The sequence below is a fragment of the Lacimicrobium alkaliphilum genome, from assembly GCF_002591895.1.
GTDB classification, from domain to species: domain Bacteria; phylum Pseudomonadota; class Gammaproteobacteria; order Enterobacterales; family Alteromonadaceae; genus Lacimicrobium; species Lacimicrobium alkaliphilum.
This window is the reverse complement of sequence record NZ_NISX01000002.1, coordinates 115,344-173,014: the sequence shown is the minus strand read 5'-3', so window position 1 is coordinate 173,014 and position 57,671 is coordinate 115,344. Positions and strand designations below refer to the sequence as shown.

Here is a 57,671-nt window from a genome sequence, read left to right as displayed (position 1 = left end):
TGCTATGCCGTTTACAAGCATTTGTTTGCCCATGCTTACCCGTTTTCTTATAACCTGAATGAGCTGGGGCAGTATTATCTCGCTAATCAAGAGTTAATGGCCCACTGGAAGCGGACACTGCCGGGGCAAATACTGACGGTCAATTACGAACAACTGGTGAGTGAGCCGAAGCTAACACTCAAACCCGTGCTTGATTACTGCAATCTGGAATGGCAGGACAACTGTCTGCAATTTCAGCAAAACAGTGATGCCAGTGCCACCGGCAGCGCCGCACAAATCCGCCAGCGCCTTTATACAGGCTCGGTGGGGAAATGGCGTTATTACAAAGCGCAACTGGCGGAGCTGGAGAAGACACTGAAATCAGGTCTTTAATGTTCGTAAACGGCGCATATCCCGGAACATTTCATATAGCAGATAAATCGCCACCAGTACCATTCCCACCGAGATACTGCGGTTTACATCGACAATGTCCAGTATGCCCTGTCCTGAATACGTGTTGACGGCGATTTGCTCCAGACTGGCCAGATAAAATAGCAGCCCGGCATAAACCAGATTCTGCACCGTATTTATCATCAGTGTGATCCGATTCCAGTACGGATAAACCAGGCAGCACAGATTAAACAGCAGCGGCAGCCTCTGACTGATCCTCAATATTAGCTTTGAGTTCGCGGCCGACATCGTCTCTGAGAGCCTCAGGCAGATATTGCCTGACGGCATTAATATAACGTTGTAGTAAGTTCATTGGTTGTTCTCCGACAACAAAGTATTTACCGAATGGGTTAGTTCCTGCCACTCCCCGGTAAGTTGTTGCAAAAGTTCTTTGCCCATAGCCGAAAGCTGGTAATAACGTCGTTCCCGGCCTTCGGTGTGGCGCCACTGACTGTCTAACAGCTGCTGATCTGCGAGGCGGCGTATCAGGGGGTAAAGAGTGCCTTCTTCGACATCAATGCCCGATTGCTGCAGCTGCTTTCTCAGCGAGTAGCCATAATGGGGCTTTTTAAGTGAGCTGAGTACGGCCAGCACTAATGCACCACGGCGCAGCTCAAGGCGCATTTTATTCAACTGAGAGATTGTCATGGATATGCGTTTCCTGTCTGTTCTTATACTGTGTGATGCATACTGTTTATTGCACAGTAATTGATGCTATGCGATACACAGTATTAATGCAACACTTTTTCAGCGTTGATGATTAAGGGAAGTCAGAACGTCGGTAGGGTAAAGTGAAAGCCTTGTTGTTCTAACCAGGCGTGGGCACTTTTCGGTTGCTGGGTATAAAAGTGAAATGCCGGGTCATAGCTGGAGTTATCTCTGACAATACGCTCCTGCATGGCAAACTTACACACCGTAGCTTCATGGGTTTGATTGTGCTCGGCGCACCAGTCGTAAATTAACTGAAAATCCTCCAGCGCCTCCATGGTGGGCATAATCCAGTCACGCATATCCACATAGGCAGCCCAGGGCTGATGCTGAATATCCGATACCACCTCTTTGAGCTCAGCAAAGACTTTTTTTACCACCTGTTTTGACCAGACATGACGCAATCTGACGCAGAGCACATTTCCACTGACATGCAACTGGTAGAGGTTTTCTTGATCCATAATGCTCCTGAAGGGTTTTACTTATTTTTATTAGGTGTCAGCAAAACTCAGTTATTTCAGCATACCCGAATATTGCCCCACTGCAATGATTTGTAATGCGCAAGCCGCTTTATGCCGAGATACTGATTGACTGCCACAGACAATCACGCACACTATCAGCAGCAACAATAACTATAAAAAGCCGATGTCTGATTCGCTCCACTCCTGCCGTTTTCTGATTATTATTAATCCTCTTGCCAGTGGCTCAGCAGAACGTTACCGCGAGCAACTGACTGAGCGATTAGACCAGGCCGGTACTGCCTTTGATATCTGGTATACCACTGACAACGACCAGGCCAACCAGCGCCATTTACAACAATGCACCACCGATTACTCAGACTGGGTGGTGATAGGCGGCGATGGCACCCTGAATCTGGCGGTGAATGCCCTGGCCGGCACCGATGTGATACTGGGATTGCTGCCCTGTGGCAGTGGCAATGACTTTGCCCGCAATCTGTACCGCAAAGGGGATGATCCCATCGAAGTGGTGCTGGGTGAGCATAGCCGCAGGATTGATCTGGGATTATGTAATGATCGTTATTTTGTCAATGTGCTGGGCCTGGGCTTTGACGGTGAAATTGTTGCCGGAATGTATGACCATCAGCCCAGAACACTGCGGCGCTGGCGCTACTTAATGGCCGCTGTGGTAAAGCTGTTGCATTATAAAGAACAGCCAATAGCACTTAAGAGCCCGCATCGTAGTAAAAAACAGCAGACTTTTATGGTGGCCTTTGCCAATGGGCGTTATTTCGGTGGTGGAATGAAGATCGCGCCAAAGGCTGATCTGAGTGATGGTTTGCTGGATTGTTGCTGGATTGGTAAAGCATCGCTGTTCAGGAAGTTCTATTATCTGTGGCGGGTCTTTACCGGCTCCCACCTCAGTGCCTCTGCCGTAGACTATTGGCAAGACAACACATTTAATATCGACACCCCTGATCTGCCTATTGAAGGCGATGGTGAATTTTTCGGTACCAGCCCCGCCAGCATCAGTTGCTGTGCCAGTGCCCTGGCGCTCAAAGTACCGCGAAAACGCCAACCGGAATAACTTTTCCTTTTTGTTCAGCTTGTTAGCTGGCTCATTTGTCAGCCCAAAGCAGGCTGATTTCTTGACACTATGACTATCCCCCTCTATCTATTAAAGGCAACACAATAAAAACAACACTTGGTAGCAACTGAATGTATTTTACCCCCTGTTTGTATTCCCGGTATGCCTGAATAGCAATTCGACAGCCTCTTTTCTGGCTGTTATGTCAGCGTGTATCCGGCGCAGATGCTGCCATCCACTAGTTCCTGTTCAATCAGAATAAGGGTGATGGAAATGACCAGCAAAACCGATGAGCAAGACGCCTCAAACGGGCAACCCAAAGATAAGATTAACCCTGTAGTATTTTACGGATCCGCCATTGGCATTGCGTTTTTTGCGCTGTGGGCGATGTTTTTCACCGAAGCCGCAGGCAATATTATATATGCCGTATTAGGCTGGATATCAGATACCTTTGGCTGGTTCTACTTTCTTGCCATAGTGGCGTATCTGGTGTTTGTGATCTGGATTGGACTGTCACGCTACGGCAGCATTAAACTGGGGCCGGCTCATTCTACGCCGGACTTTAATATTGTGACCTGGGCTGCCATGCTGTTTTCAGCAGGTATCGGTATTGATTTGCTGTTTTTCTGTATCGCCGAACCGGTAACACAGTTTCTGGCACCGCCTGTGGGTGAGGGGGGCACAGAGGCTGCCGCCCGCCATGCCATGGAGCTGACGTTCCTGCACTGGGGGCTGTCTGGCTGGGGTGTTTATACGCTGGTGGGCATGTCGCTGGCCTACTTCAGTTATCGCCACGGTTTACCACTGACCATTCGCTCTGCGCTGTATCCCATTTTCGGCAAACGCATTCATGGGCCTGTCGGCCATGCAGTGGATATCGCTGCGGTGTTGGGCACCATTTTCGGTATTGCCACCAGTCTGGGGATTGGCATTATTCAGCTTAATTTTGGTCTGAATTATATGTTTGGTATTCCTGAGTCTGTTGTCACTCAGGCATCCCTGGCGGTGGTGATTGTGATCTTCGCCACCATCTCCGCCCTGACCGGGGTGGATAAAGGCATCCGGCGCCTGTCTGAATTTAATATGTTGCTGGCGCTGTTGTTGATGCTGTTTGTGCTGTTCAGCGGCCAGACGGTGTTTTTACTTAATGCGCTGGTGATGAATATTGGTGATTACTTCTCCAAATTTGTCAGCCTGTCTATGGATACCTATGCCTTTGATCCGCCTACTGACTGGCTGAATGCCTGGACGGTGTTTTTCTGGGCCTGGTGGATTGCCTGGGGGCCTTTTGTTGGCTTGTTCCTGGCCCGCATATCCCGTGGCCGCACCATCCGTGAGTTTGTGGCGGGTTCACTGATCCTGCCGCTGACTTTTATGATGGCCTGGATGTCAATTATGGGTAACAGCGCCATAGAACTGATCATGAGTGGTGGCGGGGTAGAGAACTTTGGTGAGCAGGCGATGAACAACCCTGGTTCGTCGATTTACCTGTTTATGCAGAGTCTGCCCTGGGTGGGCTTTACGACTGTGGTGGTCACCATTCTGGCTATCGTGTTTTTTGTGACTTCCGGTGATTCGGGCTCTTTGGTGCTCTCCAATCTGACCTCGGTACTGACCGATCCGAATCATGATGCCCCGGGCTGGATGCGCATATTCTGGGCCTCGTTAATTGGCCTGTTGACCCTGGCATTACTGATGACAGACGGGCTCAGTGCCTTGCAGGGAACGGTAGTGATCATGGGGCTGCCCTTTGCGTTTGTGCTGCTGTTGATGATGGTGGGTCTGAGCAAAGCGCTGCGTGTGGAGGGCTTAAAAGAGGCCAGCTATCGTGGCAGCATGGCGGGCTTTTTGTCTGGCCGGACCGGCGAAGAAGCGTCGGGCAGCTGGCGTAAACGCCTGAGCAATGCCCTGAGCTTCCCCAGCCATAAAGAAGCGCAGCAGTTCTTAAAAGACGTGGCAAAGCCGGCTATGGAGCAAATCCATAAGGAACTGGTGGATAAGGGGCTGCAGGTGGAAATCGAACAGGGAACAGGTGATGAGGAATACCTGGCTCTGAATGTGGATAAAGGCACAGAGCAGGACTTTACCTATCAGATCTGGCCGCGCCGATGCCTGATGCCGGCCTTCTCAATACGGGCCGCAGGGGCGGGCAGCCATTATTATCGCCTTGAGGTTCATATTGGTGAAGGCGGTCAGGGCTATGACCTGGCGGGTTACAGTAAAGAGCAGGTGATCGCCGATATTCTTGATCAGTACGAACGGCACCTTTACTTCCTGCATACCCAGCGCGAGACAATGGGAACCGATACGCAGTTGCCTGATGATCCGGATAAAACAGAGCATGCCCATGGCTGAGTTTAAATTTGACCAGAGTGTAGACTACATCATAGTCGGGGCCGGTTCTGCCGGCTCGGTGCTGGCCAGCCGGCTCACTGAAAGTGGCAAAGATCAGGTACTGGTACTGGAATTCGGAGGTAAGGATAATTCCATCTTTATTCAGATGCCCACCGCCTTTTCGATTCCCATGAATAAGCCCAAATATGACTGGCAGTTTTATACCGAACCGGAGCCTGGCCTTAAGGGAAGAACGTTGCATCAGGCCAGAGGTAAGGTGATAGGTGGTTCATCATCGATCAACGGTATGGCCTTCGTTCGCGGGTGTGCCGGTGACTACCGGCAATGGCAGGAAATGGGTGCCGAGGGCTGGGATTACCAGCACGTATTGCCCTATTTTAAGCGGGCGGAAGCATGCTTATACGGAGCCGATGATTATCGTTCTGCCGACGGGCCAGTGGGGGTGTGCAATGGCAACAATATGCAGAATCAGCTTTACCGCGCCTTTATAGAAGCAGGAAAACAGGCGGGTTACGGGGAAAGCGAGGATTATAACGGCTTTCGTCAGGAAGGCTTTAGCCGTATGGATATGAGTGTGCGTGATGGCGTGCGCTGTTCTACTGCCAATGCCTACCTGAAACCGGCCATGTCGCGCGCTAATCTGCAGGTACAGACCCATGCACTGACTACCCGGGTGTTAATGTCTGGCAAGAAGGCCGTTGGGGTGGAGTATCAATACAAAGGCAAAACCTTTCAGGTGCAGGCCAGAAAAGAAGTGATCCTCTCTGCCAGCGCCTTTAACTCACCTAAACTACTTATGCTGTCGGGCATCGGCCCGGCAGCACACCTCAAAGAACAGGGAATAGAGGTGGTACATGATCTGCCCGGTGTGGGGCAGAATCTGCATGATCATCTGGAAGTCTGGGTGCAGCACCATTGCAAACAAAAAATCACCCTCAACGGCTGGCTTAATCCCTTTGGTCAGGCACTGATCGGTGCACGCTGGCTGTTTTTTAAATCCGGTCTTGGTGCCACCAACCATTTTGAATCCAATGGTTATATTCGCAGCAGAGCCGGGCTGGAATACCCGGATATTCAGTACCACTTTTTACCCGGCGCCATCGCTTATGACGGCTCCAGCGCCGCCAAAGGCCACGGCTATCAGGTACATCTGGGGGCGAACAAACCCATCAGTCGTGGCTGGGTTAAACTGGCCAGCAAGGATCCTGCTGCGGCGCCAAAGATATTCTTCAACTACCTCAGCGAAGAGGAAGATAAACAGTGCTACCGCAATGCATTGCGCCTGACCCGGGAAATTTTTGACCAGAGCGCGTTTGACCCTTACCGTGCCGGAGAATTGTCTCCCGGTGATGACGTACAAACAGATGACGAGATCGATGACTGGGTAGCAGAAACCGCCGCCTCGGCCTATCACCCCTGTGGCTCCTGTAAAATGGGCACCGATGCAATGGCGGTAGTGGACCCCGAATGTCGTGTACAGGGAGTGGAAAACCTGCGCGTGGTGGACTCGTCGATTATGCCTTTTGTCACCAACGGTAATATCAATGCACCGAGCATTATGATCGGTGAAAAGGGCGCCGACCATATTCTTGGCCGCAGTTTACCGCCCGCCGATGTAGAGGTTTTTTCACCCGCAGACTGGCAGACAAAACAGCGGGAGACGGAAAAAAACACCTGAGAAACTGGTGATCCGTATTGTGCGTTAGTCACACCCTCGACTGGTTTATGGCGGATTGTACAGATGGTTGTTCTGTCACGGGCTGAAGAAAACAGGATCATCACAGGGGTATTGATCGTAAACCTAAGGCGCGAAGCTGGTGCGCCTCAAGTTGGTATCCATTACCGAAACATGCTAAAAAAACAAAGCAAGGAAGTATTCCGCACTTATACGGAATCCTTTCGTAGTTCACATACTATATAGATCTCGCCACAGATAAAGGTGGATAAATGAACACAAAGCAATTAATAGATGAAGCAGTGTCACTTCCGGTGGAAGAGCGTGCCTTAGTTGTGGATTCACTGCTGCGCAGTTTAAACCAGCCAGAATCTGAGATAGATAAACAATGGGCAAGGGAAGCTAAACGGCGTCTTTCTGAACTCAGATCTGGTCATGTTCAGGCCATTCCAGGAAATGAAGTATTCAGCAAAGTTTGGAGTAGGTTTGAAAAATGAGCTTCTCTTTCCACCCGGAAGCGGAACAGGAATTCAATGAGGCGATAAATTATTACGAGCATTTGGAGGAGGGCCTGGGGTATGACTTTGCGCTGGAGGTCCATTCAGCCGTCAAGCGCTCAATCGAATTCCCAAAAGCCTGGCCTGAACTGGAAGACAATATAAGAAGATCTCTGGTAAGACGTTTTCCATATGGAATCCTATATTCCGAAGAGCAAGACGGAATATTCATCGTTGCTGTAATGAACCTGCATCGGATGCCAGGTTATTGGAAACAGCGAGAATGAGCACGCTAATATACAGGGTTCTTGTCTTTTGCAACGATTAGAATGTTACCCAAGTTCCTCACACCCAATATTGGAGTGCCTGGTGGCCAGCATCCTGAATCGATGATGTTGGACAAAGCGGTTCACCACAAGCTGAAAATCTGGCAGACTAAATTCTTAATCAGCGAAACAACGAGCCACAATGGACAGTGCCGTTATCCACCACACAGGGAGCCAGTGCCGTTTGCAATTCCACAGTATTTTCAGGCAGTCGCGCTTTCCGCGGCTGCTAACACCCATGAGCCTGTTTCGGACATTTACTCGCTGGCCTTCTGCCAAAGCGCTCGCAAATGCGAAGCGTTATATTTCTGAGTTTCCAACATGTGGCTACTAAATAAACTTTTTGCGCAAGGAGATCAGCCCACGCCGAGGTTCGCGTTTCAGGGCACCGTGAACTGGATGCGCGGTCTTGCGTTGCAATCTGAAGATGGCTTTTCACACGAGTCACTAAGGCAATTCTATCAAAGAGTCCAAAGACGTCAGCCGAATGAAGAAGGTGATGCTCTAGCGTTTGAGTCTCTGACAATGTCAATGCACAACGTGAGTGCAATCGACAGCATGGAGCAAATCGACAATCCCTACCCGATTGTTCGCGCGGCAATTATTGCGTGGTACTACGCGACTTACTATGCATCAAAATCCATGCTTGCAGCTTCGAGCGGCGCTGATCCGCAAACACATGCATTGACTGCTAAGGTCTGGCAGTCAGATATTGTTCGTCCTGGCTTGGTGAAGACGCCGTTTGATCTAAGCATTACAGATATCACCCCTGTGCACGTGCGAGAGGCTATGGATGGCCTGAGGAATGGTAATAGGCACGATCTCAATACAGAGCCCACAGATCTTGAAATGGCTTATGGCGCCATTCTTTCCTATTTAAAAGGAACTGCCGAATATGAGCAATGGCGTCTTGAGGAGCAGGTAAAAGCAAGTGCTGCTTATCGGGATGGAGGGCACACCAGTTTCAGGAGTAATGCTGCGAAAGCGCTTAGGGACGTGAAGCTTCGGCCTGCCCATGTAAACTACCTCGTGCAAGCATTCCGTTACAGGGGGAAAGCCAACTATCGTGACGCTATCTATTTGTCGTATGGGCGAAACGATACGGAGAGGCTTCGTCAGTTCGTTTCAGACCTTGGCGCTGTTAGTGGGAACTTTTCTCTAATGGCAGCCCATTATGTAGCAAGACGAGTTGTAAGAGACGATTGGGAGGCTTATGTTGCTGATATCGGAGAGTATTCACAGTTCGACCTTCCCTATGAGTTGGGCGAAATATAACCAGGCAATGCACGCGACGAGCGCATGCTGCAAGCGTTATTCGTTTTCTGATTTATGGCGTAATCGATGAGAAAAACATGGAGCTTTAAAGTAGAAGGCCATTCAATCAAAATTGTTAACAGTTGGTTCCATGGAATGAAGCTGCATATTGATGGTGATTTAAGGGATTATGACCGTAGTCTTTTAGCATGTGGCAATTGGTTCATCGGTCAATTCAGAAACCGAGCAAAAATAGCCATGCTGAAATGGTCGCCTGACTAACGCCTGTTTCCTGACATCAGACTTTCCCCGCTTTAACGAACATGTATTAATAACTGCAGGCTAAAAGGAGTTTTGATGAGCTATCAGGCCGTTAACTTCAGGAACAAGTTCGCGCTCTTCGATGAGCAATGGTCGCCAAAGATCATTGCTGAGATGAACGATTATCAGTTTAAGGTGGTCAGAATTGAGGGTGACTTTGTCTGGCATGACCATAAGCACACAGATGAGACGTTCATCGTGCTGAAGGGCCATCTCCGAATCGACTTCAGAGATGGTTTTGTGAATCTTGCTGAGGGCGAAATGTACGTGGTTCCCAAGGGCATTGAACACAAGCCCTGTGCGGAAAAAGAAGCAAAGATCTTAATCATAGAGCCAAGGGGTGTTGTGAATACCGGTGACCAGACGGGTAGCCGGACTGCACAAGAAGCCTGGATAAAAATTCGCGCCCTGCGAACGTAGTTTACACCCTACCATGTTGTTTCGCCCGTTCCGGGTTTTCAAAATACACGTGAAGGAGATAAAAGATGAACACAGAAAATCATGGCCTTTCAATCGGTATACGCCGAGTCAACAGCGACTTTTTTCTTACTCTGAAAGCGTCAGGTAAGCTCACTCATGAGGATTATGAAATTATCACACCGATGATCGATTCGGCTTTGACAGAGGTAAAACAACCCGCAATCAGAGTCTTCATCGATGGTACAGAGCTCGACGGTTGGGAGCCCAGAGCGGCATGGGATGATTTCAAACTGGGTTTAAAGCACAGTAATCAGTTTGAAAAAATTGCCATCTTTGGCAACAAAGGATGGCAAAAAATGACCGCAAAGGTCGGAGCATGGTTTGTATCCGGTGAAGTGAAGTACTTTGAAAGTGAGGAGGCGGCGCTGATCTGGCTCAGTGAATAATCCGCCAGGTCCTGTTTGTATCTTGTTCTTCGCGACATCCTCCGAGGGTGTATCCACGCCTGATCTGGTTTAATCGGCTCTGCAATAAAGCACCGGGCCAGAGTCTTGTTTCGGCCTACCAATCATCTAAGCTATGGTTCTGGAATCAGTGGAAGGGCCAGCGGATTAGCATTGGGGCATTAAGCGTAGTAACCCGCTGATCTGTCATTGTCTTCATCCCGTAGTCTGTTAGTTGCAATACCTTTTAGAATAATTACGTACAGATAAAACTCAGAAATATCGGCCACAGGGATATTTATGAACAAATCAGTCGTTAGCACGTTATGGTCATATGCCGCTGCTGCTCTATGTTATATGTGCAGTCTGTTTGTGATGGGCCAGGAGCTGCTCAAAGTCGAAGGCACCAGGGTTAGCAAGCAGCCTATCAAACAGCAGGTACCGCTCAGTGGCACGGTGGTTCCGGCGAGAAAGGGGTGGCTGTCGACTCAAGTGAGTGGGCTGGTCACGGCTATTTATATTGACAGCGGCGATACTGTCCGGCAAGGGCAGGTGGTGCTGCAACTGGATGACAAGCTGATTCGTCTGGCCGTGGCGTCTGCAGAGGCAGAAGCTGTAATGGCTGAAGAATCTTTGCGTGAGGCACGGCGGCGTCTCGATGAGGCAAGGGCACTGACCTCGCAGCAGAGTATTGCAGAAACCGAAGTTGAGGCACTGGCCTCTGATGCGCGCGAAGCGCAAGCCCGGTGGCAAGGGGCAAAAGCCGAAGTTGAACGACAACAGCTCAATCTTGACCGGCATCGGTTGCAGGCGCCTTTTAGTGGCGTTCTCACCGCGCGTGATATTGATGTCGGAGAATGGCTCACTCCCGGGCAGGGACTATTGGAGTTAACCGACAACAGTCAGTTGTACGCTGATTTCAGAGCGCCACAACGATTTTATAGCCTGGTGGATGAAGATACCATGCTGAAGTTGAGCTTTGATGCGTATCCCGAAAAGGAATTTGACTACCCTGTGCACCGGCGCATCCCCGGAACACGAGATGGGGGGCGCAGTTTCGGTGTGCGGGTGTCTCTGCAAAATGAACAATCCGGCGATCCTCACTGGTATCCGGGCATGTCGGTATCTGCGCGAATGATGCTGGATATGGGGCGGAATGAAGTCACGGTGCCTAATGACGCGCTGCTGCGTCATCCCGACGGACGTATCACCGTATGGGTGGCAGAAAAAAATGCTCAGTTGGGGCAGCCAACAGGTGTCAGGCAGGTGCAGGTTCGCACCGGTTTGCAGTTTGAGAACAATATAGAGATCCGCGAGGGGATCAGCGGCAGTGAAATTGTTATCGTGCGTGGCAACGAAGCCCTGAGTCAGGAGCAACAGGTTATGCTGCGCCAGGCAGCCCACTGATATGTTTTCCGGTATCGTTCGACATGGCACCTTAGTGGCGGTGACCGTTTTGATCATTGTGGTACTGGGTATACTGGCTGCCCAGCGTATCCCGGTGCAGATGATTCCGGATCTGGATGTGCGCACTATCACAGTGCAAACCAGCTGGCCCGGAGCCACGCCTCAGGACATTGAAAAAGAGATCCTGATTGAGCAGGAAGAATTTCTGCGCAATATTCCCTATCTGCAGCAGCTGACTTCGTCAGCCAGCCTTGGTGAGGCCCAAATCGAACTGGAGTTCCCCTTCGGTGTGGACATCACCGAAACCCTGATCCGGGTGAATAACGCTTTGACACAGGTCCCCTCCTATCCGGTAAATGTGGATGAGCCCCGTGTTTATGCGACCTCGTTCTCTGCCAATTCTTTTATGTATTTTCGCGTTTCACCGTTGCCGGGCAATCCCCGAAATCTCGATATGGACATGATGCGGGATTATATTGAAGACAATGTGCGTACGCGTATGTCCAGTGTTGCCGGAGTTGCGGAGGTCAATGTCGGCGGGGGCGCCAGGCGTCAGATTCAGATTCGTGTGAACGCCGACGCTCTGGCAGAACAGGGCATGACGCTTTCTCAGGTGCGTGAGGTGATCAATCAGCGCAACCGCGATATCTCCGCCGGGGAAGTGCAAAGTGGTAAGCGCCGGTATCTGCTCAGAACGCTGGGGCGCTTTCAGGACATTGAGTCTATCCGTCAGCTGATACTGCGCCGCGAAGGAGACAATATTCTGCGCCTTGGCGACGTAGCCGAGATTGAACTCGATCACTACAAAATCAGCTCATTGTCTTTTGTTAATGAAAAGCCGGTTATCAGCCTGTCGGTGCGGCGTGAAAGCGGGTCCAATGTAATAGATATCAAGCGGGCGATGCTGGCGGAAGTTGAGCTTATCAATCAGGAGCTGTTGACCCCCCAGGGCATGGAGCTGGCGCTGACCGCCGATGATGTGGTGTATGTGCAGGATTCCGTTTTCAATGTATGGAAGAACCTGATCCTCGGTGCGTTGCTGGCCACTCTGGTCATGTTTCTGTTTCTGCGTTCATTCAAGGCCACGGCGATCGGTGTAGTGGGTGTTCCTATCTGCACTATTGCCGCATTTCTGGGGCTTTTGCTGGCCGGGCGCACCATTAATGTCATCTCTTTGGCGGGTATTGCCTTTGCCATCGGCATGACCCTGGATAACAGTATTGTGGTACTGGAGAGTATCGAACTGGAGCGGCGCAGGGGAGCCGATAAACTCAAAGCTGCGGTAGCGGGAGTACAGAAAGTATGGTCGGCAGTGCTGGGCTCAACGCTGACAACGGTGATGGTATTTTTGCCAGTGGTGTTTATCGCTGAGGAAGCCGGTCAGCTTTATTCTGACGTTGCTATTGCCATTTCAGCGTCGATTCTGGTGTCCATGCTGGTGGCCATTACGGTCATCCCTACCGCCAGCGCAAGGCTGAATTTCAGCGGAGCGGTTAATAATCAGGATGAAAACAAGAAGACAGGGCAGGGTATTGTGCTGAATACGATCAGTTGGATCCTGGCTACCGGCAAAAGACGGTGGGTCTGTATCGCTATTACCCTGTCTCTGAGCGTGCTTATTGTGCTGTTTCTGACGCCGCCGGCGGAATATTTGCCCGAAGGGGAAGAGCCCAAGACCTTTGCCTCCATGAATGCGCCGCCAGGCTACAATCTCGACACGATGGCGAAGATAGGCGAAGAACTTAACGACTACTTTATGCCGTTTGTTGGCGCAGATCCACAAGCTTATCATCGCGGCGAGGCCGAGGTGCCGGCCATGGCCTATCTGAATATGAGCATCAGCCCGCAAAGTCTGAGAATTATCTCCCAGTCACTGAACCCCGGTGATATTGAAGACCTGATGCAGGCGATTACCGACAAATATGAACAATACCCCGGTATGCGCGCCTTTGCTGCCCGCGGCTCTATTATCAGCAGTAACGACGGTGGAACACGCAGTGTAAATCTGGATATTTCCGGCCCCGATTTAGCCGATTTGTTCGCTGTGGCCCAGGCCGCGTATACGCGAGCCGGGGAGATCTTCGATGACCCCCGGATTCAGTCACAACCGGGCAGTTTGTCACTGGCTCAGCCTCTGGTGCAAATTCGCCCGGACTGGGGGCGTGCTGCTGAGCTGGGCATGAACACCGAAGATATCGGGTTTGCTGTGGCTGCGCTCACAGACGGCGCTTTTGTGAACGAATTTTTCCTGCTTGATGACAAGATTGATATGTATCTATACAGTCGCCAGGGGCCCGGGGTAAATCTGCAGAGTCTGGATGATATTCAGTTGCACACGCCCTCCGGTGAGAAACTCCCCTTGTCTGAGCTGGCGACAATAGAAAAGATCGTGGATACCAGCAATATTCGTCGTCTGGACGGCCAGAGAACGGTGACACTGAATATTATTCCGCCTCGTTCGGTGGCACTGGAGACGGGGGTTGCCAGGGTGCGGGAGGAACTGGTTGAGCATTTGCGACAGAGCGGCCAGGTGCCGGCAGGGATCACCCTGAGTATATCGGGTGCTGCCGACCAGCTGGACGCCACTCGCGAAGCGCTGAGCGACAATTATCTGGTAGCCCTGGTTATTGTGTATCTTCTGATGGTGGCCATTTTCAGTCACTGGGGCTATCCGCTGCTGATAATGACCACAATCCCGCTGGGCATTGCTGGTGGCCTGGCGGGGCTGGCGCTACTGAATCTGGTGGGTTCTGTTCTGCCATGGTTTGGCCTGAGTGCGTTGCACCAGCCTTTTGATATGATTTCTATGCTCGGTTTTCTGATTCTGATGGGAACGGTAGTGAATAATCCCATATTGATATTGCATCGGGCTATAGACAACGTTAAGCAGCAGGGAATGATTGCACTGGAAGCAGTCGAAGAGGCGGTAAGGTCAAGGCTCAGGCCGATTGCTATCTCTACAATTACCACTATCTGTGGTCTGGCGCCGCTGGTATTTTTGCCTGGCTCGGGTACGGAGCTATATCGTGGAGTGGGTGTGATCGTCATGGCCGGGATTCTAGGTGCAGCTCTGGTGACGCTGACTCTGCTGCCCGCTGTGACAGTGATTGTATTGAACTGGCGTCACCGATAGCGCCGGGTACACAAACTGATCCTGCGCGGCGTTTACCCGTAATACATGTTACCTGAAAACCAGCCAATAACTGATGCAACACGTGAAGCTTTTTTATGATGGAAGTTGCCGGCTATGCCGCCACGAAATGGCATGGCTGGCACCCCGGCTGACGGGCAAGCTACAGATGGTGGATATCAGTGACAGTGACTTCTGTTCTTATGCCGGGGTAAATAAGGCACAGATGATGGCCGTGCTTCATCTGTGGGACGGTCAACAGTTCGTTAAAGGGTTGGATGCCAGTTTGTATTACTGGCGCCTGGCAGGTTTTCACCGGTTGGTGACGTTTTTGCGGTTAAAACCTTGTTACTGGCTGGCTTGTAAAGCTTATGGCTACTGGGCCAAAAAGCGTCAAAGGTGTACAGACGGAGTGTGTGATGGCCGCTGAAAGACCGGTTGCTATCCATCCCGCGTTACGAATTCTTGGCTACGCAGGGTTAATTCCCTTTGTAATACTTCCACTTATTTACTGGCAGCCGTGGTGGCCTTCTGAACTACACGCGGTGGTGCTTTTTCAGTTATACAGTTGTCTGATCCTCGGCTTTATGGCCGGGGTGCTATGGCCTGTGCTTTATCAGGCCGAAACGTCTCTGCAAAGGGGAGTGTGGGCGGTCAGCATTGTGGTTGCCAGTTTTGTGTCGTTCGTGTTACTGGCCCAGGCGGCGCTGTTGATTCAGGCCGGACTGTTCTTGCTGCTGCGTCTGTACGAAGTCCATCAGCAGTTGGATAAGGTGTTTCCTACAGGCTATGCGGTGCTGAGAAATCGACTGACGGCTATTGTTATTGTTTGCCATCTCTGGCTGTTTTTGCTCGTTTCCGGTTGATTATTGGTTCAGGCATATGGTTATCAAGCCCATTGAGCTATTGCTCAGGCCGATTTACTGCCAATCGGTGTGGGGGTTGGTGGACTTTTCCATATTCTGACGCTGTTGCGGCCGCTGGATTTGGCGTGATAAAGGGCCTTATCTGCTTCAATAAGCAAACGCCGGTAGTCATCCAGTGCCACACTACCGCTCAGGCCTATACTCACTGTGAGTGTTAATCCGAAACCGAGATGACTGTAATCAGCAGCCTGAATTTGCTGTCGTATCCGCTCACAGATTTCACTCGCTTTGTGTACATCCACTCCCGGCATAACCAGAGAGAATTCTTCTCCACCCCAGCGTGCAGCATGATCGCCCTCACGGCAATTGTGAGCGATAACGGAAGCTACGGCATGGATGGCGCGGTCACCGACATCGTGTGACCATCGGTCATTGACCAGTTTGAAGTTGTCGATATCAATAATGGCAAGAAAATAACCAGTGTATTGCGTAGGATTATGGCTGAGTTGCTTAAGGTAGTTATCGAACGAACGGCGGTTGGCCAGGCCGGTAAGAGGATCCTGCATCGCCTGCTGCTCAAACAATCTGGCTTGTTGCTGAATTTCCTGAGTTTGCACCTGAACCTGCTCTCTGAGTTCTCTGGCATGGGCCCGTAATACATGCTCTCTGGCGCGGACAAAGGCGATGAGCATCAACAATGCCAGCAGAATTGCGCTGGCAATCACCTCGGTGCGTTGCCAGAAATAAGGTGTTACTCTCATTTTCACGTTCAGCATAGGGTGATTTGTTGTTTGTTCTGCTCCCGGATAACTGGCTTTGACCTGAAACTGATATTTTCCGGGGGAGAGGTTTGTGTACTCTGCCACCGGTACATTGCCCCTGGCTACCCAGTTGCTGTCAAAACCCTCCAGCCTGGTATGATATTCAATGGCATCGGGCAGAATATAGCCTAATCCGGCAAATCTGAACTGTATTCTGCGGGTATCGGCAGGCAATTCGAGGCTGTTGGTGACAGGTAATGCCTGACCATCCACTTCAAGGCGTTCCAGTACCACAGGTACAGAGAAGTCACTTAACTCTTTGATATGGTCCGGGTTAACTCTGGCCACCCCTTTTGCCGTGGCAATCAGGATATTCCCCGATTGATCTTTTGTAACGGCCGGGCCGGACGTGCCATTTGCCTGATGGCTGAGCATGCCCTCACCACTTGAAAAAACTCTGACATCTGCTTTTTCAATTATCCCATCGGCGATGCCGTGGGCCTGTTGCAGAGGCATTCTGACGATACCCATGTTTGAGGTCAGCCACAGATTTTGCTTGTTGTCTTCAACCACCTGAAACAACTTCTGGATCGGGAAGCCTTGTTGCAATCCAATCATACTCAGGCTCTGATCATGATAGCGGTAGCGTACCAGGCCGCGATCTGTTGCCAGCCACATGTACTCGCCATCTTTACCGGCATAGAAGCCATAGACCGAGCGGGTGTTATCCAGATGGTCCAGCGTCAGAGTCTGTATTGTTCCCTGCATATATATAGCTGCACCCGATTCGGTACCAATCCAGATATTACCACTTGGATCCTGTGCCAGAGCCATCACATAATCATCCAGCAGCCCATTGGATTGGTTATAGTGACGGGTGCCCTGTGAACTGATTCTGGATAGCCCTTGCGCAGTGCCTGCCCAGATGGTGCCATTTTCTTGTTGAATAACCGCCCGAACCTGATTAGAGGGCAGCCCCTGGGCTACACTGAATTGTTGCAGCTGATTATCAGGGCCAAGAAGTAATAACCCGTGCTGGTGTGTGCCAATGAGTATATTGTCACCCTGTTGCGCCAGACTCAGAATTGAGGGCAGTGCTGTTTCTGCCAGTGGCAAGGGCACCGGCTCGGCCTGGTTGCCCTGAATACGGGCAAGGCCATGGCTGGTACCTGCCAGGATACTGCCATCATGGGTGCTTAAAACGCTGCGGACATAGTCGCTGGGCAGTCCCTGTTGAGTGCTTATGGTACTGAAATTAGCTGTGCGTAATCTTACCAGTCCTGAGTTGGTGCCAATCCACAAGCTCTTTTCGTTATCCTGATACAGGGCTTTGATGCGGCTGTCTGGCAGCCCCTGTTTTGGCCCAACCTGATCAATATTTTGCTCCGTTATTCTGAATAGTTCGCCCCTGGCCGTACCCACCCACAAGGCACCCTGATCGTCAGCCATTAGCTGGCTGATGCCGTTGTTCAGAATATCAGGATAAAAAGCGCTGAAGGTATCGCCCTGACCACGGTAAAGGCCGGCTTCGGCACCGATAACCAGTTTACCACTCTGATCCTCGGCGATACTGATCACCGGAACGGCCGGAATATCGCGGATCAGCGTGAGCATATTCCGGCTGACTCTCACTAAGCCGCTGGCGGTGCCCACCCATAAATTCCCGAGGTTATCTTCATGCAGCGTCTCGATGGTTAATGTGGGGAGCCCTTCGGAGGTGGTGAAATGCCTGATCTTGTTATCGGAATCTATTCTGAACAACCCCTGACTATTGGTTGCCAGCCAGATATTCTGCTGTCTGTCCTGAAGAATATAATTAATTCTGGCATCGATATGTGGCATCGGTTGCCATTGGTTGTCGCTATAACGTGAAAAAGCGCCCCGTGAACCCGCCGCCAATAACTCACCCTCCGGGGTTACGGTGAGTGCGCGAATACCTGAGTCGTTCAGCGTGTCAACGGTGTCACTGCCGAAGCGGGTGAACTCACGCCCGTTAAATCTGACCACACCTTCCCAGGTGGCAAACCAAAGGTAGCCATCCGGCGTTTGCCTGATACTGTTGACACTATTGTGTGGCAGGCCATGCTGATCAGTCCAGTGCTCGATGAAGTATTCAGACAACGGAACCGGTTCGGCAAACAGTTTGCTGCTCAGCAAAATGGTCGTCAAAACAACCAGGCCCAGGGTTTTGAATGAGAGGGTAGACATCGTCATGCTCTTTTTTTGTTCTGCGGGTATAATACTCGCTTTGCGTAAAGTCTGCACAGAAAAAAGGGGCCAGATATGGACTGGATCTGGCATAATTAGTACGCAGTCTTTGTATTAACTTCAGGGGTTTTATGAACGAGTTAACCATCACCACGCCCGATGACTGGCATCTGCATTTACGCGACGGTGATATCCTAAAAGAAACGGTTGCCGCTACCGCTCGTTGTTTCAGACGTGCCATTGTTATGCCGAATCTGGTGCCACCGGTCACAACAACACAGCTGGCTGAGGAATATAAAGCCAGGATTCTTGATGCCAGGCCACCGGGCAGTGATTTCGAACCGCTGATGACACTGTATCTGACTAACGATACCCGTATAGAGGATATTCGCGAGGCCAGAGAAGCCGGTATTGTGGCGGCTAAACTCTATCCGGCCGGCGCCACCACCAATTCCGATGCGGCTGTATCGGCCCTCGAGAGCCTTTATCCGGTGTTTGCAGAGATGGCGGAACAAGGCATGTTATTGCTGGTGCATGGTGAGGTGACCGCCGCAGAGATTGATATTTTCGATCGCGAAAAAGTGTTTATTGATCGTCACCTGAGCGACATCGTCAGACAATTCCCGGACCTGAAAGTGGTGCTGGAACATATTACCACACGGGATGCAGTGGAGTTTGTCAGTGCAGCTTCAGAGAATGTGGCGGCCACTATCACTCCTCAGCATTTAATGCTGAACCGTAATGATCTTCTGGTGGGAGGTATTCGCCCGCACAACTACTGTTTACCTGTGTTAAAACGCAATACTCATCAGCAGGCTTTGCGGGATGCAGTGGCCAGCGGTTCTGTCAAATTCTTTCTGGGTACGGATTCGGCACCCCATGAACAGCATCGCAAAGAATCAGCCTGTGGGTGTGCAGGTTGCTACAGTGCCTGGAGTGCTTTGGAGCTTTACGCGCAAGTGTTTGAAGAGTTGAATGTACTGGACAAACTGGAAGGTTTTGCCAGCCATTATGGCGCGGATTTTTACGGCCTGCCCCGTAACAAAGGCACGGTGACGCTGGTGCGTGAACCCTGGCAGATCCCTGAGCAATTAACCTTACCCAATGGTAATCCCATTGTGCCGTTCCAGGCGGGCACAATGGTAAATTGGCAGGTGAAGTAACCATGATGCGTATGCCAGGTATTATTTTGCTGGCCCTGTTGGTATTGATTAGCGATGTCAGGGCGCAAAATGATCTGGCCATACTGACTCATGAAGAACCGCCTTTTGTCTTCCGCGATCAAACTGATCAGCTGACCGGTTATGCTGTTGAGCTGGTAGGAGGCATTCAGACCCACCTCGGAAGTCACCAACCTGTGTTGCTGAACCCCTGGGCCCGGGCCTATATGCGTGCAACTGAACAGGGTCGCGTTGTGTTGTTTCCACTGGTCAGGAATGAAGAAAGAGAGGCGTTATTTCACTGGCTGATGCCTCTGACCCGCAACCTGCATGCTGTGTTCGCCAATGGCTCGCCGGGCAAGATAGCGGCACTGGAGCAGCTTGAGCAGTTTACGGCTGTCGGTGTGCAGCGCGGTGATTTTCGGGAAAGTTTGCTGATCGATGCCGGGCTGAAAAACCTGGTGTCTTATACCACCTGGCGACAGGCAGTGACGGCGCTGACGAAGGGGCGTATCGATGCATTGTTTTTCTCTGCTGCTGGCCTGGACTATTACTGCGGCCAGTTGAAACGGGATTGCAGCAGCTATACATCGATTTACACGCACAATATAGAAACCACCTATATTGCATTGTCCAGGCTGGGCGTCGATGAGCAGGAGGCAGAACGTTGGCAACAGGCCACAGAGGCGTTCCGGGACTCTGCCATGTTTACCCAAATGCGCAATAGCTGGCTGAAGCGAATCCGTTCAGAGTACGGTCTGACCTTGCATTACGCCGATAGTGCGTTAAACCTGTGGGCGTTGCCAAAGACAGTTCATCCCTGACCGTTGAGCTTGTCATTAATTGCCTGAAGTTGCGCTTTAAGCCCTGCAATATCTTCTTTAGTGGCCGCTTGCGGCAGGTGCTTTTCTTCCTCCTCGTGCATTACCTGCATGGCATCAACAATGATGCCGATAAACAGATTTAATACGGCGAAGCTGGTAACAATAATAAATGGCACAAAAAACAGCCACGACAGGGGATACAGCTCCATGGTGGGTCTGACAATGCCCATAGACCAGCTTTCCAGCGTCATGATTTGAAACAGGGTGTAAGCAGACGCGCCGATACTGCCAAACCACTCCTGCATCTGTCCATCAGGATTGTCTCCAAATAGCTTGGTGACCAGCACTGCCGACACATAGAAAATAATTCCCAGCACGCCGACCACCGACATCATCCCTGGCAAAGAGTGCCCCAGAGCCCCTATGACTCTGCGCATCTGTGGGACCACGGAAAAAAGACGCAGGATCCTTAAAATTCTGAACGCTCGCAATACCGAGAGCGGCCCGCTTGAAGGGACCCAGGACAGGGTCACGATAATCAAATCAAACCAGTTCCAGCCTCCGCTAAAAAAGCGTTTTCGGTAAGCGATGAGTTTTAATATCAGTTCCAGCGTAAATATGCACAATATCAGCACATCAAGCACGCTCAGCATCCGCAGTGATGCAGGTTCCAGTGCCATGGTTTCCAGCCCTAGAGTTACAGCATTGATCAGGATCAGAGCAATAATACTGTTGGTAAACCAGGGATGCTCCACCAGTCTGATCAGCCTGGATTCTGGTAGTGCGTCAAGTTGGGGATGCTGCATGTTCGTTGCCCTGAAAAGGATAAGTCGTCATTATCTGGCCTGTTACCAATTACACTACGGGAAGCTTGAAAGTGTGTGCCAAAAGCGATTGTCTGGCGCTCAGTAAGCGATAATATGGCGCTCAGGGCTGCATTTTCAGATCACCTGTGTATAGTCGATTAATCCGTTCGTTAAAGTCGTGAAAAAAGCTTAGAATACACGATCTATTGGTCGGTTGATAAGCCGGATTTGCGCTTTTCAGTTGCTCCGGCAAACCCAATTCATATTTTTACCTCAGAGAGTTTTTATGCATCAGGCTTTTTCGTCTTTATCCTTACCACAACCCCTGCTGGAAAATCTTGATAGTCTCAGGTATCAGGTCATGACCCCGATTCAGGCTGCCAGCCTGCCATTCATTTTACAGGGCCGGGATGTGATTGCGCAGGCCAGTACCGGGAGCGGCAAAACCGTTGCCTTTTCGATAGGGTTGTTACTCAAAGTTGATGAGCAGGATAGCCGGGTGCAGGCACTGGTACTCTGTCCAACCCGGGAACTCGCTGATCAGGTTTCCACCGAAATTCGCCGTCTGGCCCGCTATAAAGATAATCTTAAGGTGCTGACCCTCTACGGCGGTGTACCTATGGCCTCCCAGGTAGCGTCATTACGCCACGGTGCACAGGTAGTAGTGGGAACACCAGGGCGGACTCTTGATCATATGTTGCGCCGTAATCTGGATTTGGGCGCGGTCAGTACCCTGGTTCTGGATGAGGCAGACCGGATGCTGGACATGGGGTTTGCCGAAGAGATTGCTGCGGTTACCACCGCTACGCCTAAGCAACGGCAGACCTTGTTGTTTTCGGCGACGTATCCAGCGCAAATTGCCCGGATCAGCGCCGATATTCAGCGTGACCCTGAGCAGGTGAAAGTGGAATCTCTGCACGATGCCGGTAGCATCACCCAGCGATCTTATGAAGTAACAAAGGATAACCGCCTGGCGACTGCACAGGCATTGCTGACACACTTTTCGCCTAAATCTGCGATCGTATTCTGTAACAGCCGTATTGATTGTCAGCAACTGGCAGAGACCTTGTGTGAAAAAGGGTTTAGCGCTGCGCCGTTACATGGAGATATGGAACAGGTGGCGAGACAGGAAGTGCTGATACAGTTTGCCAGCCGCAGTCTTGCGGTGTTGGTGGCAACCGATGTTGCGGCCCGGGGACTGGATATTGAGGATGTGGAACTGGTGCTGAATTATCAGGTTTCTGCTGACCCTGAGGTACATGTTCATCGTATCGGGCGTACCGGCCGGGCGGGTAACAAGGGGCTGGCCTTGACCCTGTGCAGCCCGGAAGAGGTAAAATGGGCCGCGGCCGTGGAAGAATATCAGCAGCAGAAATTCAACTGGTCAGATGCAAGCAAGATACGTTTTAAGGCCTCGGGTATTACTGAACCTCTTTACCGCACATTACGTATGGATGCAGGTAAAAAACAGAAAATCCGGCCCGGAGACATTTTAGGCGCTCTCACCAAAGATGCCGATATATCTGGTGATGATATTGGCAAGATCACGCTGGCTCAGAACTGCAGTTACGTTGCAGTGAAAATGCGCAGTGTTAAACGGGCTCTGGCCCATTTCAGGGAAGGCAAGCTTAAAGGTAAGCGTGTCCGGGCCCGCAAATTGTAGTAAGGATTCGAAGTGTTTTCTTTTTTTGAACGTATGGTGAAGGCGTTTCCTGAGGAATCCCCTGCCCAGCCACCGGCAAATCTGTTGGGATTTTGCTGGTATTACTCCAAAGGTATGAAAGGTGCGCTGTTGAGCTTGTCATTGCTCAGTGCACTGATCGCAGTGCTGGAGGTCAGCCTGTTCGGCTACCTGGGCCAGTTGGTTGACTGGTTCTCTACCCGTGATCCGGAGACTTTTCTGAGCGAGGAAAAAGCCAGCCTGATGTGGATGTCGCTGGTGATTCTGTTGTTGTTACCAGGTGCGATCGTGCTGCATTCACTGGTTAACCATCAGACTCTGCTGGGTAACTTTCCTATGCGAATTCGCTGGCAGGCGCATCGCCACTTATTAGGACAGAGTCTGGGCTTCTTTCAGGACGAATTCGCCGGGCGCGTAGCCACCAAAGTGATGCAAACGGCTCTGTCCGTCAGAGAAACCGTGCGCAAGCTGCTAGATCTGATGGTGTATGTGAGTGTTTACTTCGTTAGCGTTTTCGTACTCGTATTTAACATTGACTGGCGTCTGAGTATGCCTCTGGCCCTGTGGTTTGTGGCCTATGTCACTATTCTCCGGGTGTTACTGCCAAAGCTTAAATCAGTATCTGAAAAACAGGCTGATGCACGCTCTGTGATGACCGGGCGAATTGTTGACAGCTATACCAATATTGCAACAGTGAAGCTGTTTGCGCATACGAACAGGGAAATGGGCTACGCCCGCGATAGCATGGACAAGTTTCTGACCACGGTTTACCCGCAGATGAGACTGGTGACGGTGCTCAATGCCTGCGTCTGGATCAGTAACGCGTTGCTGATTTTTTCTATTACTGCACTGGCAATTTATTTATGGATAGGCAGTGTGACAACGGCGGGCAGCATTGCTGTGGCAGTGAGCCTGAGCCTTCGTCTCAACGGTATGTCACAGTGGATCATGTGGGAAGTGGCCGGGTTGTTTGAGAATATCGGTACAGTTCAGGACGGCATGAACACCCTTTCTATTCCCGTCAAGGTTAATGACAAAGACAATGCAGACAATCTTGACATCGCTGGTGGCAGCGTAGAGTTCAGGGACGTAGAGTTTGCCTATGATCAGCGCAACAGAGTATTTGAAAAGCTGAATATCAACATTGCACCCGGAGAAAAAGTCGGTCTGGTCGGGCGTTCAGGTGCAGGTAAGTCGACATTGGTGAACCTGTTGCTGAGGTTTTATGATGTTCAGTCCGGGCAGATACGCATTGATGGGCAGGATATTCGCGACGTTTCTCAGGAGAGTCTGCGCGGCAAAATTAGTATGGTGACGCAGGATACCTCTTTGCTGCACCGTTCTGTACGGGATAATATCCTTTACGGACGCATGGATGCCAGTGAAGAGGAAATGCGCCATGCCGCGAAGCAGGCCGAAGCGGATGAATTTATCCTCCAGCTCTCTGATTCAAAAGGGCGCACAGGCTATGACGCCCATGTTGGTGAGCGGGGAGTGAAGCTTTCCGGCGGCCAGCGCCAGCGTATTGCCATTGCCAGGGTGATGCTTAAAGATGCTCCTGTTCTTATTCTGGATGAGGCCACATCGGCACTGGATTCAGAAGTGGAAGTGGCGATTCAGGAGTGTCTGAATAAAATCATGGAAAATAAGACCGTTGTTGCCATCGCGCATCGTTTATCTACCATCGCAGCCATGGACCGCTTGCTGGTGCTGGACGAGGGGCGTATCGTGGAATCAGGCACACATGCGCAGCTACTGGCGCAAAAGGGGATCTATGCCAGGTTGTGGGCCCACCAGACGGGTGGGTTTTTGGGATTGGAATGAGACATTTGAATGACTGATTATCACAGAATTCATGGGAGTATCCGTATTGAACTGGAGGGCAGGATCCTGATCCTGCATGCCGAAGGCCCCGGTAATGCTGAACTGGTGCAGCAATATCAGCAGGATGTTAAACATTACCGGGACCAGTTGCGGGGTAAGCCCTGGGGGAATCTGGTGGTGTTTTACAACGAACCCCTGTTAACGCCTGAAGGCAAAGAACTCATGTACGAGTCAATACGGCGCTCGCGGGAATCAGGTATGGTTGCGGTTGCGATGGTGTTGTCGCAGGCCAATAGCCCATCAATCGTTCGCCAGTTCTGGGAGGGGATATATACCAAGGTTGGTATGCCCCATGTTTTTTTTGATTCTCAGGACGAGGCCAGAAACTGGCTTGAGACCTTGCTCTGAGTATAGGAGTTTGTATGCGAGTGTTCGTAATCTTTATGGCAATGCTGATGTTGTCTGGGGCAGCTTTTGCAGCCGACAAAGCGGTGAGTTTTTCACAACAGTCCTATAAAAACTATGTGAAAACACTCGCCTCTGACGAGTTTGAAGGGCGGGGCCCGATGACTCAGGGAGAAGAAAAAACCATCAGTTATCTGGTTGAGGAGCTGAAAAAGCTCGGAGTGCAGCCTGGCTACCATGGTGATTTTATCCAGACCGTTCCTATGGCCAGCATCGCAGCCTCTCAGGATATGCAGCTGAAAATTGGTGATCTGAGTTTTGAGCCAGGAACAGATTTTGTGTCACGAACTCAGAAAATGACCAAGCGTACTGAGTTGAATGATTCCGAAGTTATATTCGTTGGCTATGGAATTGATGCCCCGGAGTATGGCTGGCACGACTACGCTGACATGGATGTTAAAGGCAAGACCCTGATCATGCTGGTAAATGACCCGGGCTATGCAACCCAGGATGAGTCTGTATTTCGCGGCAACGCGATGACGTACTATGGTCGTTGGACGTATAAATACGAAGAAGCCATCCGCCGCGGCGCCAGTGGGGTCTTTATTGTGCATGAAACCGGAGCAGCGGGTTATCCCTGGAGCGTGGTGGAATCGGGTGCTACTGGTACTAAATATATGCTGGTTGACGAAAGCGGTAACGCCGATGAGCTCGAGGCAATGGGCTGGATGCAGACCCACACCGCAGAAAAGATTTTTGCCAGCCAGGACCTGGATTTTCAGCAACTCAAAGCCGATGCGGCCAACCCCGGCTTTAAGCCTGTATCCTTGGGCGTCAATGCGAACTTACGTACTATCCACTGGAATAAAATGGGGGAGAGTCATAACGTAGTCGGTGTTCTTCCCGGTACCAGTCAAAAAGATGAATATGTGTTGCTGACAGCCCATTGGGATGCGTTTGGCAAAAAGGTCGGCGTTAAGGGAGACAACATCTTTAACGGTGCGGTGGATAATGCATCTGGTGTGGCGGGTGTTCTGGAGCTGGCAAGAATGCTGAGCGAACGGGACAAACCTCTTAAACGTTCTGTGTTACTGGCTTTTTTTACTGCTGAGGAAACCGGCTTGTTGGGTGCGTTTGCTTTTGCTCAGCACCCCCCGGTGCCGACCCACCAGATGGTTGGCTTGTTTAATATCGATAGTATGAATCTGGCCGGCGCCACCGATTATGTGCTCAAGTATGGTGACGGGCTTCAGGAGCTGGAAAGCTGGCTGCAACAAGCGGCGGCGGCTCAGGGACGGCGGGTAAAACCTGATAGCAATCCGCAAAATGGGTTGTTTTTCCGCTCTGATCATTTCGCTCTGGCGCAACAAGGTGTACCGGGTTTACTGTTTATGGATCTCGGCGACAGTGACCCGGATTATATTGCCAATCGCTACCACAAACCCGCCGATGAGTATCTCGAAAGCTGGCAATATAGCGGGGTGAAAAATGATCTCCACCTAATCTACTCATTGGTGGAGAAGCTGGGTAACTCTGATGCCTGGCCAGGCTGGAAAGAGGGCGCGGAATTTAAACAGATCCGCGACGCTGATCTGTCTCAGTCTGGGGAGTAGTCCACTCTTCGTTGGAACCCGGCGCTCTGAGCGTCGGTTTGTTGCTGTTTCAGGTTACAACGTTTTTTTAATGTGTTTATCTGAAGTTACAGTATTACGTGACGAAATGGGTTGTGAGAGCAGCATAAGCAAACTAAATTTAGTATCAGGGCTGTAATGATGCTGAGGTTTGCAATGCAAAAGTGGATGATTCCGGCGGTGCTTTTGAGTCTGATATTATCGGGCTGTGCAAGCCAGACACAACAGGTTGTGGTCAATCCGCAGACTCATTTAGCCGATGAGCTTTTTGACGGCTACCAGAATATTGAGATTGAGCCGGAAGCGGAGGTGTTCGGGTTAAGTCTGGCAATGCGCAGCTTTGTTGATAAGCAGATTCTGCGCATAGATGATCCCAAAGCACGTATTCGCAGTCTGATAAAAGGCATTTTCGATCGATCGCATATGAATTTGCTTTATGACAGCCGCGCTAATACTACTGCCGCACAAACCTTCGAAAATGGTATTGCCAACTGTCTGTCGATGTCCATCATGACCTATGCTATGGCAGATTATGCCAATTTGGATGTCAGGTTTCAGGACGTGGATATTCCTGAGTTCTGGACCTTTGCTCAGGGCTATAGCATGCTCAATGGGCACATTAACCTGAAGATACTTCCCCGTAACGAACACAACACCACGTATATCCGCAAAGGGGGCCTGGAAGTCGACTTTGATCCTCAGGGATACCGTGTCAAATTTCCTACAGAGGAGATCGATAAGCAGCTTATTCTGGCCATGTTTTACAATAATAAGGCTGCCGACTATCTGGTCGATGAGGATTACCCCGCAGCCTATGCTTATTTGCGTGCAGCGGCAGTTACTGCCCCTGAACTCAGCGAAATATGGGTTAATATGGGTGTGTTGTACAGGCTCAACGGTGAACTGCAACGGGCGGAGCAGGCCTATCAACAGGCTATTACACTGAATGCCAGCCAGACCGCTCAGGAGAATCTGGCCCATCTGTACAATTTAACTGGCCGGCACCAGATGGCCGAGGAGATACTTGCACGGATTGAACGTCGTCGTCTTAGCAACCCTTTCTATCATTATTTACTCGCCGAGCAGGCTTTTGAACAGGCGCACTGGCGCCAGGCCATCGATTCTTATCGCAGAGCACTGGCGCTGGATAAAAGCAAACATGAGTTTTATTACGGACTGGCGAAGACTTATTATCAAATGGGTGACTTATCTGCTACTGAGCGATATCTGAAAATGGCTAAGCGTCGCTCTTTATTCCATCAGGACGAACAGCGCTATCAGAGCAAACTGAATCTGCTGACCCGTATCTAGTGCCAGGGTTGATGTGAAAATACCTCTGCACCATTCGGTGATTTTTCTGGCCACAGATGCTGAAGAGCTCGGTCTGTATGGTGCCAAAGCCTTTGTTGATACACCAGTGGTACCGCTGGACAAGATCCGGCTGAACATGAATCTGGATATGCTTGGCATTGGCGACCGTCGAAACCGACTGTATATCGGCGGAGACATAGACGGCGTAATATCCGAGGCTATCGCTGCGATAGAAACAACGGCCTCTTTTCAGGTTGTAGGGCGTTTCCCCCGCCAACCCCGAGGGTTTGGCTCCGCTCGCAGAATCAATTATCGCAACGCCAGCGACCACGGGGTTTTTGCCAGACATGGCATCGACTTTTTATTTTTTACCACAGGGGATCATGCTTACTATCACACAGAAGGTGATCGCTTTGAACAACTGAACCTGGCGTTGTTTGGTCAGGCGACAGAAGCAATCTGGTCCCTGTTAAAGCATATTGACGGCAGCAACCTCAGGGTTCAGAAATAAGCCAGCTGTATCCCAAGGCTGATGCGCTGCTGATGGCGGTTATAATCGATAAGTGAGTCACCGTAGCCATTAAAATACTGCAATAACACTTCATAGCGGTCATTGATCGGGTAGCTCAGGTTGATCTCGGCACTGCCTTTGTTATCACTGGTTTTAAGGTTATTTCTGAACAGTGTTACCAGATTGAAATTGCCGAGTCGGGTGCCGTAGCCCAGCTCAAAATGGCCAAGATAATGAGTAATATCCGGGTTGTCGTCGCCATTGGGATCCAGTGGGTCGTCTTTCTCATCCTCCTTGAACCGATACCAGGCTTTAAGATAATAAAAGGAGGTTTCGTCACTGAACAGCAGGGAACCGTAGAGCCTGTTCCAGCTTCTTGAACGTAACTGATTCTGGCCATTAGACTGATGGTTTATACCAACCTGTGCCATATTAAAGCGATAGCCGAGAATCTTCAGTTTGGTTTCAAAGGTATAAAAGACTTCAGGTTCATAATTGGTTTCTCTGAAAGGCTTGGAGATTTCACTGTTGTAGACCTGCCACAAAGACATCGCCGTAAAACCAAAATACAAGCCTTCTGTGCTTTGAGCCTTGTCGACCAGATGAATCGGCATCTTAACGCTGATCTGGAATTTGGCTTCGACGTTATCGATATTGCCCTCGCCAAAGCTTTCTCCGGTTAACTGATTCGGATTGCTCTGATAACTAACCGGCAGCAGATAGTTGAGCTTGTGCTGAGTGAAGCTGTAGGGGTTAGTCTGGCTACTGACATCTGCCCGAATACGCCTTTCAACCAGGTTTTTATCGTCTTCTGTGACGCGCTCAACAAGGGGAAAGGTCAGTTCGCTTTCAGCTTCTTCCTGCTCCTGCTGTGCCGCCGCGCTCTGGACCCACACCATGAGCGTCGCCAAAGCTGACATTATCATCCACTTCATTTTCATTACTGCCTTAACCTTCGCCTGATGAGAGAGGATTCTACCCCAGCGCGGCGATCATACCCAAATAACTTCAATGCAGATGTTTCATTGTCTACGGGATACAAAGTGAAAAACACCGGAATTAGCACTTTGGTTCATTGATGCAGGACATGACAATCTGACCTCCACCGGAATGCCAGGTTATTACAATTTTCTGCTTGCACTAAATTGGTGAGTTCTGGCCACGAAGCCCTGAAATAGTGCGTTATGATTCTTCAAAACTCCCAGAAATAAAATTAACTTTCTGTTTTTAAAGAATAATTTATTGTGGCACGGCGCTTGTTTAGCTCTTGATGTTAAAACACCAATAATCAATCAGGAGCAACAAGATGAAATTAGTCAGTGCCATCATCAAGCCCTTTAAGCTTGACGATGTTCGTGAAGCGATTTCAGAGATCGGCATAGACGGTCTGACCGTTACCGAAGTCAAAGGCTTTGGTCGTCAGAAGGGCCATACTGAACTCTATCGCGGTGCCGAATATCAGGTAGATTTTCTCCCCAAAGTCAAACTGGAAATTGCCGTTCAGGATGATCACCTCGACAGGCTGGTGGAAGCCATAGTCGGGGCTGCCAAAACCGGAAAAATAGGAGATGGCAAAGTCTTTGTCTTCGATTTGCAGCATGCGGTGCGCATACGTACCGGCGAAACTGATAACGACGCTATTTAATAGCAGGAGGAGAGAATAATGGAACAAGCATTTCATTTGCAATATGCACTGGATACCTTTTACTTCCTGATCTGCGGGGCTTTGGTCATGTGGATGGCCGCGGGTTTTTCAATGCTCGAAGCCGGCTTGGTAAGAGCCAAGAATACCACCGAAATTCTGACTAAAAACATCGCTCTGTATGCGATCGCCTGCATCATGTACATGGTCTGTGGTTACGCGGTTATGTATGACGGTGGGATATTCCTGGCGGGTATTGAAAGCGTTGACGTAGACGCTACCTTAGGTGAGTTTGCTGCCCGCGAAGATGGTTTTACCGGTGGTGCAGTTTATTCTGCAGCTTCTGACTTCTTCTTTCAGGTGGTTTTCGTCGCAACGGCGATGTCAATTGTCTCCGGTGCCGTAGCGGAGCGTATGAAACTGTGGGCATTTCTGGCCTTTGCCGTCGTGATGACAGGTGTTATCTATCCGCTGGAAGGCAGCTGGACCTGGGGCGGGCAGGATGTGTTCGGTCTGTATAACCTCGGTGATCTTGGCTTTTCTGACTTCGCTGGATCCGGCATTGTGCATATGGCCGGTGCTGCAGCAGCTTTAGCCGGGGTGCTGTTATTGGGTGCCCGTAAAGGGAAATACACTAAAGACGGTAAAATTAACGCGATACCTGGCGCTAATCTGCCCATGGCTACGTTGGGAACCTTTATTCTGTGGATGGGCTGGTTCGGCTTTAATGGCGGCTCGGTGCTGAAGCTGGGTGATATTGCTAATGCCAATTCTGTGGCCATGGTGTTTCTCAACACCAATGCCGCCGCAGCCGGTGGCGCCGTAGCTGCGCTGATTCTGGCGCGCATATTGTTTAACAAAGCGGATCTGACCATGGCTTTAAACGGTGCCCTGGCAGGACTGGTAGCGATTACCGCTGAACCGTCCACACCTACCGCTCTGGAGGCGACACTGTTCGGTGCCATTGGTGGTTTGATTGTAGTGGGGTCGATTGTGGCCTTAGACAAACTCAAAATAGACGATCCAGTGGGTGCTATTTCAGTACACGGTACTGTAGGTTTGTTTGGCTTGTTGATAGTACCTCTGACGAATTCAGGTGCGACGTTCAGTGGCCAGATAATCGGTGCTGTGACAATTTTTGCCTGGGTCTTTATCGCCAGTCTGGTGGTCTGGGGTGTGCTTAAAGCCGCCATGGGTATTCGGGTCAGCGAAGAAGACGAATACCAGGGACTGGATGTTGTGGACTGCGGGCTGGAAGCCTATCCGGATTTTACAGGCTCACGTAAGTAATTGACCTGGTAAGTGATTATGAGCGGGCCTGTTATCTAACAGGCCCGTTTTTTATTGGCAATAAACAATTCTCAGGTCCCAGTCGTTGAACATTGGCTATTAACAGATTTATCCTTTACTCTCCGGTAATTCAGTGCAATTAGTACTGTTCAGAATTTATTTCAGGAAGCCCATTATGTTTAGTGTATCGCGACTATTACTCGTCTTTTGTATGATCGCACCCGCTGCGATCGCCTACGACCGAATTACTGGTCTGCCTTTTGCCACACGTTCCGAAGTGATCGCGCAAAATGGCATGGCGGCTACCAGTCAACCCCTTGCAACACAAGTCGCACTGGAAGTGCTGAAAAAAGGTGGTAATGCTATTGATGCGGCGATTGCGGCCAATGCAATGCTGGGATTGGTTGAGCCTACAGGTAATGGTATTGGCGGGGATCTCTTTGCCATTGTCTGGGATGCTGAAACGAAGAAGTTATATGGGCTGAACGCCTCGGGACGCTCACCAGAATCGTTGACGCTAGAGCACTTTAAACAACAGGGTATGACAAAGATCCCTTCCCATGGGCCCTTGCCGGTATCGGTTCCTGGGGCTGTTGATGGCTGGTTTGAATTACATGGAAAATTTGGCAGCCTGCCGATGACTGAAATCCTGGCACCGAGCATCGACTATGCCAAAAAAGGTTTTCCGGTGTCAGAACTGATTGCCTATTATATGCAACGTAGCGTGCCTATTCTGAGCCAGTTTCCCGGCTTTAAAGAAACGTATATGCCCAATGGTCGTGCGCCACGCAAGGGTGAGGTATTTAAGAACCCAAATCTGGCCTCGACCTATGAAAAGATTGCTACCGGCGGTCGGGATGCATTTTATAAAGGGGATATAGCCCGCATTATTGCGTCATATATGAAAGAGCAGGGGGGCTTTCTTAGTGAAGAGGACCTGGCCGCTCATACCTCGGACTGGGTTGAACCTGTGTCCACTAACTACCGTGGATACGATCTGTGGGAACTGCCACCCAATGGGCAGGGTATCGCCGCGCTGCAGATTCTTAATATCCTTGAGGGATATGACATTGCGGATATGGGCTTTGGCTCGGCCGAATATATCCATACCTTTGTGGAAGCCAAGAAACTGGCGTTTGAAGACCGGGCAAAATATTATGCCGACCCTGATTTTAACCAGATCCCGGTGGATTGGCTGATCTCTAAAGACTATGCAGAAAAGCGCCGCAAACTTATCGATCCTGACAGAGCCGCCAAGCGCTATGACGCGGGCATTAACCATGGTGATACGATTTACCTGACCACGGCAGATGCACAGGGCAATATGGTGTCACTGATTCAGAGTAATTATCGTGGCATGGGCTCCGGCATGACCCCAACGGGCCTTGGCTTTATTCTTCAGGACAGGGGCGAGATGTTTTCCCTGAAGGAAGGCCACTTTAATCAGTATGAACCCGGTAAACGGCCTTTTCATACAATCATTCCGGCTTTCGTGACCCGTAATGGTAAGCCCTGGCTTAGTTATGGCGTGATGGGAGGGGCCACTCAACCCCAGATGCATGCACAGATACTGATTAATCTGATTGATTTTGGTATGAACCTTCAGGAAGCAGGCGACGCACCCAGAATTCTGCATTCCGGCTCTAGTCAGCCAACTGATGAGGTAATGAAGGACGGTGGCTATGTGAGTCTGGAAAGCGGTATCCCTCAACTGGAGCGCCGTAAACTGGTACAGATGGGCCATACTCTCACTGATGTGTCAGGGGCATTTGGCGGTTACCAGGCGATCATGTGGGATGCCGAAAATAAGGTGTACTATGGTGCTTCAGAAAGCCGTAAAGACGGTCATGCAGCGGGTTATTGAGGTACATCAAGATCTATGTCACAGCCACAAAAAGGAGTTTGTGCAGAGCCCAGTCTGCACGCCATCTATCTGCTATTTAATGTGATCGATGAGGATAGCGCCAGCATCAGAGAAAAGCTGGCGCAGATTCTGAATATTTTCGAATATTATGATGAAGAGCATTATGAAGCCATGGTTTCGGGAATGGTTGCTATTGGCAGCAATTACTGGCTGGAACTCTACCCGGGCCTTATTCCGGTTGAACTGGCACCGTTCCCCGATTTACGCTGTGAAGATCGCCATGCTCCGGCCGAGCCGAGTGATATATTTGTTCAAATCCGTGCCGATCGGGCGGATATCTGCCATTTGATGGGCATGGAAGTGTGTGACCTTCTCAGAGAGCAAACGGAGCTGGTTGAGCAGGTAAAGGGATTTCGGTGTCTGGAAGGACGCGACTTAACGGGGTTTGTTACCGATGCGGACAACCCCAAAGGTATGAAGAAGCTGAACGTGGCGATAGTCGGTGATGATGATCCGGACTTTGCAGGTGGTAGCTATGTACACGTGCAGCGCTATCGTCATGATTTGCTGAAATGGAAGCAACTGGATCTGGCTCGCCAGGAAATGATAATAGGCCGCAGCAAAGGTGACAACCGGCGTCTGAGTGACTCGCAGATAGCAGCCTTCTCTCATGCCGCCCGAACCGGGCACCCGTCCGTTGCCGGTAATATGCTGTTTCATAGCATGCCCTATGGCGATATGCAGACCCAGGGGCTGATGCTGGTATGTTGTTGCAGCAGCGCTAAACCTTTTGTGTCTTGTCTCACAAGCATGATATTCGGTGACCAGGACGGCAATTATGACAAGTGGCTGGATTATACCAATGCCGAATCAGGCGCCGCCTTTTTCGCACCATCTGTGCAGTTTCTTAAGCGACATGCCAGCGATTTATAAGGCACAAAGAGACATTTTCAGCGCAGAGACACAGAGGGCGCGAAGTCAGACAAGTTTGCAGCTATCAGCTTTCAGCGTTCAAACACTTCCTGCAGCACCTTACCAGTCGCTTTATCGGGCTGGCTGATGCCCAGCAGCGCTGAGAGTGTAATCGCCAGATCTTCAGGGGAAACCTGCCGGGTAACGGTGCGTACAGGGACCTGCCAACCTGCAAAGTGCAAAGGAACATGGGTATCATACCGGTAGGGCGAGCCATGAGTGGCTGCCGCATAGTTTCCGGACATGGCTGAGGATTGCTGCACAATCACCACATCACCGCTACGCTGTGGGACAAATGCGTTCTGTACCTTTGCGGCGACAGGATCAAAAGACAGATCTTTTGACATGAGCTCATCACGGGTAAAAGTACGGCCAACACCCGGCACATCTGCCGCAAGGTCAGCGAGTTTTCGTTGTGCGGCGTTCACATCAATACGTTGTTCTTCCAGCTGTTGATAGTCCAGGTAGACAGATGGCAGCTGAACAGCCTTAATGAGCTGTGCATCGACTTTGAAATACTCACTCAATGCAGCGTTCAGCTGCTTTATTTGTGAACTCATATCGCCGCGAAATGCACGAAAACCAAGGGATTTTTTATACTCCGGAATAGCATCTACGCCGTGATCGGCCGACAGTGCGATAAGCACATTTTCCAGGCCTACCTTGTCATCCAGAAAAGAGAACAGTTCAGCGAGGGTGCGGTCCAGACGGATAAGGTTGTCTTCTGCCTCCAGGCTATTGGGGCCGAACATATGGCCCACATAGTCAGGCACTGAGAAACTTATCGCCAGGTAATCGGTGAACTCCCCCTGACCTAACTGATGCTCGTTGACGAGCATCCTGGCAAAGTCAGCGGTGAGCTCATTACCATAGGGGGTATAAGTGAGCATGCTGTAATAAAGTTTATCAGCCTTATCCGGTAACTGGTGGGGAAAGCCCTGATTAAATCCTTTAGGAGGGATCTGAAAGGCACGATTAGCCCGGCTGTTGGTGTATTGTTTTTCTGGCAGACTGAGTGCCCAGGGTTCATCCAAAAAGCGGTTCTTTAAACCGGACTGATTAAAACGTTGTGCATAGTCAGGCAGTTGCTCAAAGTAGAAACTGCTGCTGATCATATTACCGCTGCTTTTATCATACCAAAAAGACTTACCGTGTTGCCCGCCCGTTAATACGGCGCCACGATCCTTGATGGAAACGGAGAATATTTTCGCTTTTCCCTGGCTGGCCAGATAGAGCTCATCAGAAAAGGTCGAAGCCATCAGGTTGGCTGGCGAAGAACTGTATCCTTCAGCCCCGAGTAAATGGGTTGATTCGTCGGCCACACAATACACCCGCTCGCCTGTTTTGCCGTCGGCCCAGTTATTGGCTGCAATACCATGCTGCGAAGGTAATGCGCCGGTAGCCAGTGTGGCATGCCCGACTGCAGTCAGTGTGGTGTTGTGGCGGTAATGGGCATTCAGATACGCCGTCCCCTGGTTCAGAAACTGATTAAACCCGGTCTGTTCAGGCGCTTTAACAAAATTCTCCTGATAGCGGCTGAGCATATCACCCCGCAGCTGATCCACAGTGATCTGCAGCACAAGTTTTGGCTGTGCCAGCGCGGTTGTACTGAGGGCTACAAAGCCAATCAGTAAGGCAAAGGATCTTACGCTCATTCTCAGTTTCTCCTATATGACGCCCAGTTCGCGCAGCCGTTCTTTCAGGTAGCTGTCGGCGGTATGTCGATCAGACAACACGACCTCCGGGCGGGGATGTAAAAACAATGGTAAGGAAATACGCGATCGACTTTGATCGGCTCCTTGGGGGTTGATGACTCTGTGTGTGGTGGAAGGGAAGTAACCGTCCGAGGCTTCCTGCAACATATCGCCGATATTCACGATCAGGTTGCCAAAATCACAGGGCACATCCATCCATTCACCTGTTTTACCTTTAACCTGTAAACCTGGCTCATTGGCGGCCGGTAGTATGGTCAGTAAATTGATATCTTCATGGGCTGCCGCCCTTATCGCGCCCAACTCTTCGCTGCCTGTCAGAGGCGGGTAATGTAACAGCCTCAGCAGTGTCTGCTGGCTGTTCTCAACCATCTGCGAAAGAGGTTCACGATAGTGGCAGGAAACGCTATCAGGGGAATATTTCTCTACCCAGCCCAACAGCTCGGCAGCAAAGTTTGTCGTCTGGGTGTAGTAACTTTCCAGCTGTTGTTTGAGGCTATCAGGACATCTCCCCCAGGGGTAATAATGAAAATACTCTTTAATGTCTTTGGTTTTATGGCCTTTGGCCACCTCAGAAACGGTCGGCGGAAAGTAGCCGTCCTGTGTCTCTTTGTCATAGAGAAAATCATGCTTCTGTGGGCTGTTAAAAAATGCCTGACCGGCCTGGTAGATCTCATCAACCTTCTGTTGTTCGATCGGATGGTTCTTTAACACTCCAAAACCTGTCTGGTGTAATGACTCTACAAAAGCCTGGGCGGCATTGTCGGCGTGATAATCTATGGCTATGAGTTTCATATGGGGCTCACCTAATCAATTACAGGAAGATAAAAAAGCCGGCGATGGCGGCACTCATCAGGTTTGCCAGTGAAGCGGCAAATACCGCCCTTAAGCCCAACTCAGCAATTTCATGGCGGCGGCTCGGTGCCATACTGCCCAAACCACCCAGGAGTATGGCGATGGAGCTTAAATTGGCAAAGCCACACAGGGCAAAGGTTACAATCGCCTGAGTGCCTTCACTCAGCTGGTCTTTATAGTTTACAAAATCCAGATAGGCGACAAACTCATTGACCACAATCTTCTGACCAATAAAACTGCCGGCGCGCAGGGCTTCATCCCAGGGTACGCCGATTATGAATGCCAGTGGCTGAAAAACGTAGCCGAGAATAATTTGCAGGGTCAGATCTCCTGCACCAAACCAGCCTCCGACCCATCCAATCAGACCGTTTAACAGGGCAATCAGGCCCACAAAAGCGAGCAACATTGCACCAACATTGAGTGCCAGCTTGAGACCACTGGCGGCACCGCTGGCGGCGGCATCGATCACATTGACACTCTTTTCTTCCGGTTCGCTCAGCTCCTCAACATCGTTCTTAGGGGTTTCGGTTTCCGGAAGAATTAATTTTGCCATCATCAACCCCCCGGGTGCAGCCATAAAGCTTGCGGCAATAAGATATTTGAGCTCTACGCCCAGCCCGGCGTAGCCAGCCAGCACGGAGCCTGCCACTGAGGCCAGGCCACCCACCATCACGGCAAATAATTCTGAACGGGTCATGGTGGGAATAAAGGGCCGGACAACCAGAGGGGCTTCGGTCTGGCCGACGAAAATATTAGCGGTGGCAGACATGGACTCAGGGCGACTGGTTTTTAACAGCCAGCGAACCGCTCCGCCAATCAGGCGTATCACCCAACCCATAATCCCCAGATAGTAGAGCACCGCGATAAAGGAGGAGAAAAACACGATGATGGGGAGTACGTGTACGGCGAACATAAAGCCGAATTTCATCTCGCCCATGTCACCGAACAGAAAGCTGATCCCTGCTTTGGCAAAGCCGATGACCTGCGAAACGGTCTCGGCCATAGACAACAACATGTCTTTACCAAAGGGAATATAGAGTACCAGTGCACCCAGTGACAATTGCAGCGCAAACGCGCCGAGTACGGTACGCCAGTTTATGGCTTTTCTGTTCACAGAGAGCAAAAAGCCCAGAGCAAAAAGCGTCAGTATGCCAAGCAAACTAATCATGTGTTATTCCCATTATTATTTTAATTATCACAGTATTCTAATTTTCCCAGTGCAGTGCCTGTTGTATATGGGATTTGAGCACATCCAGTGCAATGCGATTCTTGCCGCCCTGGGTGACCACCACATCCGCGGTAAAGCGGCTGGGTGCGACAAATTGGTGGTACATGGGCTTGACGGTGGATTCATATTGCTCAGTCACTGACTGCAGAGTCCGGCCGCGTTCCTGTACATCCCGGGTTATACGCCTGAGCAGGCAGATATCCAGCGGGGTATCAATAAATACCTTGATGTCAAACAAGGGTAATAACTCAGGGCTGGCAAGCAGCATAATGCCTTCGACAATAATCACTGAGGCGGGCTCAAGTGTCTGTGTTTCTGCCAGTCGCGTATGTGTATTAAAGGAATACTGGGGATACTCAATGCTTTTCCCGGCTTTAAGATCAAGCAGGTGCTCAATCAGTAGCTCATGTTCAAAAGCATTGGGATGGTCGTAATTAGTTTTAAGCCGTTCTTCCATGGTCATATGAGACTGATCACGGTAATAGTGATCCTCACAGAGCACCAGGATGTTCATGCCTGAGTCCAGTATTTCAGTGATCAGCGTCTGGGTAAAAAGCGACTTACCTGAGCCTGAGCCCCCTGAAATGGCGATGATACTGGTGTTTGACATGGTGACACGATTGGCTGTTGGTGATTGAGGCAAGATTACCAGCCAATGTGTTAAAAGTCAGTGACAGGGGGCTTTTTAACCTCAATTAATCTTACGTAAACTTATCTGCAATTATTACGTTAAGGTTACCGGCCGTTTCAGGCAGAAATCCTTTTAGCGGAGCTATTTACCAATAAACTCCAGATCTGCAGGTTGCAATTGTTCCAGCGCATAATTGTGCAGCTTCGATCGCGAACCTTCTCCCTGAGCCTTCGGTGGATAGAAAGGCATTTTTTGTTCCGGAGCGTCGGCAAAAACCTCATCCAGAGCGGCGCGGATTTCACTCAGCATCTTATCCAGGTTACTGCTGAAGTCCGGACGTTTACGAATGGTGTGCCCTAAATCAATCAGCCGGTAAAAATAGCGATTTGCCAGTTCAAGTAACTCATCAGGAACATTCTTGTTGTGATTCAGTGCCGGCGCATCATTACTCAGGCAATAATCGACCAGGGCAATGTAAAAACAGAAGGGTTTATTGGAAAGTTGTACCTGTGTGTTATTCGTATTATTACAAAATGAGCGGTTATGCAGATTAATAATCAGCCTGGGTGGCTCGGCTTCAGGCTCATCGGGCAAATTTTCTGCAATGCAGGCCCGACTTCTGGCAGCCTGATACTGGTAAAGGGCCAGCGTCATCAGTATCGCTGCCAACAACGGCAATACAGACAGGCTGTTGCTAATGGCATAGGGCAGAGCCAGGAGTGACAATCTGAAGTCTTGTGCCGGAGCATCAAGCCGGTAGTCAATCGTTGTGCCCTGACTCTCATTAATCTCTGCTTCAATTCCCTGTAGCGCAATGATTCTGACCGGTAGCTGACTTTCCCGGGCCTGGCTGTTCAGGCGTTGCAGATACGCTTTCACACTGCCTTTATCAGCAACAGATTTCATAATGTCATTGGGGAGTTGTAACCACGGCAGATCCAGCGCGATACGCTTTTCTAATGCCGTTACAGACAAACTCACATGACGATGATGAATGTTTTTCGCTGAGAGAAAGTACACAAGCTGAAATATCAGAAAAAAGGCGATCAGGGGCAAAGCCCATCTGGCTTTGGTGTGGTGAGCTTTGAGCAGGTTATTCAACATGACAGCTGGGCTCTGTGGTAAGGCGACTAAAGTAACTGGAATTCTGGTTTTTGGCGATATCAATCAGAGTTTGCTGTACCGCGCAGAACAGATCGATATTGTTGGTATCCATTTTGAGATACCACTTGGTGCCACTTACAGCTTGTTCAATGGGCGTAATATAATTTTTTGACAGAATGGCCTGATCACTCTCACGCCAGAATGAAGAAATGATATCCACCTGATCCGAAGTCAGCAGATTACGCAATTCGGTATGAGAGTTCGCATACGTAATCTGCATGTTATCCAGCGGCAGATTCAGGGACTTGAATAACTGTATAGGAATAATGTGGCCTGAACGGCTGGTCGGGTAGTCCAGCAGCCCCAGCCTCTTGCCGATGAGATACTCTTTGGAGATTACCGGTTTTTCGCGCATGGCGATTAAATAGGCTGAGTAATCCGGGTAGGCTGCGACCATTTTGTAGCCATAGGTTGTCTCCCCCTGAACAGCTTCAAGTAAGTTTTCCTTGACCAGGGCTAAATCTGCCACCCCTTTACCGACAAACTGCAGTACCTGCGCCTCACTATGACTCCAGAACGCTTTGACGCTGCCGAATTGTTTACCTACAACGCTATTTGCACATAAAGCCCGGGAAAGGTTCCGGGCCACTGACTCGGTGTTGATAAACAGAATTAATGCACTTGAATTACCGTTCTGTTCCGTACTACATTCGGTATGGCGCTGAATAACAGGTGAGAATTCGGGTGGTGCGCTCAGATGTAGAGCTTGTGCCACTAGCCACACTATGCTGCAAAGGAGCAACGCCAGGAAAATCAGTGAAGTTTTTGACCAGGTCAAGCCAGGGTGCAGCATAAAAGGTCTAACCAGATAAGTAATGCTAAACATTTGAACAGTTAACTTTACTTGTTTCAATAAGTAATATTACCCATATTTAGTAAGTTATTGATTTGGAAGAAATATGAACAAGAAGTTATGAATCTTTATGAGGCCTTTCTATTTTCCCCTGACAGAGGAGAATTTGTAACTGAAATCTGAAGGAGTGGATGATTTCTGTACAAGGTGTGAGAGTGCTGTTAACTGGCGGTACAGCACTCGAAGCGACATGAATTTGCAATAAACTCCAACTAAACTCTGTTTGCACATAAAAACTGAAACTAGGAAAACACAATGTTGATAAAATCCAAGCTAAATCGCGTAGCGCTCGCGGTAGCCATGACTGTAGGGCTGTCCGCAGGTGTTGTGGCGCAGGAAACCTCATCAGGTATGACTGGTAACATCGTCGGGCCAAATGGCAACCCGGCATCAGGTACTATGGTGAAAGTCACTCACGTACCTACAGGTGCGGTTAAAACAGTTGTAGTTAATTCTGCTGGGGCTTTTAACCTGGATGGTCTTCGGGTTGGCGGACCGTATAAAATTGAGTTGGATTCAGATAGTTTTGCTGATCAGAGTATCGAAGGGGTTTACTTAAGTTTGGGTGAAACCGCATCGATTAATCGTACTCTGGAACCTGCAGATAATATTGAAACAATATCAGTGACTGCGTCTCAGGTTGCCAGTTTATCTTTTGGTAAGAACGGTCCATCTGCCAACTTTGACCTTACGACATTAGAAAATGCCCCGGCCATCAACCGAGACATTAATGATATCGTCAGAATTGATCCCCGTGTCTATGTCAACGAAGGGGGGAGTGGTGGAATTCAGTGTGTGGGTAAAAGCCCCCGGTTCAACAGCTTGACTGTTGATGGTGTACGGATGAATGATTTGTTTGGTCTCAACTCTAACGGTTATCCAACAGAAAGAATGCCATTTTCTTTTGATGCGATTGAAGGGGTTTCTGTGCAAATTGCGCCGTTCGATGTTATCTACGGCGGCTTCTCAGCATGTAATATCAGTGCAGTCAGTAAAACAGGGACAAACGAAGTTCATGGAACCGCTTTCTATGATTATGGTAGTAATGATCTGAAAGGTGATTCTTTAGAAGGCGACGACATTAATATTGGTGATTACACAGAGAAACGTTATGGTTTCACCATCGGTGCACCAATTATTAAAGACACATTATTTATATTTGCTGCTTACGAAAAGTTAGATGGTGCTAATTTGTTTGACCGCGGAGTCGCTGGTTCAGGTGCAGTGAATGAAATTGCTCTTACCCAGGCTCAACTAGATGACATCATACGTATTTCTAATGATTTATATAAGTTTGATCCAGGCTCAGTTCCTTCAAGTCTTGCAAATGAAGATGAAAAACTGTTAGTTAAATTAGACTGGAATATTAACGAACAACATCGTGCATCTTTGACGTATAACTACAATGATGGAAATAACTTTTCTCAATCAGATGGTGATTCTGATGAGTTTGAGTTGTCTAGTCATTTGTACGAACGTGGCGCAGAAATGTCGTCATACTCAGCGGTACTTTATTCTGACTGGACAGATAAACTCTCTACCGAAGTGCGTGTTGCTTATACTGATCTCGATAATCGTCAAAACTCATTAACAGGTGACGGCACGTTAGGCGGTAATGATTTTGGCGAGATTAAACTCTTTTTAGATGACATGACGGTTTATTTGGGGTCAGACGATAGTCGTCAAGTCAATGACCTTGATTGGGATGCGTTGAGTATGATGTTCCGCGGTAATTATTACCTTGATAACGGCCATACTCTTACCTTCGGTTACGAAAGTGACACCCTGGATGTATTTAATATCTTTGTGCAACATGCTGAAACGTCACTTTCTTTCGATAGTATTGCAGACTTCGAAAGTGGTTACGCCAGCGATATTGAGTATGGTAATGCTTATTCAGGTGATATTAACGACAGGGCAGCAGAGTGGGGATACACATCTCATAGTACATATATTCAGGATGAGTTTTACCTGACAGATGATTTAAAGGTCATTGCCGGCTTACGCTACGATTGGATAACGTCATCTGATTACCCTGAAGAGAATGCAGAGTTTCTTGCACAGAATGGCTACAGCAATTCTGCCAACTTAGATGGCGTCAGTTTGCTGCAACCTCGTATTGGTCTTAATTATACCTTAAGCGACAACACCGAGTTGCGCGGTGGTATTGGCTTGTTCTCAGGTGGTAACCCTAATGTATGGATGTCAAATAACTACTCTGGTACCAATGTATCAGGGGGAGAAGTTGATGGCGAAGATTTTGGTTACCACGATGGCAGTCGTAGCGTGTTTGATGATGATGTTGTCTGGGTAAATGTTGAAGATGGTGCACCTGTTGGGCCTGGGTATGGTGTTCCGTCAGAACTTGATGCATTAATGGATAGTGGCGAAGCTGGGAATTTTGAATCCAATAATCTGGACCCAGATTTTGACATGCCAAGTGAATGGAAAGTATCAGCGGGTATCACCCACGTAACCGATACCGATTATGTTCTCAATGCAGATTTATTAGTGACGTTTACCCAAGACCAGGCGATGATCAAGTACGTTGGTATAGAAGAAGTCGGCTTTAACGACGAAGGCTATATTGACTACGACAGGAATGGCTATGGTTCTTTTGAGTTAACCAATTCTGGCGAAGTGTCTACGTCTTATTCATTAACGGGAACGATGGAAAAATCCTGGGATAATGGCTTGCGTCTGGTCGCCGGTTATTCCTATAACCATGCTGAAGATGTACAACCCATGACCAGCTCGGTTGCATACTCTAACTACCAATACAGAGCCTTCACTAATCCGAATGAAGATGTTTCGTCATTGTCGGATTGGAATATTGAGCACCGTTTTACTGCAGACTTTAGTTATGTAGTAGAGCTAATCTCTGGATTAGATACACGCTTTAATCTGTATGCATTAACTCAATCGGGTCGTCCTTACAGCTTCGTTCGTACGGATGGTAATAGTGTGTTTGGTTACACGCCTTACTTAGGTAGCGATAACGTACTGCCTATTGGTGTAGACCGTAATAGTGAAGAAAGTGGCTGGTGGACGAAAGTTGATATCGCGGTAAGGCAAGAAATTCCTGCGTTTACTGAAGACCACTCTGCATCAATTAGTTTAACGATTGATAATCTTACCAACTTGATCAGTGATGACTGGGGGGTTTTAAAGGAAGTCTCTTTCAATACTGCGCGTTTAGGTGATACGTCACCAGAAAGTCGTCAAGGTGATGCGTCTTTATGGGAAATGCGTTTAGGCATTAACTATAAGTTCTAGTCTGTATTTAATCGGACATATTAGAAGCCGGCTGCTTGCAGTCGGCTTTTTTCTGTTCGATTAAGTCTTAAGGGTTAATAATGAAAAACCTGATATTACTATTTATTTTAATGATAGGAGGTGCGTCAGCTATGGAAATCCGCGTAGCCACCTTTAACGTAAGCATGGAGGCAGAGAATTATGTGCCCCGAGGCACGCACGTTTCCGGCGAGGAGATGTTTGCTCACCTGGCTACTGGAGAGCATCCGCAGATTGGTAATATCGCGGAGATTATTCAGCGTGTCCGGCCGGATATATTGCTGCTGAATGAATTTGACTACCATCCCGATGCTCAAAAAGGCATCCAGGCCTTTGTGAAACATTACCTGAACCAGCCACAATCTGGCGCTGAGGCGATTGATTATCCGTATTTTTATATTGCGCCGGTGAATACCGGGGTGGATTCCGGCCATGATTTAGATGGCGATGGCGTGGCCTCTGGTAGCGGCGGCGATGCCTTTGGTTTTGGGCTCTATCCGGGCCAGTATGGTATGGCATTGTTAAGCCGTTTTCCGATCCTCAAAGACGATGTGCGCACCTTTCAGCGGTTTTTATGGAAAGATATGCCAGACAACCTGATGACGACGGTGATGGATGATCAGGGGAAGCCCTGGTTTTCAGAACAGGCACAACAGGTTCTGCGGCTTTCTTCTAAATCCCACTGGGATGTACCCATTGATGTGGGTGGCAAGCGGGTGCATATTCTTGCCAGCCACCCGACACCGCCGGTATTTGACGGGCCTGAAAACCGCAATGGCAAACGAAATCATGATGAAATCCGGTTTTGGGTAGATTATTTAAGCAGCGACAATAAAGCCGCTTATATCTACGATGACAAAGGTACTAAAGGCGGCTTTAAGGGAGAGCGTTTTGTGATTCTGGGCGATCTTAATGCTTCACAAACCGAGGGTGACGCTTTTAAACAGCCCATAGTAAACCTGCTGACTCATCCTGAGGTTCACGGCAGTTTTGTACCCAGAAGTGAGGGAGGTGCACTGCACAGCCCGCAAAACCCTCTGGGTGCGATGCATACCGCCGCATGGCGTATGCGCCCTGATTATGTATTGCCTTCACAACACGGCTGGAAAATTAAAGAGGGCGGCGTATTCTGGCCAACACAGAGTGATACTTTGTACCGCTTGATTAAAGATCGTAATGCGTCGTCCGATCACCGGTTAGTATGGTTGGATCTGGCGATGGCCGAATGATGAATGATGAATGATGAGAAAATGTTGTTATATTAGTGTGTTATGTCAAGATTTTTCAGCACTCAGCACTCAGCACTCAGCACTCAGCACTCAGCACTAATTAGACATTCTCAAATAACGTCTCCACCCGCTTGCGGGTTTCTTCTATGCGATTGATATCAGCCGGTGCGATAAAAATGGTGTCATCACCGGCAATAGTACCCAATACACCATCTGCTTTACCCAGTGAATCGAGCAGGCGTGCAATTAACTGGGCAGCCCCAGGACTGGTACGAATGATGACCATTACATTGTTGTGCACAATATCCAGCACCAGTTGTTTGAGCGGGCTTTTGGCTGTGGGCATACCCAGCTCCGGCGGCAGGCAGTAAACCATATCGCCGCGTGCATTGCGGGTGCGAACTGCGCCGAATTTGCTCAGCATTCTCGACACCTTGGACTGACTGATATTTTCAAAGCCCTGCTCTTTGAGTGCTTCGACTATCTCTCCTTGCGAGCCAAAGTTTTCTGCTTTGAGAAAGGTTTTGAAAGATTTTATCAGGTCGTCTTGTTTGGCTGTCATATTGAGTCCGCTGTTTACACAATTCGCATTATTATACTTACCTTAACCTGCTATACCATAGTCTTATGTCACTACAGACAACAGATATGGCGGGGCCACAGGCGAGTTGTCGCGCCTTATTTGGCTCCGCAGGAACCGCTTGTACTTGCTAAGGCGACCGTCAGACAGTAGACTTTGCCGGCATATTTATTCAATTACTGCTGCCCGTCGAAAGGCCTCTTTTTGCTACGGGTAGCGCAAGCTGATGCTCAGCAATGATTACCATTCACAGGAGAAAATCATGAAAGTAGCGGTTCTAGGTGCTGCTGGTGGAATTGGCCAGGCCTTATCTTTATTGCTTAAAACCCAGTTACCAGCGGGCTCGGCCTTATCTTTGTACGATGTTGCCCCTGTCGTGCCAGGTGTGGCTGTTGATCTGAGTCACATTCCTACTGATGTAAAAGTACAGGGCTTTGGTAAAGACGATCTGGCTGATGCACTCAAAGGTGCAGATATTGTGCTGATTCCGGCAGGTGTGCCCCGTAAACCGGGTATGGATCGTTCAGACCTGTTTAATATCAATGCTGGGATTGTGAAAAATCTGGTTGAAGCTGCCGCTGACAATTGTCCCGAAGCCTGTATTGGTGTGATTACTAACCCGGTAAATACAACGGTAGCTATTGCCGCCGAAGCCCTCAAAGCAAAAGGCGTATATAACAAGAACAAGTTGTTCGGTGTCACCACATTGGATGTGATCCGGGCCGAGACCTTTGTGGCAGAACTTAAAGGCCTGAACCCGGCCAATGTGCATGTGCCGGTCATCGGCGGTCACTCCGGTACTACTATTCTGCCATTGTTGTCACAGGTTGAAGGGGTGGAGTTCTCTGACGAAGAAATCGAAAGTCTGACGCACCGGATTCAGAATGCCGGTACCGAAGTGGTAGAAGCCAAAGCTGGCGGCGGCTCAGCAACACTTTCGATGGGGCAGGCGGCTGCCCGGTTCTGCCTTTCACTTGTGGCGGCGATGCGCGGTGAAAACGTAGTGGAATACACTTATGTTGAAACTAACTCTGATGATGCGCGCTTCTTCTCTCATCCGGTTCGTCTGTGTAAAGATGGTGTTGATGAAGTGCTGCCCTATGGCGAACTGAGTGACTTTGAAGAAAAAGCCAAGCAGGATATGCTGGAGGGGCTGCGTGGTGATATTACCCTTGGCGAAGAGTTTGTTAACGGCTGAAAAATGCGTTAATTCCAGTTAACAATAAACCGGCGAAAGCCGGTTTTTTTTGCCCTTGTGCCATTTGAGCCGATTCAGGAACTGGCGCGGGGTTTCAAACCCATAATTGTGGGCATGGGGCTTGAAGGTATAAGAATGTACCATGGAAGATAGAATAGCCGCCAGATTCAAAGTCGTAATGACCTGCTAACTGGCAGTATTAAAAAAACGGTTATTGGTAAAGAGGATAGGTATGGTGAGATTTGGCATTATTGGTACCAATGTAATTTCCGGGGGCTTTGTCCGTGCGGCGAAGAAGGTTCCTGAAGTCGCGTTGCATGCAGTTCATTCGAGGAAAACTCAAAGTGCTGAGCGTTTTATTGAAAGGCACCTTGATGGTGCGGAACCGGTGAAAATCTATACCGATATAGAGAGTCTCGCCCGGGATAAGGAGATTGATGCGGTATATGTTGCTTCACCAAATGCTCTGCATTGTGAGCAGGCGGTATTACTATTAAATGCTGGCAAGCATGTTCTGGGAGAAAAGCCCTCTGCTACCAATGTCTCCGAGCTTGAACGTATTTACGCTGCGGCCAGACAGAATCAACGCTGTTTTATGGAAGCGTTACTCACTACCCATATGCCTAACTACAAAGTGTTGAAAGAGCAGCTTCATCGTATTGGTGTACCCAGGAAATATATCGGGCAATATTGCCAGTATTCTTCAAGATACGATTTATACAAGCAAGGGCAATCGATCAATACGTTTATGCCTGAGTTTTCGAATGGTGCGTTAATGGATTTAGGCATTTATCCGCTAAGCCCGGTAATTGATTTGTGGGGAGTGCCAGACAAGATTCAGGCAAACAGTCTTTTTTTGGACTCCGGTGTTGATGGAGCAACAGACCTGCTGCTTGATTATGCAGACAAACAAGCCAGTATCAGTTGTTCGAAAATCTCCAACGGGCACAACATCACTGAAATTCAGGGGGAACTTGGCAGGATTGAAATAGACTTTGTCTCTTTCATAAAAAAGATTCGGTTGTATTTGAACGATGGAACGGTAGAGAACCTGGGTGTTGAACAGGATCTGGACATTATGCGATATGAAATCGAGCATTTTGTGCAGTTGATTAAGCGGGGAAGTATTGAATCAGATATCAACAGCTGGTCTTTCAGCCAGTCTGTTCTTTCGGTGATAGAACAAGCCAGAAAGCAGGTGGGTTTGGTGTATCCAGGCGATAACAGATGATCTTGCAGAGGCTATTATGCCCGGACTCTGCTCACCCAGGCGGAGCAGAATCCGCCTAATGCTGTGCCGGTTATGCATCCCGTTGCACAGACAGACGCGCGAGTGCTATTAACGCCTGTTTATATTCACTGTCGGCAACCTTTTCGATAGCGTCAATGGCCTGCTCGGAGGCCTGAATCGCTTTTTCGCGGGTATAGTCCAGCGCGCCGGTTTCTGTCATGGTCTGCAAGATGGGGGTAAGATCTGCCAGACCATCGCCTTTTTCTATGGCCCGGCGGATCATCGCGGCTTGCTCAGGGTTACCATGCCACATGGCGTAAAGCAGTGGCAATGTGGGTTTACCCTCTGCCAGATCATCACCGATGTTCTTACCGGTTTTATCACTGTCGGCGTCATAATCCAGCACATCATCGATAAGCTGAAAGGCGGTGCCCAGATAGCGTCCGTAGTCTTGCAAAGCCCTTTCTGTTGTAGAGTCCTGGTCTGTCAGTATCGCAGCGAGTTGGGTGGCTGCCTCGAATAAGCGAGCGGTTTTACTGTAAATCACCTGCATATAGCGTTGTTCACTAATCTGCGGATCATTACAGTTCATCAATTGCAATACTTCACCTTCGGCAATCACATTGGTGGCATCGGAGAGAATCTCCATTACCCGCATGCGTTCAAGGCTGACCATCATCTGAAAAGAACGGGTATACAGAAAATCACCCACCAACACACTGGCCTGATTGCCAAAAAGTTCATTGGCAGTCTCGCGCCCACGTCGCATAGTCGACTCATCCACTACATCGTCATGCAATAAGGTGGCGGTGTGGATAAATTCGATGATGGCAGCAAGGGTATGATGCTGACTGGTGTTTATGCCCATGGCTCTGGCACTGAGTACGCAAATCAGGGGGCGGATACGCTTGCCGCCGCTGTTGACGATATAAAAGCCCAACTGATTGATCAGTGCTACGTCAGAGCTGACCTGCTGCTGAATCAACTGGTTGACCGCCTGCATATCCTGCTCTGCCAGTTGGCGAATCTGCGCTATCTTCATCTGTTTTTGGCATGTCTGTTAGAGTCTGGCGGCATTCTTGCAGAAATCTGATTTCTGTTCCAGTACAGTGAGTAGAACCTGTAAATAATCTGGTTATAATAACAGGGGCTGAGGCGGTGATGGGGACTATACCAAAGGCCCCGTCATGCGGGGCGTGTGCCGGCGAAATAATTTGACAATAGCTCTTGCCCCGGTTGCGCACTTCACGTACAATTCGCGCCCTGTTTTAGAATTGTAGCGTCATGTAGACGCATAGAGCGGAGTTAAGTATGTACGCGGTTTTCCAAAGTGGTGGTAAACAACACCGTGTGGCTGAAGGCCAAACCGTTCGTCTTGAAAAGATTGAAGTCGCACCTGGCGAGTCTGTTGAATTTGACGATGTGTTAATGGTCAGCAACGGTGATGACATTAAGATTGGTACCCCATTTGTTAATGGCGGTAAAGTTAAGGCGGAAGTGGTTACTCATGGTCGTGGCGATAAGATCAAGATTGTTAAGTTCCGTCGTCGTAAGCATTCACGCACTCAGATGGGCCACCGCCAGTGGTTCACTGAAGTGAAGATTACCAGTATTAGCGCTTAAGAGGAGTACTGACAGATGGCACATAAAAAGGCGGGTGGTAGTACTCGTAATGGTCGCGATTCAGAAAGCAAACGTTTAGGTGTTAAGCGTTTTGGTGGTGAGTCGGTACTGGCCGGTAGCATTATTGTTCGTCAGCGTGGTACTAAGTTTCATGCTGGCAACAACGTAGGTTTGGGCAAGGATCACACCCTTTTCGCTCTTGAGAGCGGCAAAGTTCAGTTTGAAGTAAAAGGTCCCCAGAACCGCAAGTATGTGAGTATCGTTTCTGAGTAAACGGCAGCTCATATAACTTGAAAAGCCCCGCCGAAGCGGGGTTTTTTTTTGCTCCTTGTTTGTTCTCTGGCAAAGGGGGCTAAACCGGCAAGACAACATCGAAATGCAATATTAATCCGGTAGAATGCCATGAGGCATTTTGCCAGTGAGGTCAGACAGATGAAATTTGTAGATGAAGCTGAGATTCGTGTCGAAGCAGGTGACGGTGGAAATGGCGTCATAAGCTTTCGTCGTGAAAAGTACATTCCCAAGGGTGGCCCTGATGGGGGTGACGGCGGGGATGGCGGCAGCTTGTATCTCATTGCTGATGAAAACCTTAATACACTGGTTGATTATCGTTTTGACCGCATCCACCGCGCCCAGCGAGGCCAGAATGGCCAGGGCAGTAATTGTACCGGGCGCAGTGGTGAGGATTTAATCCTGAAGGTGCCGGTGGGTACCCGTGCTACCGACGTGGATACCGGAGAAGTGCTGGGCGATCTGACCCGCCATGGCAAACAATTGCTGGTGGCCAAAGGCGGCTTCCATGGTCTGGGTAATGCCCGTTTTAAAAGCAGCACTAACCGGGCGCCGAGACAAAAAAGTGATGGTACTCCGGGTGATGTGCGCAATCTCAAATTAGAATTGATGTTGTTGGCTGACGTGGGTTTGCTTGGTTTGCCGAATGCCGGTAAATCTACCTTTATCCGCAGTGTGTCGGCTGCCAAGCCAAAAGTTGCCGATTATCCTTTTACTACCCTTATTCCCAACCTTGGTGTAGTCCGGGTAGAAGGGCAGCGAAGTTTTGTGATCGCGGATATTCCCGGATTGATCGAGGGGGCAGCTGATGGTGCCGGTCTGGGTATACAGTTTTTAAAACATCTGGAACGTTGCCGGGTGCTGTTACATATTATTGACGTATTGCCCGTAGATGGTTCCAGTCCTGCAGAGAATGCTAAAACCATCGTGTCAGAACTTGAGCAATACAGTCCCAAGCTGGCGCAGAAGCCCCGTTGGCTTATCTTCAATAAGACAGATTTACTCTTAGAAGACGAACTGGAACAAGTAAAAAATGAGGTGATCTCGGCGCTGGACTGGCAGGGAGAGAATTTCTGCATCAGTGCACTGAGTAAAACCGGAACGGACGATCTGTGCCGTGAGGTGATGGGCTACCTGGATAGCCTTCCCGCAGAGGCGGAGCCAGAAGAGGCTGCAGAGGAAGTCGAGTTCAAATGGGATACCTATCACAAAGAACAATTACAGGAACCGGAAGATGACGATTGGGACGACGATGATCCCGATGATGATTCCGGAGTAGAGGTCATCTACACCAAATGAGGAACAGAATGCGAATATCAATGATAGCGGCAATGGCCAAGGGGCGTGTAATAGGTTCTGCGAACCGTATGCCCTGGCATCTGCCTGCCGATCTTAAACATTTTAAAAAAGTAACCCTGGGTAAGCCTGTGGTGATGGGGCGTAAGACTTTTGAGTCTATCGGCAAGCCATTGCCCGGGAGAAAGAATATTGTGGTCAGCAGTGATCCGGCGTTTAAGGCTGAGGGTGTTGAACGGGCTGAAAGCCCGGAGCATGCCCTGGAACTAGCGCAGCAAGAACAACCAGAAGAAATAATGGTGATAGGAGGGGGCACATTGTACAGCCACTTTCTGCCGCTGTGCGAGCGCCTGTATATTACTGAGATAAAGCTGGATGTGGCAGGAGATACCTATTTTCCGGACTATCAGGCAGAGGCCAACTGGCGTGCTCTGGAAGAAGAACATGTGCAGGCTGATGTAGAGAACCCCTATCCATTGGTATTTAAAACCCTGCAACGACGCAAGGTGCTGGAAGTTTAAAGAAGCTTTTTACCACGAACCACATCAAAAACAGATTTCACCGCAGAGACGCGGAGATCACGGAGAAGAGCATACCTTGTAGGGGCCAATTTATTGGACTGCCCCAGGATATTTGTCGAATAGATTCCATCTCGCAGAGGATCTAATGGTTTGTGTGATGCCCGAATACCGTTATCGGGCATCTAGTGATCTTTGACAAAAACTATTTAACCGCAGGGTCGCAGAGGGCGCAGAGATTTACACCGATAATCTCTTTGACCTCCGCGTTCTCCGCGGCTCTGCGGTGGATTCAACGTTTTGGGCAGTGGAGTAATCCCCGTATTCCGCTTCGCTTTATACGGGCTACGACTGAAAACTTGTTCCACTCCGCGAACTCTGCGACTCCGCGGTGAAATTGCAAGTTTTAAACCCTGAACTGGCGTACAGAGCCCTGCAGTTCATCGGCCAGCTTAGCCACTTCATGGCTGGAGTCTGTGGTTTGTTCTGCACCGGTCGATGTTTCTTCAGCAATAGCAACGATATTCTCAAGCTTCTCACTGATTTCCTGCGACACCTGATGTTGTTCTCTCGCTGACTGTTCTATCTGGGTAGAGACATCATGGGCTTTGTGTACCGCATTGGTGATCAAATCTAACGCTGAAGTCGCCTTCTCTGTCTGTGTTACACAAACCTCGGCTTGCTGTTTACCTTGTTGCATCACGGTTACGGCTTTTTCGGCACCGGCCTGCAGAATTTCAATCATCGACTGGATTTCCTGCGTTGACTCCTGTGTGCGGCTGGCAAGGGTTCTGACTTCATCTGCTACCACCGCAAAGCCACGCCCCTGTTCGCCGGCTCTGGCCGCTTCTATGGCGGCATTCAGGGCAAGAAGATTGGTTTGATCGGCAACGCCCCGAATCACATCGAGTATTCCACCAATACTGGCACTGTCCTGATTGAGTTTGTTGATCACATCGCTGGCTTTTTCTACTTCCTGTGCCAGCGCCATAATAGTGGTTCTGTTTTCTTCGGAAATGACTTTAACCTTTTCCGCTTCAGAATCGGCATTGCGAATTTCATTAAGGGTATCTTCAGCGCTTTGTGATACCAGTTGTGAGGTACTGTTCATCTCTGTAGTAGCCGTGGCCACCTGAGCAATCTGAGACTTCTGTTCCTGAATAGACTTGGTGGTCTGAGCCGTCACCGCAGATGTTTGTTCAGAGGCCGCGGCGAGTTGGCTGGCTCTTGAACTGATGCCGGATATCAGGTTTTTCAGGCTGTCGATAAGGTTATTACAATTTCTTGCAAGCTCACCAAATTCATCTTTAGAAGAGTCATCCAGCTTCTGAGTCAGATCACCTCCTGACACCACATGCAGCATTTCGTTGACCTTGTTCAGTGGCACGGTAATGGCTCTGACACTGAAAAATGCAATGGCGGCGGCCACGCCCGCAGACACCAACATAATGATAATTGTACTGGTGGTGCCGGTAGCGACAGAGTCGGCGACATCTTCTTTGGCAACTGCGGTGATATCATTGGCTTGTTTTAACAGGGCATTCAGATCAGCAACGGCGGCAGTGATATTGGCTTCCGAGTCGGCTAAAGCATCACTGGCGTCTGCCTGATTTTCAAGTCTGGAAACCTGATTATTCAGGATCCCTTGCGAAGAGGTGACGGTGCTCTCAATATCCAGAATCATTTCCTCAATATCTGAGAGCATACCGCTCGTGTCACTGCCAGAGGTACTGTCGATCATCCTCTGTTTCGTGCTCAGCACATTATCCATGGTTAATCTGAACTCGTTACCGATGGTTTCCGCACGGGTCAGGTCAGCGGTCTTGTTATATTGCGATGCCACACTAATCAGTGACATCAGTTCTGTTTCCAGATCTGTTCCGATTTTGGCCGCTTCAGCCAGTGGGCCACCATTGCGGGCCTCACTGAGATCGGAGAAATCCAGCAATAACATGGACGTGTCGTCGGTATTATCCTCCAGTGTCATCAACTGCATAGATAACCTCTGCCCTAATTGCAGGTCATTGCGCCGGTTATCAAACATCCGGGTTACGTTTGCTTCATAATCTCTGTAAATCGCTTCAACGTCATTAAGGGATCTGGTTAGTGCAGCCTGGGAACCTACCGCCGATTTTAGTTTTTTCAACTGATTTTCAAAATTATTACGGCTGTTGTTCAGTTGTTCCTGCAGCGCATCGAGTCTGGTCAGATCTGATTCATAAAAGGCTTCAAAAGTGATTCTGCCCATATTGACGAAGGACACCTTAAGGCCACTGCTACCTTGCAGGGTAGGAATCGCGAGTTCATTCACTTCTTCAACCGCTGAGTCTACGCTGCTGAGATTAACTAAAGAGAAAATGCTGATAATAAATAGCAGCAGAGTGATGATGGCAAAGCCACCGATGACGCGCATTGCTACGGTTAATTTCATAGATAGTCCCCGGGACAGCTATTGAACGATTCTTATACTGGTAAAATTACCAGAGTAATGGGTTTAGATCACCTGCCAATATATACCCAGATGACGTTAAAATACCTGTAAATTCGCCAAGGACGGGACAAAAGCCCTTTATGCCGCGTTAGATATTGTCAATTTGAGGTGATCAGACCATTAAAACCGGTCCTGGCTCAATACATTTTCATCTGCTGCTGACATCTGCCCACTCTGGTCACTTGGATCTGAACTTATGCTAAGTCTTTGTATCGACGTAAAGAATTTATTCTTAAATCTGATAGACCCTGCCATTTTCTAATTCTAAAGTAGTCAGCTTTCCACCCCAAATATAACCTGTGTCCAGGGCAATACAATTGGGTTGCCCTGTCGTGCCAGCAAGCGCAGCCCAATGGCCGAACAATACGCGCTGACCCGACGAAAGTTTCCGCCGCGGATGGCTAAACCAGGGGTAGAGACCTTCTGGTACATCGTTCAGTCCGGATTTACTCTGCAGATCCAGTTTCAGATCCGAGTTAACCCAGCGCATTCTGGTGAGTGCATTAATAATAAACACCTGCCTTTGCAGCCCCGGCAAATCATCACCCCAGGCCTGAGCATTATTGGTATACATATTAGTAAGCAACTCTTGCCAGTCAGCACTACGCAGAACCTCTTCGACTTCTGAGCCCAGCTCAGACGCCTGTTTGATGGTCCAGTCCGGATACAGTCCGGCATGACTCAGTAACGTATCAGCGTCGGGCATCCAGGTCATAGGGCGTCGCCTAAGCCAGTCCACGAGTGCATCTCGATCGGTTGCGTTTAGTATGGGGGCAAATTTGTCCTGGGTTTTGGGAGATTTAATACCAGAATGTATGGCAAGAAAATGCAGATCGTGGTTGCCCAGTACAGAATTCGCGTTGTCACCCAGGGATGTAAAAAAACGTAACGTCTGCAAAGACTCCGGGCCTCGCCCAATCAGATCGCCGGCTCCCCAGATTTTGTCTGTATCTGGCTCGAAGTTAACATGATCAAGTAAGCGCCTCAGAGCTGAATAACAGCCCTGAATATCGCCGATGACAAAGGTACGCATCAGTTGATCAGATGGGGGACGACGAGACTGAAAACCGGAATTGGGGCCTGAAAAGTACTGCCATCTGCTTTTTTCATTTCATAGTAACCCTGCATGCTGCCTACCGGTGTGTCTAAAAGTGCACCGCTGCTGTACTCATAACATTCATCCGGTGGAATAACGGGTTGCTTGCCTACGACCCCCGCTCCGCGCACTTCAGTTTTTTTACCATCTGCATCGGTGATCAACCAATAGCGATTCATCAACTGCACCGCTTCATGGCCAGTGTTTTCAATACGGACATGGTAGGCAAAGGCGTATTTTTGCTGGGCAGGGTGAGAGCTCTCAGCAAGATACTGACATGTTACCTGAATGCGTATCGCTTCACTCATTTGTCAGCCTCCAATGGTGTTCTCAACCAGATCCGCCAATGCGGCGAAATCACCCAGAGAGAGTGTCTCTGCTCTGGCATCAGGATTCAAGCCAAGGTCAACAATTTGCTTTTCGCTGAGCAGGGTTTTCAGGCTGTTGCGTATGGTTTTGCGGCGTTGATTGAAGGCCTGCGCGCAAACCTGATTCAGCCGCTGAGCACTGATAACTTTCACCGGTTTATCAGAGTAGGGCAGAAGCCTGACTACGGCGGAATCTACCTTAGGCGCTGGTTTAAATGCGCCAGGGGGCACCTCAAGTACAGGTAACACCTTACAATGGTACTGGGTCATCACAGACAATCGTCCATAGTCTTTATTGCCAGGTGCTGCAGCCATGCGTTTTACCACTTCTTTTTGTAGCATAAAATGCATGTCACTGATGTGCTGTGCAAAGCTGAACAGGTGAAACAATAGCGGAGTGGAAATATTATAGGGAAGGTTTCCAAACACCCTCAGCGGCTTTACTGTGTCAACCAGTGAGGAAAAATCAAATTTCATCGCATCGGCTTCGACAATGTTCAGCTTAGCAGCAATAAAAGGGTGGCTGCGAAGCCGCGCGGCCAGGTCCCGATCCAGCTCCACTACTGTGAGTTTGTCAATGTGGTCACAAACAGGCTCTGTCAGGGCTCCGAGGCCGGGCCCGATTTCCACCATGTTTTCACCAGGCTGGGGATTAATGGCATCAACGATGGACGAGATCACATAAGGGTCATGGAGAAAGTTCTGGCCAAAGCGTTTTCTGGCGGTATGTCCCTGGTGTTGCTTGCTCATTGTTGTGCTCCGGCCATTTCGATGGCTTTTTGCAGGGCCAGCCGAAAACTGCCGGTGTCGGCTTTACCGCTGCCTGCCAGATCAAGTGCTGTACCATGATCGACTGAGGTTCGGATAAAAGGCAGGCCCAGGGTGATATTTACGGCGGCGCCAAAGCCTTTGTATTTGAGTACTGGCAGCCCCTGATCATGGTACATGGCAAGCACTGCGTCGGCTTGTTCAAGATATTTAGGCTGGAAAATGGTATCGGCAGGCAAAGGGCCTGTCAGATCCAGCCCCTCGGCTCTGAGTTTTTCCAGAGCGGGAATAATCACATCCAATTCCTCAGTACCCAGATGCCCCCCTTCACCCGCATGAGGGTTTAATCCACACACAAAGATCCTGGGCCGGGGAATATTAAATTTGTCTTTGAGATCTTCATGCACAATACGAATGACTTTGTGCAGGCGATCCTCGGTAATGGCTTTCGATACATAAGCCAATGGAATATGCGTGGTGGCCAGTACTACCCGTAATCCTTGTGTGGCAAGCATCATTACCACATCGGCAATATTGGCCTGATGAGCGAAATATTCTGTGTGACCACTAAAAGAAATACCTGCCTGATTTATAATGCCCTTGTGTACCGGTCCGGTGACCACCGCATCGAATTCGCCACTAAGGTTTTTGCTACTGGCCTGGCGCAGGGTTTCCACCACGTACTGGCCGTTAGTGGAATCCAGTATTCCGGCTTCTACCCTGGTGGCTACAGGTATGTCCTGAATAAACGCCTGGCCTGGCTGATGCAGCTCTTGTCGGGCTTCATTATATGGGTGCAGTGTCAGCGGCAACTTCAGTTCTGCGGCCCTTTGCAATAGCATATCCCGACTGGCAAATAACACCAGTTGTGCGTCCCATTGCTGTTGCAGTAACGCAATGATTAAATCCGGCCCAATACCCGCAGGCTCTCCCGGTGTAACAGCGATACGTAAAGGACGATCACTCAAGTGCCTACTCC

Annotated in this window: 54 protein-coding genes (2 of these 54 cut by a window edge); 33 read left to right on the top strand and 21 right to left on the bottom strand. The window is 49.5% G+C overall.

The features are described from left to right. On the top strand, window positions 1–372 hold the 3' end of the coding sequence (locus CDA54_RS02730) for a tetratricopeptide repeat-containing sulfotransferase family protein (RefSeq protein WP_099033467.1). Its footprint begins 1,020 nt before the window's first position; the window shows 372 of its 1,392 coding nt (coding positions 1,021–1,392); its start codon lies beyond the left edge, outside the window; its stop codon occupies window positions 370–372. On the opposite strand, the gene CDA54_RS02725 is transcribed toward CDA54_RS02730, so the two are convergent. The 4 genes from CDA54_RS02725 to CDA54_RS02715 all read right to left on the bottom strand — a co-directional run bounded on the left by CDA54_RS02725 (window position 361) and on the right by CDA54_RS02715 (window position 1,598). After that, window positions 361–573, bottom strand: coding sequence for a hypothetical protein (locus CDA54_RS02725; RefSeq protein ID WP_099033466.1), 213 nt, complete (start codon window positions 571–573; stop codon window positions 361–363). The genes CDA54_RS02730 and CDA54_RS02725 overlap by 12 nt on opposite strands. A gap of 43 nt (window positions 574–616) precedes the next feature. After that, window positions 617–742 carry a hypothetical protein gene (locus tag CDA54_RS19910; protein WP_268235266.1) on the bottom strand — a complete coding sequence of 42 codons (126 nt, stop codon included), beginning with the start codon at window positions 740–742 and terminating at the stop codon, window positions 617–619. Continuing rightward, window positions 739–1,077 carry a PadR family transcriptional regulator gene (locus CDA54_RS02720; protein ID WP_099033465.1) on the bottom strand — a complete coding sequence of 113 codons (339 nt, stop codon included), beginning with the start codon at window positions 1,075–1,077 and terminating at the stop codon, window positions 739–741. Before CDA54_RS02720 ends, CDA54_RS19910 begins: the two co-directional genes overlap by 4 nt. Window positions 1,078–1,199: 122 nt before the next feature. Further along, complete coding sequence (locus tag CDA54_RS02715) at window positions 1,200–1,598, bottom strand: hypothetical protein (protein ID WP_099033464.1); 399 nt, start codon at window positions 1,596–1,598, stop codon at window positions 1,200–1,202. A 184-nt stretch (window positions 1,599–1,782) separates the two neighbouring features. Between CDA54_RS02715 and CDA54_RS02710 the strand changes: the two genes are divergently transcribed. The 12 genes from CDA54_RS02710 (at window position 1,783) to CDA54_RS02645 (ending at window position 15,376) form a co-directional block, all read left to right on the top strand. Next, window positions 1,783–2,682, top strand: coding sequence for a diacylglycerol/lipid kinase family protein (locus CDA54_RS02710; protein ID WP_099033463.1), 900 nt, complete (start codon window positions 1,783–1,785; stop codon window positions 2,680–2,682). Window positions 2,683–2,955: 273 nt separating this feature from the next. Then, window positions 2,956–5,037: a choline BCCT transporter BetT gene (gene betT, locus CDA54_RS02705; RefSeq protein WP_099033612.1), complete on the top strand. Its 2,082-nt coding sequence runs from the start codon at window positions 2,956–2,958 to the stop codon at window positions 5,035–5,037. Continuing rightward, window positions 5,030–6,715 carry a choline dehydrogenase gene (gene betA / locus CDA54_RS02700; RefSeq protein ID WP_099033611.1) on the top strand — a complete coding sequence of 562 codons (1,686 nt, stop codon included), beginning with the start codon at window positions 5,030–5,032 and terminating at the stop codon, window positions 6,713–6,715. The genes betT and betA overlap by 8 nt, the downstream gene beginning before the upstream one ends. Before the next feature lie 269 nt (window positions 6,716–6,984). After that, window positions 6,985–7,209, top strand: a complete 225-nt coding sequence (locus CDA54_RS02695; RefSeq protein ID WP_099033462.1) for an addiction module protein — start codon at window positions 6,985–6,987, stop codon at window positions 7,207–7,209. Further along, the gene (locus CDA54_RS02690; protein ID WP_099033461.1) at window positions 7,206–7,496 is read left to right on the top strand and encodes a type II toxin-antitoxin system RelE/ParE family toxin; all 291 of its coding nucleotides are present in this window, start codon (window positions 7,206–7,208) and stop codon (window positions 7,494–7,496) included. The genes CDA54_RS02695 and CDA54_RS02690 overlap by 4 nt, the downstream gene beginning before the upstream one ends. 360 nt (window positions 7,497–7,856) lie before the next feature. Then, window positions 7,857–8,810 (top strand): hypothetical protein, encoded by a 954-nt coding sequence (locus tag CDA54_RS02680; RefSeq protein ID WP_218962367.1) that lies wholly within the window; start codon window positions 7,857–7,859, stop codon window positions 8,808–8,810. 336 nt (window positions 8,811–9,146) lie between these two features. Next, a complete protein-coding gene (locus CDA54_RS02670) occupies window positions 9,147–9,530 on the top strand; it encodes a cupin domain-containing protein (RefSeq protein ID WP_099033458.1) in 384 nt (127 codons plus the stop codon). Between the two features lie 65 nt (window positions 9,531–9,595). After that, complete coding sequence (locus tag CDA54_RS02665; RefSeq protein ID WP_099033457.1) at window positions 9,596–9,976, top strand: SpoIIAA family protein; 381 nt, start codon at window positions 9,596–9,598, stop codon at window positions 9,974–9,976. A 297-nt stretch (window positions 9,977–10,273) separates the two neighbouring features. After that, window positions 10,274–11,380, top strand: coding sequence for an efflux RND transporter periplasmic adaptor subunit (locus CDA54_RS02660; RefSeq protein ID WP_099033456.1), 1,107 nt, complete (start codon window positions 10,274–10,276; stop codon window positions 11,378–11,380). Window position 11,381: 1 nt separating this feature from the next. Further along, window positions 11,382–14,513 carry an efflux RND transporter permease subunit gene (locus CDA54_RS02655; protein WP_099033455.1) on the top strand — a complete coding sequence of 1,044 codons (3,132 nt, stop codon included), beginning with the start codon at window positions 11,382–11,384 and terminating at the stop codon, window positions 14,511–14,513. Between the two features lie 73 nt (window positions 14,514–14,586). After that, entirely contained in the window at window positions 14,587–14,940 is a 354-nt protein-coding gene (locus tag CDA54_RS02650) for a thiol-disulfide oxidoreductase DCC family protein (protein ID WP_099033454.1), read from the top strand. Next, window positions 14,930–15,376 (top strand): DUF3429 domain-containing protein, encoded by a 447-nt coding sequence (locus CDA54_RS02645; protein ID WP_180237093.1) that lies wholly within the window; start codon window positions 14,930–14,932, stop codon window positions 15,374–15,376. Before CDA54_RS02650 ends, CDA54_RS02645 begins: the two co-directional genes overlap by 11 nt. A gap of 44 nt (window positions 15,377–15,420) precedes the next feature. Here the strand turns inward: CDA54_RS02645 and CDA54_RS02640 are convergent, their stop codons facing one another. Further along, window positions 15,421–18,345, bottom strand: coding sequence for a ligand-binding sensor domain-containing diguanylate cyclase (locus CDA54_RS02640; RefSeq protein ID WP_180237092.1), 2,925 nt, complete (start codon window positions 18,343–18,345; stop codon window positions 15,421–15,423). 131 nt (window positions 18,346–18,476) lie between these two features. Here CDA54_RS02640 and pyrC point away from each other — a divergent pair, with 131 nt between their 5' ends. Together pyrC and CDA54_RS02630 are read left to right on the top strand one after the other, a co-directional pair. After that, window positions 18,477–19,508 carry a dihydroorotase gene (pyrC, locus tag CDA54_RS02635; RefSeq protein ID WP_099033451.1) on the top strand — a complete coding sequence of 344 codons (1,032 nt, stop codon included), beginning with the start codon at window positions 18,477–18,479 and terminating at the stop codon, window positions 19,506–19,508. Between the two features lie 2 nt (window positions 19,509–19,510). After that, complete coding sequence (locus CDA54_RS02630; protein ID WP_099033450.1) at window positions 19,511–20,329, top strand: substrate-binding periplasmic protein; 819 nt, start codon at window positions 19,511–19,513, stop codon at window positions 20,327–20,329. On the opposite strand, the gene CDA54_RS02625 is transcribed toward CDA54_RS02630, so the two are convergent. Continuing rightward, the gene (locus CDA54_RS02625) at window positions 20,320–21,135 is read right to left on the bottom strand and encodes an ion transporter (protein ID WP_099033449.1); all 816 of its coding nucleotides are present in this window, start codon (window positions 21,133–21,135) and stop codon (window positions 20,320–20,322) included. The two genes, CDA54_RS02630 and CDA54_RS02625, sit on opposite strands and share 10 nt — an antisense overlap. A 286-nt stretch (window positions 21,136–21,421) precedes the next feature. On the opposite strand from CDA54_RS02625, the gene dbpA reads away from it, so the two are divergent. From dbpA to CDA54_RS02595, 6 genes are all read left to right on the top strand, one after another. Beyond that, window positions 21,422–22,798, top strand: coding sequence for an ATP-dependent RNA helicase DbpA (gene dbpA / locus CDA54_RS02620; protein WP_099033448.1), 1,377 nt, complete (start codon window positions 21,422–21,424; stop codon window positions 22,796–22,798). Between the two features lie 12 nt (window positions 22,799–22,810). After that, the gene (locus CDA54_RS02615; RefSeq protein ID WP_099033447.1) at window positions 22,811–24,640 is read left to right on the top strand and encodes an ABC transporter ATP-binding protein; all 1,830 of its coding nucleotides are present in this window, start codon (window positions 22,811–22,813) and stop codon (window positions 24,638–24,640) included. A 9-nt stretch (window positions 24,641–24,649) separates the two neighbouring features. Next, a complete protein-coding gene (locus CDA54_RS02610; RefSeq protein WP_099033446.1) occupies window positions 24,650–25,048 on the top strand; it encodes a hypothetical protein in 399 nt (132 codons plus the stop codon). A gap of 14 nt (window positions 25,049–25,062) precedes the next feature. Then, the gene (locus CDA54_RS02605) at window positions 25,063–26,658 is read left to right on the top strand and encodes a M28 family metallopeptidase (protein ID WP_099033445.1); all 1,596 of its coding nucleotides are present in this window, start codon (window positions 25,063–25,065) and stop codon (window positions 26,656–26,658) included. 174 nt (window positions 26,659–26,832) lie between these two features. Continuing rightward, window positions 26,833–27,987 (top strand): tetratricopeptide repeat protein, encoded by a 1,155-nt coding sequence (locus CDA54_RS02600; protein WP_180237091.1) that lies wholly within the window; start codon window positions 26,833–26,835, stop codon window positions 27,985–27,987. A gap of 13 nt (window positions 27,988–28,000) precedes the next feature. Next, the gene (locus CDA54_RS02595; protein ID WP_099033443.1) at window positions 28,001–28,498 is read left to right on the top strand and encodes a M28 family metallopeptidase; all 498 of its coding nucleotides are present in this window, start codon (window positions 28,001–28,003) and stop codon (window positions 28,496–28,498) included. Here CDA54_RS02595 and CDA54_RS02590 read toward each other — a convergent pair. After that, a complete protein-coding gene (locus CDA54_RS02590) occupies window positions 28,489–29,433 on the bottom strand; it encodes a phospholipase A (RefSeq protein WP_099033609.1) in 945 nt (314 codons plus the stop codon). The two genes, CDA54_RS02595 and CDA54_RS02590, sit on opposite strands and share 10 nt — an antisense overlap. A gap of 371 nt (window positions 29,434–29,804) precedes the next feature. Here CDA54_RS02590 and glnK point away from each other — a divergent pair, with 371 nt between their 5' ends. The 4 genes from glnK to CDA54_RS02570 all read left to right on the top strand — a co-directional run bounded on the left by glnK (window position 29,805) and on the right by CDA54_RS02570 (window position 34,227). Further along, a complete protein-coding gene (gene glnK, locus CDA54_RS02585) occupies window positions 29,805–30,143 on the top strand; it encodes a P-II family nitrogen regulator (protein ID WP_099033442.1) in 339 nt (112 codons plus the stop codon). Between the two features lie 18 nt (window positions 30,144–30,161). Beyond that, window positions 30,162–31,430, top strand: coding sequence for an ammonium transporter (locus CDA54_RS02580; RefSeq protein ID WP_099033441.1), 1,269 nt, complete (start codon window positions 30,162–30,164; stop codon window positions 31,428–31,430). A gap of 175 nt (window positions 31,431–31,605) precedes the next feature. Then, complete coding sequence (gene ggt, locus CDA54_RS02575) at window positions 31,606–33,294, top strand: gamma-glutamyltransferase (protein ID WP_099033440.1); 1,689 nt, start codon at window positions 31,606–31,608, stop codon at window positions 33,292–33,294. A 15-nt stretch (window positions 33,295–33,309) separates the two neighbouring features. After that, the gene (locus CDA54_RS02570) at window positions 33,310–34,227 is read left to right on the top strand and encodes a Dyp-type peroxidase (RefSeq protein ID WP_099033439.1); all 918 of its coding nucleotides are present in this window, start codon (window positions 33,310–33,312) and stop codon (window positions 34,225–34,227) included. A 71-nt stretch (window positions 34,228–34,298) separates the two neighbouring features. On the opposite strand, the gene CDA54_RS02565 is transcribed toward CDA54_RS02570, so the two are convergent. The 6 genes from CDA54_RS02565 to CDA54_RS02540 all read right to left on the bottom strand — a co-directional run bounded on the left by CDA54_RS02565 (window position 34,299) and on the right by CDA54_RS02540 (window position 40,571). Next, the gene (locus CDA54_RS02565; RefSeq protein WP_099033438.1) at window positions 34,299–35,921 is read right to left on the bottom strand and encodes an alkaline phosphatase family protein; all 1,623 of its coding nucleotides are present in this window, start codon (window positions 35,919–35,921) and stop codon (window positions 34,299–34,301) included. 12 nt (window positions 35,922–35,933) lie between these two features. Beyond that, window positions 35,934–36,773: an isopenicillin N synthase family dioxygenase gene (locus tag CDA54_RS02560; protein WP_099033437.1), complete on the bottom strand. Its 840-nt coding sequence runs from the start codon at window positions 36,771–36,773 to the stop codon at window positions 35,934–35,936. 19 nt (window positions 36,774–36,792) lie between these two features. Then, window positions 36,793–38,001, bottom strand: a complete 1,209-nt coding sequence (locus CDA54_RS02555; RefSeq protein ID WP_099033436.1) for a NupC/NupG family nucleoside CNT transporter — start codon at window positions 37,999–38,001, stop codon at window positions 36,793–36,795. Window positions 38,002–38,038: 37 nt separating this feature from the next. Then, complete coding sequence (udk, locus tag CDA54_RS02550; RefSeq protein WP_099033435.1) at window positions 38,039–38,671, bottom strand: uridine kinase; 633 nt, start codon at window positions 38,669–38,671, stop codon at window positions 38,039–38,041. 162 nt (window positions 38,672–38,833) lie between these two features. Then, window positions 38,834–39,796 (bottom strand): hypothetical protein, encoded by a 963-nt coding sequence (locus CDA54_RS02545; RefSeq protein ID WP_099033434.1) that lies wholly within the window; start codon window positions 39,794–39,796, stop codon window positions 38,834–38,836. Then, window positions 39,786–40,571 (bottom strand): type 2 periplasmic-binding domain-containing protein, encoded by a 786-nt coding sequence (locus CDA54_RS02540; protein WP_143452248.1) that lies wholly within the window; start codon window positions 40,569–40,571, stop codon window positions 39,786–39,788. Before CDA54_RS02540 ends, CDA54_RS02545 begins: the two co-directional genes overlap by 11 nt. Window positions 40,572–40,964: 393 nt before the next feature. Between CDA54_RS02540 and CDA54_RS02535 the strand changes: the two genes are divergently transcribed. After that, window positions 40,965–43,985: a TonB-dependent receptor gene (locus CDA54_RS02535; protein WP_099033432.1), complete on the top strand. Its 3,021-nt coding sequence runs from the start codon at window positions 40,965–40,967 to the stop codon at window positions 43,983–43,985. A gap of 80 nt (window positions 43,986–44,065) precedes the next feature. Continuing rightward, window positions 44,066–45,232 carry an endonuclease/exonuclease/phosphatase family protein gene (locus CDA54_RS02530; RefSeq protein ID WP_099033431.1) on the top strand — a complete coding sequence of 389 codons (1,167 nt, stop codon included), beginning with the start codon at window positions 44,066–44,068 and terminating at the stop codon, window positions 45,230–45,232. A 100-nt stretch (window positions 45,233–45,332) separates the two neighbouring features. Here the strand turns inward: CDA54_RS02530 and argR are convergent, their stop codons facing one another. Next, window positions 45,333–45,794: a transcriptional regulator ArgR gene (gene argR / locus CDA54_RS02525; RefSeq protein ID WP_099033430.1), complete on the bottom strand. Its 462-nt coding sequence runs from the start codon at window positions 45,792–45,794 to the stop codon at window positions 45,333–45,335. Between the two features lie 280 nt (window positions 45,795–46,074). On the opposite strand from argR, the gene mdh reads away from it, so the two are divergent. Both mdh and CDA54_RS02515 read left to right on the top strand, forming a co-directional pair. After that, on the top strand, window positions 46,075–47,010 hold the full coding sequence (mdh, locus tag CDA54_RS02520) for a malate dehydrogenase (RefSeq protein ID WP_099033429.1): 936 nt from the start codon (window positions 46,075–46,077) through the stop codon (window positions 47,008–47,010). A 235-nt stretch (window positions 47,011–47,245) separates the two neighbouring features. Further along, window positions 47,246–48,241: a Gfo/Idh/MocA family protein gene (locus tag CDA54_RS02515; protein ID WP_099033608.1), complete on the top strand. Its 996-nt coding sequence runs from the start codon at window positions 47,246–47,248 to the stop codon at window positions 48,239–48,241. Window positions 48,242–48,311: 70 nt separating this feature from the next. On the opposite strand, the gene ispB is transcribed toward CDA54_RS02515, so the two are convergent. Then, a complete protein-coding gene (gene ispB, locus CDA54_RS02510; protein WP_099033428.1) occupies window positions 48,312–49,283 on the bottom strand; it encodes an octaprenyl diphosphate synthase in 972 nt (323 codons plus the stop codon). Window positions 49,284–49,552: 269 nt separating this feature from the next. Here ispB and rplU point away from each other — a divergent pair, with 269 nt between their 5' ends. The 4 genes from rplU (at window position 49,553) to folA (ending at window position 51,972) form a co-directional block, all read left to right on the top strand. Continuing rightward, the gene (gene rplU, locus CDA54_RS02505) at window positions 49,553–49,864 is read left to right on the top strand and encodes a 50S ribosomal protein L21 (protein ID WP_062476617.1); all 312 of its coding nucleotides are present in this window, start codon (window positions 49,553–49,555) and stop codon (window positions 49,862–49,864) included. Between the two features lie 15 nt (window positions 49,865–49,879). Further along, the gene (gene rpmA / locus CDA54_RS02500; RefSeq protein ID WP_099033427.1) at window positions 49,880–50,137 is read left to right on the top strand and encodes a 50S ribosomal protein L27; all 258 of its coding nucleotides are present in this window, start codon (window positions 49,880–49,882) and stop codon (window positions 50,135–50,137) included. Window positions 50,138–50,296: 159 nt separating this feature from the next. Then, entirely contained in the window at window positions 50,297–51,454 is a 1,158-nt protein-coding gene (gene cgtA / locus CDA54_RS02495) for an Obg family GTPase CgtA (protein WP_099033607.1), read from the top strand. Window positions 51,455–51,462: 8 nt separating this feature from the next. Continuing rightward, window positions 51,463–51,972, top strand: coding sequence for a type 3 dihydrofolate reductase (gene folA, locus CDA54_RS02490; protein ID WP_099033426.1), 510 nt, complete (start codon window positions 51,463–51,465; stop codon window positions 51,970–51,972). Between the two features lie 403 nt (window positions 51,973–52,375). On the opposite strand, the gene CDA54_RS02485 is transcribed toward folA, so the two are convergent. The 6 genes from CDA54_RS02485 to surA form a co-directional block, all read right to left on the bottom strand. After that, window positions 52,376–54,400 carry a HAMP domain-containing methyl-accepting chemotaxis protein gene (locus tag CDA54_RS02485; protein ID WP_099033425.1) on the bottom strand — a complete coding sequence of 675 codons (2,025 nt, stop codon included), beginning with the start codon at window positions 54,398–54,400 and terminating at the stop codon, window positions 52,376–52,378. A 292-nt stretch (window positions 54,401–54,692) separates the two neighbouring features. Next, on the bottom strand, window positions 54,693–55,493 hold the full coding sequence (locus tag CDA54_RS02480) for a symmetrical bis(5'-nucleosyl)-tetraphosphatase (protein ID WP_099033424.1): 801 nt from the start codon (window positions 55,491–55,493) through the stop codon (window positions 54,693–54,695). Continuing rightward, window positions 55,493–55,864 (bottom strand): Co2+/Mg2+ efflux protein ApaG, encoded by a 372-nt coding sequence (gene apaG / locus CDA54_RS02475; protein WP_099033423.1) that lies wholly within the window; start codon window positions 55,862–55,864, stop codon window positions 55,493–55,495. The genes CDA54_RS02480 and apaG overlap by 1 nt, the downstream gene beginning before the upstream one ends. 3 nt (window positions 55,865–55,867) lie before the next feature. Beyond that, window positions 55,868–56,674, bottom strand: coding sequence for a 16S rRNA (adenine(1518)-N(6)/adenine(1519)-N(6))-dimethyltransferase RsmA (gene rsmA / locus CDA54_RS02470; protein ID WP_099033422.1), 807 nt, complete (start codon window positions 56,672–56,674; stop codon window positions 55,868–55,870). Beyond that, window positions 56,671–57,660 (bottom strand): 4-hydroxythreonine-4-phosphate dehydrogenase PdxA, encoded by a 990-nt coding sequence (gene pdxA / locus CDA54_RS02465; RefSeq protein WP_099033421.1) that lies wholly within the window; start codon window positions 57,658–57,660, stop codon window positions 56,671–56,673. The genes rsmA and pdxA overlap by 4 nt, the downstream gene beginning before the upstream one ends. A 4-nt stretch (window positions 57,661–57,664) precedes the next feature. After that, window positions 57,665–57,671, bottom strand: partial view of a peptidylprolyl isomerase SurA gene (gene surA, locus CDA54_RS02460; protein ID WP_099033606.1) — the end only. Its footprint extends 1,271 nt past the window's final position; only the last 7 of its 1,278 coding nucleotides appear in the window; the start codon falls outside the window, past its right edge — the gene reads right to left on this strand; its stop codon occupies window positions 57,665–57,667.

What these genes read in the sequence shown, in the direction of transcription:
- ispB (WP_099033428.1), bottom strand. Translation starts at nt 49,283, where the DNA reads ATGAAGATAGCGCAGATTCGCCAACTGGCAGAGCAGGATATGCAGGCG.
- CDA54_RS02645 (WP_180237093.1), top strand. Translation starts at nt 14,930, where the DNA reads ATGGCCGCTGAAAGACCGGTTGCTATCCATCCCGCGTTACGAATTCTT.
- betT (WP_099033612.1), top strand. Translation starts at nt 2,956, where the DNA reads ATGACCAGCAAAACCGATGAGCAAGACGCCTCAAACGGGCAACCCAAA.
- CDA54_RS02625 (WP_099033449.1), bottom strand. Translation starts at nt 21,135, where the DNA reads ATGCAGCATCCCCAACTTGACGCACTACCAGAATCCAGGCTGATCAGA.
- pyrC (WP_099033451.1), top strand. Translation starts at nt 18,477, where the DNA reads ATGAACGAGTTAACCATCACCACGCCCGATGACTGGCATCTGCATTTA.
- CDA54_RS02725 (WP_099033466.1), bottom strand. Translation starts at nt 573, where the DNA reads ATGATAAATACGGTGCAGAATCTGGTTTATGCCGGGCTGCTATTTTAT.
- CDA54_RS02600 (WP_180237091.1), top strand. Translation starts at nt 26,833, where the DNA reads ATGCAAAAGTGGATGATTCCGGCGGTGCTTTTGAGTCTGATATTATCG.
- CDA54_RS02480 (WP_099033424.1), bottom strand. Translation starts at nt 55,493, where the DNA reads ATGCGTACCTTTGTCATCGGCGATATTCAGGGCTGTTATTCAGCTCTG.
- argR (WP_099033430.1), bottom strand. Translation starts at nt 45,794, where the DNA reads ATGACAGCCAAACAAGACGACCTGATAAAATCTTTCAAAACCTTTCTC.
- CDA54_RS02690 (WP_099033461.1), top strand. Translation starts at nt 7,206, where the DNA reads ATGAGCTTCTCTTTCCACCCGGAAGCGGAACAGGAATTCAATGAGGCG.
- ggt (WP_099033440.1), top strand. Translation starts at nt 31,606, where the DNA reads ATGTTTAGTGTATCGCGACTATTACTCGTCTTTTGTATGATCGCACCC.
- CDA54_RS02640 (WP_180237092.1), bottom strand. Translation starts at nt 18,345, where the DNA reads ATGTCTACCCTCTCATTCAAAACCCTGGGCCTGGTTGTTTTGACGACC.
- CDA54_RS02570 (WP_099033439.1), top strand. Translation starts at nt 33,310, where the DNA reads ATGTCACAGCCACAAAAAGGAGTTTGTGCAGAGCCCAGTCTGCACGCC.
- rpmA (WP_099033427.1), top strand. Translation starts at nt 49,880, where the DNA reads ATGGCACATAAAAAGGCGGGTGGTAGTACTCGTAATGGTCGCGATTCA.
- CDA54_RS02535 (WP_099033432.1), top strand. Translation starts at nt 40,965, where the DNA reads ATGTTGATAAAATCCAAGCTAAATCGCGTAGCGCTCGCGGTAGCCATG.
- CDA54_RS02695 (WP_099033462.1), top strand. Translation starts at nt 6,985, where the DNA reads ATGAACACAAAGCAATTAATAGATGAAGCAGTGTCACTTCCGGTGGAA.
- CDA54_RS02680 (WP_218962367.1), top strand. Translation starts at nt 7,857, where the DNA reads ATGTGGCTACTAAATAAACTTTTTGCGCAAGGAGATCAGCCCACGCCG.
- CDA54_RS02720 (WP_099033465.1), bottom strand. Translation starts at nt 1,077, where the DNA reads ATGACAATCTCTCAGTTGAATAAAATGCGCCTTGAGCTGCGCCGTGGT.
- CDA54_RS02485 (WP_099033425.1), bottom strand. Translation starts at nt 54,400, where the DNA reads ATGAAATTAACCGTAGCAATGCGCGTCATCGGTGGCTTTGCCATCATC.
- betA (WP_099033611.1), top strand. Translation starts at nt 5,030, where the DNA reads ATGGCTGAGTTTAAATTTGACCAGAGTGTAGACTACATCATAGTCGGG.
- CDA54_RS02650 (WP_099033454.1), top strand. Translation starts at nt 14,587, where the DNA reads ATGCAACACGTGAAGCTTTTTTATGATGGAAGTTGCCGGCTATGCCGC.
- CDA54_RS02580 (WP_099033441.1), top strand. Translation starts at nt 30,162, where the DNA reads ATGGAACAAGCATTTCATTTGCAATATGCACTGGATACCTTTTACTTC.
- rsmA (WP_099033422.1), bottom strand. Translation starts at nt 56,674, where the DNA reads ATGAGCAAGCAACACCAGGGACATACCGCCAGAAAACGCTTTGGCCAG.
- CDA54_RS19910 (WP_268235266.1), bottom strand. Translation starts at nt 742, where the DNA reads ATGAACTTACTACAACGTTATATTAATGCCGTCAGGCAATATCTGCCT.
- CDA54_RS02660 (WP_099033456.1), top strand. Translation starts at nt 10,274, where the DNA reads ATGAACAAATCAGTCGTTAGCACGTTATGGTCATATGCCGCTGCTGCT.
- dbpA (WP_099033448.1), top strand. Translation starts at nt 21,422, where the DNA reads ATGCATCAGGCTTTTTCGTCTTTATCCTTACCACAACCCCTGCTGGAA.
- apaG (WP_099033423.1), bottom strand. Translation starts at nt 55,864, where the DNA reads ATGAGTGAAGCGATACGCATTCAGGTAACATGTCAGTATCTTGCTGAG.
- folA (WP_099033426.1), top strand. Translation starts at nt 51,463, where the DNA reads ATGCGAATATCAATGATAGCGGCAATGGCCAAGGGGCGTGTAATAGGT.
- CDA54_RS02655 (WP_099033455.1), top strand. Translation starts at nt 11,382, where the DNA reads ATGTTTTCCGGTATCGTTCGACATGGCACCTTAGTGGCGGTGACCGTT.
- CDA54_RS02715 (WP_099033464.1), bottom strand. Translation starts at nt 1,598, where the DNA reads ATGGATCAAGAAAACCTCTACCAGTTGCATGTCAGTGGAAATGTGCTC.
- glnK (WP_099033442.1), top strand. Translation starts at nt 29,805, where the DNA reads ATGAAATTAGTCAGTGCCATCATCAAGCCCTTTAAGCTTGACGATGTT.
- udk (WP_099033435.1), bottom strand. Translation starts at nt 38,671, where the DNA reads ATGTCAAACACCAGTATCATCGCCATTTCAGGGGGCTCAGGCTCAGGT.
- CDA54_RS02670 (WP_099033458.1), top strand. Translation starts at nt 9,147, where the DNA reads ATGAGCTATCAGGCCGTTAACTTCAGGAACAAGTTCGCGCTCTTCGAT.
- CDA54_RS02560 (WP_099033437.1), bottom strand. Translation starts at nt 36,773, where the DNA reads ATGAAACTCATAGCCATAGATTATCACGCCGACAATGCCGCCCAGGCT.
- CDA54_RS02665 (WP_099033457.1), top strand. Translation starts at nt 9,596, where the DNA reads ATGAACACAGAAAATCATGGCCTTTCAATCGGTATACGCCGAGTCAAC.
- CDA54_RS02605 (WP_099033445.1), top strand. Translation starts at nt 25,063, where the DNA reads ATGCGAGTGTTCGTAATCTTTATGGCAATGCTGATGTTGTCTGGGGCA.
- rplU (WP_062476617.1), top strand. Translation starts at nt 49,553, where the DNA reads ATGTACGCGGTTTTCCAAAGTGGTGGTAAACAACACCGTGTGGCTGAA.
- CDA54_RS02545 (WP_099033434.1), bottom strand. Translation starts at nt 39,796, where the DNA reads ATGTTGAATAACCTGCTCAAAGCTCACCACACCAAAGCCAGATGGGCT.
- CDA54_RS02590 (WP_099033609.1), bottom strand. Translation starts at nt 29,433, where the DNA reads ATGAAGTGGATGATAATGTCAGCTTTGGCGACGCTCATGGTGTGGGTC.
- CDA54_RS02610 (WP_099033446.1), top strand. Translation starts at nt 24,650, where the DNA reads ATGACTGATTATCACAGAATTCATGGGAGTATCCGTATTGAACTGGAG.
- CDA54_RS02555 (WP_099033436.1), bottom strand. Translation starts at nt 38,001, where the DNA reads ATGATTAGTTTGCTTGGCATACTGACGCTTTTTGCTCTGGGCTTTTTG.
- CDA54_RS02530 (WP_099033431.1), top strand. Translation starts at nt 44,066, where the DNA reads ATGAAAAACCTGATATTACTATTTATTTTAATGATAGGAGGTGCGTCA.
- CDA54_RS02630 (WP_099033450.1), top strand. Translation starts at nt 19,511, where the DNA reads ATGATGCGTATGCCAGGTATTATTTTGCTGGCCCTGTTGGTATTGATT.
- mdh (WP_099033429.1), top strand. Translation starts at nt 46,075, where the DNA reads ATGAAAGTAGCGGTTCTAGGTGCTGCTGGTGGAATTGGCCAGGCCTTA.
- CDA54_RS02710 (WP_099033463.1), top strand. Translation starts at nt 1,783, where the DNA reads ATGTCTGATTCGCTCCACTCCTGCCGTTTTCTGATTATTATTAATCCT.
- CDA54_RS02565 (WP_099033438.1), bottom strand. Translation starts at nt 35,921, where the DNA reads ATGAGCGTAAGATCCTTTGCCTTACTGATTGGCTTTGTAGCCCTCAGT.
- cgtA (WP_099033607.1), top strand. Translation starts at nt 50,297, where the DNA reads ATGAAATTTGTAGATGAAGCTGAGATTCGTGTCGAAGCAGGTGACGGT.